The organism is Cryobacterium sp. AP27 (assembly GCF_056680495.1).
The window spans coordinates 3022845-3078820 of the sequence record NZ_CM155285.1 but is presented as its reverse complement, the minus strand read 5'-3'; the positions used below and the strand labels follow the sequence as shown (position 1 = coordinate 3078820).

General features: G+C 67.5%; 58 protein-coding genes (2 of these 58 cut by a window edge). 28 read left to right on the top strand and 30 right to left on the bottom strand.

What is annotated here, in order from left to right; translation table 11 throughout:
- Positions 1 to 564 carry the 5' end (the start) of a glycerophosphodiester phosphodiesterase gene (locus AC1MB9_RS14585; RefSeq protein ID WP_479962650.1) on the bottom strand. 876 nt of this gene lie to the left of the window's left edge, so 564 of the gene's 1440 nt are visible here — the first part of the coding sequence; the start codon lies at positions 562 to 564; its stop codon lies off the left edge, out of view.
- Between the two features lie 99 nt (positions 565 to 663).
- Positions 664 to 3186 carry an excinuclease ABC subunit UvrA gene (locus AC1MB9_RS14580; protein WP_479962649.1) on the bottom strand — a complete coding sequence of 841 codons (2523 nt, stop codon included), beginning with the start codon at positions 3184 to 3186 and terminating at the stop codon, positions 664 to 666.
- Between the two features lie 146 nt (positions 3187 to 3332).
- Between AC1MB9_RS14580 and AC1MB9_RS14575 the strand changes: the two genes are divergently transcribed.
- On the top strand, positions 3333 to 4166 hold the full coding sequence (locus tag AC1MB9_RS14575; protein WP_479962648.1) for a class II glutamine amidotransferase: 834 nt from the start codon (positions 3333 to 3335) through the stop codon (positions 4164 to 4166).
- Between the two features lie 10 nt (positions 4167 to 4176).
- Here AC1MB9_RS14575 and AC1MB9_RS14570 read toward each other — a convergent pair whose 3' ends face one another.
- From AC1MB9_RS14570 to AC1MB9_RS14545, 6 genes are all read right to left on the bottom strand, one after another.
- Positions 4177 to 5136, bottom strand: a complete 960-nt coding sequence (locus tag AC1MB9_RS14570) for an AMP-binding enzyme (RefSeq protein ID WP_479962647.1) — start codon at positions 5134 to 5136, stop codon at positions 4177 to 4179.
- On the bottom strand, positions 5097 to 5843 hold the full coding sequence (locus AC1MB9_RS14565) for an AMP-binding protein (RefSeq protein WP_479962646.1): 747 nt from the start codon (positions 5841 to 5843) through the stop codon (positions 5097 to 5099). Before AC1MB9_RS14565 ends, AC1MB9_RS14570 begins: the two co-directional genes overlap by 40 nt.
- Before the next feature lie 65 nt (positions 5844 to 5908).
- Positions 5909 to 7144 carry an acyl-CoA dehydrogenase family protein gene (locus tag AC1MB9_RS14560; protein ID WP_479962645.1) on the bottom strand — a complete coding sequence of 412 codons (1236 nt, stop codon included), beginning with the start codon at positions 7142 to 7144 and terminating at the stop codon, positions 5909 to 5911.
- A gap of 36 nt (positions 7145 to 7180) precedes the next feature.
- Complete coding sequence (locus tag AC1MB9_RS14555) at positions 7181 to 9286, bottom strand: 3-hydroxyacyl-CoA dehydrogenase NAD-binding domain-containing protein (RefSeq protein WP_479962644.1); 2106 nt, start codon at positions 9284 to 9286, stop codon at positions 7181 to 7183.
- 118 nt (positions 9287 to 9404) lie between these two features.
- Entirely contained in the window at positions 9405 to 10106 is a 702-nt protein-coding gene (locus AC1MB9_RS14550; RefSeq protein WP_479962643.1) for a TetR/AcrR family transcriptional regulator, read from the bottom strand.
- A 64-nt stretch (positions 10107 to 10170) separates the two neighbouring features.
- Entirely contained in the window at positions 10171 to 10992 is an 822-nt protein-coding gene (locus AC1MB9_RS14545; RefSeq protein ID WP_479962642.1) for a helix-turn-helix transcriptional regulator, read from the bottom strand.
- 102 nt (positions 10993 to 11094) lie between these two features.
- On the opposite strand from AC1MB9_RS14545, the gene hxlB reads away from it, so the two are divergent.
- Both hxlB and hxlA read left to right on the top strand, forming a co-directional pair.
- Complete coding sequence (gene hxlB, locus AC1MB9_RS14540; RefSeq protein ID WP_479962641.1) at positions 11095 to 11688, top strand: 6-phospho-3-hexuloisomerase; 594 nt, start codon at positions 11095 to 11097, stop codon at positions 11686 to 11688.
- Between the two features lie 59 nt (positions 11689 to 11747).
- Positions 11748 to 12371: a 3-hexulose-6-phosphate synthase gene (gene hxlA / locus AC1MB9_RS14535; protein ID WP_479962640.1), complete on the top strand. Its 624-nt coding sequence runs from the start codon at positions 11748 to 11750 to the stop codon at positions 12369 to 12371.
- Between the two features lie 72 nt (positions 12372 to 12443).
- Here hxlA and AC1MB9_RS14530 read toward each other — a convergent pair whose 3' ends face one another.
- From AC1MB9_RS14530 to AC1MB9_RS14515, 4 genes are all read right to left on the bottom strand, one after another.
- Positions 12444 to 13112 (bottom strand): HAD hydrolase-like protein, encoded by a 669-nt coding sequence (locus AC1MB9_RS14530; RefSeq protein WP_479962639.1) that lies wholly within the window; start codon positions 13110 to 13112, stop codon positions 12444 to 12446.
- A 97-nt stretch (positions 13113 to 13209) separates the two neighbouring features.
- Positions 13210 to 13905, bottom strand: a complete 696-nt coding sequence (gene nucS, locus AC1MB9_RS14525) for an endonuclease NucS (protein ID WP_479962638.1) — start codon at positions 13903 to 13905, stop codon at positions 13210 to 13212.
- A 44-nt stretch (positions 13906 to 13949) separates the two neighbouring features.
- Positions 13950 to 15179, bottom strand: coding sequence for an MFS transporter (locus AC1MB9_RS14520; RefSeq protein ID WP_479962637.1), 1230 nt, complete (start codon positions 15177 to 15179; stop codon positions 13950 to 13952).
- Positions 15180 to 15310: 131 nt separating this feature from the next.
- Positions 15311 to 16642, bottom strand: coding sequence for an MATE family efflux transporter (locus tag AC1MB9_RS14515; RefSeq protein WP_479964661.1), 1332 nt, complete (start codon positions 16640 to 16642; stop codon positions 15311 to 15313).
- A 106-nt stretch (positions 16643 to 16748) separates the two neighbouring features.
- On the opposite strand from AC1MB9_RS14515, the gene AC1MB9_RS14510 reads away from it, so the two are divergent.
- The 5 genes from AC1MB9_RS14510 to AC1MB9_RS14490 all read left to right on the top strand — a co-directional run bounded on the left by AC1MB9_RS14510 (position 16749) and on the right by AC1MB9_RS14490 (position 22336).
- Complete coding sequence (locus AC1MB9_RS14510) at positions 16749 to 17678, top strand: ABC transporter ATP-binding protein (protein ID WP_479962636.1); 930 nt, start codon at positions 16749 to 16751, stop codon at positions 17676 to 17678.
- Positions 17675 to 18346, top strand: a complete 672-nt coding sequence (locus AC1MB9_RS14505) for a hypothetical protein (protein WP_479962635.1) — start codon at positions 17675 to 17677, stop codon at positions 18344 to 18346. The genes AC1MB9_RS14510 and AC1MB9_RS14505 overlap by 4 nt, the downstream gene beginning before the upstream one ends.
- Positions 18265 to 19347, top strand: coding sequence for a hypothetical protein (locus tag AC1MB9_RS14500; protein ID WP_479962634.1), 1083 nt, complete (start codon positions 18265 to 18267; stop codon positions 19345 to 19347). The genes AC1MB9_RS14505 and AC1MB9_RS14500 overlap by 82 nt, the downstream gene beginning before the upstream one ends.
- A gap of 52 nt (positions 19348 to 19399) precedes the next feature.
- A complete protein-coding gene (locus AC1MB9_RS14495; RefSeq protein ID WP_479962633.1) occupies positions 19400 to 21364 on the top strand; it encodes a M13 family metallopeptidase in 1965 nt (654 codons plus the stop codon).
- A 69-nt stretch (positions 21365 to 21433) separates the two neighbouring features.
- The gene (locus AC1MB9_RS14490) at positions 21434 to 22336 is read left to right on the top strand and encodes a serine hydrolase (RefSeq protein ID WP_479962632.1); all 903 of its coding nucleotides are present in this window, start codon (positions 21434 to 21436) and stop codon (positions 22334 to 22336) included.
- A 19-nt stretch (positions 22337 to 22355) separates the two neighbouring features.
- Here the strand turns inward: AC1MB9_RS14490 and AC1MB9_RS14485 are convergent, their stop codons facing one another.
- Genes AC1MB9_RS14485 through AC1MB9_RS14475 form a run of 3 tightly spaced genes read right to left on the bottom strand, consistent with a single transcriptional unit; the run spans position 22356 to position 24260 of the window.
- Positions 22356 to 22688 (bottom strand): protease inhibitor I42 family protein, encoded by a 333-nt coding sequence (locus AC1MB9_RS14485; RefSeq protein WP_479962631.1) that lies wholly within the window; start codon positions 22686 to 22688, stop codon positions 22356 to 22358.
- Positions 22685 to 23116, bottom strand: a complete 432-nt coding sequence (locus tag AC1MB9_RS14480; RefSeq protein ID WP_479962630.1) for a hypothetical protein — start codon at positions 23114 to 23116, stop codon at positions 22685 to 22687. Before AC1MB9_RS14480 ends, AC1MB9_RS14485 begins: the two co-directional genes overlap by 4 nt.
- Before the next feature lie 28 nt (positions 23117 to 23144).
- Positions 23145 to 24260, bottom strand: coding sequence for a C1 family peptidase (locus tag AC1MB9_RS14475; protein WP_479962629.1), 1116 nt, complete (start codon positions 24258 to 24260; stop codon positions 23145 to 23147).
- 227 nt (positions 24261 to 24487) lie between these two features.
- Between AC1MB9_RS14475 and AC1MB9_RS14470 the strand changes: the two genes are divergently transcribed.
- Together AC1MB9_RS14470 and xylB are read left to right on the top strand one after the other, a co-directional pair.
- Positions 24488 to 24958, top strand: a complete 471-nt coding sequence (locus AC1MB9_RS14470) for a hypothetical protein (RefSeq protein WP_479962628.1) — start codon at positions 24488 to 24490, stop codon at positions 24956 to 24958.
- 83 nt (positions 24959 to 25041) lie between these two features.
- Positions 25042 to 26442, top strand: coding sequence for a xylulokinase (xylB, locus tag AC1MB9_RS14465; protein ID WP_479962627.1), 1401 nt, complete (start codon positions 25042 to 25044; stop codon positions 26440 to 26442).
- A gap of 25 nt (positions 26443 to 26467) precedes the next feature.
- Here xylB and AC1MB9_RS14460 read toward each other — a convergent pair whose 3' ends face one another.
- From AC1MB9_RS14460 to AC1MB9_RS14450, 3 genes are all read right to left on the bottom strand, one after another.
- Complete coding sequence (locus tag AC1MB9_RS14460; protein ID WP_479962626.1) at positions 26468 to 27463, bottom strand: NAD-dependent epimerase/dehydratase family protein; 996 nt, start codon at positions 27461 to 27463, stop codon at positions 26468 to 26470.
- A gap of 93 nt (positions 27464 to 27556) precedes the next feature.
- On the bottom strand, positions 27557 to 28288 hold the full coding sequence (locus tag AC1MB9_RS14455) for a sulfite exporter TauE/SafE family protein (protein WP_479962625.1): 732 nt from the start codon (positions 28286 to 28288) through the stop codon (positions 27557 to 27559).
- Between the two features lie 76 nt (positions 28289 to 28364).
- The gene (locus AC1MB9_RS14450) at positions 28365 to 28538 is read right to left on the bottom strand and encodes a hypothetical protein (protein WP_479962624.1); all 174 of its coding nucleotides are present in this window, start codon (positions 28536 to 28538) and stop codon (positions 28365 to 28367) included.
- A 175-nt stretch (positions 28539 to 28713) separates the two neighbouring features.
- Here AC1MB9_RS14450 and AC1MB9_RS14445 point away from each other — a divergent pair, with 175 nt between their 5' ends.
- Positions 28714 to 30099 (top strand): glycine--tRNA ligase, encoded by a 1386-nt coding sequence (locus AC1MB9_RS14445; protein ID WP_479962623.1) that lies wholly within the window; start codon positions 28714 to 28716, stop codon positions 30097 to 30099.
- Between the two features lie 85 nt (positions 30100 to 30184).
- On the opposite strand, the gene AC1MB9_RS14440 is transcribed toward AC1MB9_RS14445, so the two are convergent.
- Positions 30185 to 31237, bottom strand: coding sequence for a zinc-binding dehydrogenase (locus AC1MB9_RS14440; RefSeq protein WP_479962622.1), 1053 nt, complete (start codon positions 31235 to 31237; stop codon positions 30185 to 30187).
- A gap of 160 nt (positions 31238 to 31397) precedes the next feature.
- Between AC1MB9_RS14440 and AC1MB9_RS14435 the strand changes: the two genes are divergently transcribed.
- A complete protein-coding gene (locus AC1MB9_RS14435; protein WP_479962621.1) occupies positions 31398 to 32084 on the top strand; it encodes an SRPBCC family protein in 687 nt (228 codons plus the stop codon).
- 27 nt (positions 32085 to 32111) lie between these two features.
- Here the strand turns inward: AC1MB9_RS14435 and AC1MB9_RS14430 are convergent, their stop codons facing one another.
- Positions 32112 to 33488, bottom strand: a complete 1377-nt coding sequence (locus tag AC1MB9_RS14430; RefSeq protein WP_479964660.1) for a glutamyl-tRNA reductase — start codon at positions 33486 to 33488, stop codon at positions 32112 to 32114.
- Between the two features lie 72 nt (positions 33489 to 33560).
- Between AC1MB9_RS14430 and hemE the strand changes: the two genes are divergently transcribed.
- From hemE to AC1MB9_RS14370, 12 genes are all read left to right on the top strand, one after another.
- Positions 33561 to 34682 carry a uroporphyrinogen decarboxylase gene (gene hemE, locus AC1MB9_RS14425; protein WP_479962620.1) on the top strand — a complete coding sequence of 374 codons (1122 nt, stop codon included), beginning with the start codon at positions 33561 to 33563 and terminating at the stop codon, positions 34680 to 34682.
- Positions 34683 to 34688: 6 nt separating this feature from the next.
- Positions 34689 to 36203 carry a protoporphyrinogen/coproporphyrinogen oxidase gene (locus tag AC1MB9_RS14420; RefSeq protein WP_479962619.1) on the top strand — a complete coding sequence of 505 codons (1515 nt, stop codon included), beginning with the start codon at positions 34689 to 34691 and terminating at the stop codon, positions 36201 to 36203.
- An 84-nt stretch (positions 36204 to 36287) separates the two neighbouring features.
- On the top strand, positions 36288 to 36605 hold the full coding sequence (locus tag AC1MB9_RS14415; RefSeq protein ID WP_479962618.1) for a hypothetical protein: 318 nt from the start codon (positions 36288 to 36290) through the stop codon (positions 36603 to 36605).
- 63 nt (positions 36606 to 36668) lie between these two features.
- Entirely contained in the window at positions 36669 to 37085 is a 417-nt protein-coding gene (locus AC1MB9_RS14410) for a phage holin family protein (RefSeq protein WP_479962617.1), read from the top strand.
- Positions 37075 to 37374, top strand: a complete 300-nt coding sequence (locus tag AC1MB9_RS14405; protein WP_479962616.1) for a DUF3618 domain-containing protein — start codon at positions 37075 to 37077, stop codon at positions 37372 to 37374. The genes AC1MB9_RS14410 and AC1MB9_RS14405 overlap by 11 nt, the downstream gene beginning before the upstream one ends.
- A gap of 79 nt (positions 37375 to 37453) precedes the next feature.
- Positions 37454 to 38206 carry a hydrogen peroxide-dependent heme synthase gene (gene hemQ / locus AC1MB9_RS14400; RefSeq protein WP_479962615.1) on the top strand — a complete coding sequence of 251 codons (753 nt, stop codon included), beginning with the start codon at positions 37454 to 37456 and terminating at the stop codon, positions 38204 to 38206.
- Positions 38206 to 39351: a ferrochelatase gene (locus AC1MB9_RS14395; protein ID WP_479962614.1), complete on the top strand. Its 1146-nt coding sequence runs from the start codon at positions 38206 to 38208 to the stop codon at positions 39349 to 39351. Before hemQ ends, AC1MB9_RS14395 begins: the two co-directional genes overlap by 1 nt.
- Positions 39348 to 40301, top strand: a complete 954-nt coding sequence (gene hemC, locus AC1MB9_RS14390) for a hydroxymethylbilane synthase (protein WP_479962613.1) — start codon at positions 39348 to 39350, stop codon at positions 40299 to 40301. Before AC1MB9_RS14395 ends, hemC begins: the two co-directional genes overlap by 4 nt.
- A complete protein-coding gene (locus AC1MB9_RS14385; protein WP_479962612.1) occupies positions 40298 to 41077 on the top strand; it encodes a uroporphyrinogen-III synthase in 780 nt (259 codons plus the stop codon). Before hemC ends, AC1MB9_RS14385 begins: the two co-directional genes overlap by 4 nt.
- A gap of 64 nt (positions 41078 to 41141) precedes the next feature.
- Positions 41142 to 42125 (top strand): porphobilinogen synthase, encoded by a 984-nt coding sequence (gene hemB, locus AC1MB9_RS14380; RefSeq protein WP_479962611.1) that lies wholly within the window; start codon positions 41142 to 41144, stop codon positions 42123 to 42125.
- Positions 42122 to 43438: a glutamate-1-semialdehyde 2,1-aminomutase gene (hemL, locus tag AC1MB9_RS14375; protein WP_479962610.1), complete on the top strand. Its 1317-nt coding sequence runs from the start codon at positions 42122 to 42124 to the stop codon at positions 43436 to 43438. Before hemB ends, hemL begins: the two co-directional genes overlap by 4 nt.
- 298 nt (positions 43439 to 43736) lie before the next feature.
- Positions 43737 to 44090: a hypothetical protein gene (locus AC1MB9_RS14370; RefSeq protein ID WP_479962609.1), complete on the top strand. Its 354-nt coding sequence runs from the start codon at positions 43737 to 43739 to the stop codon at positions 44088 to 44090.
- A gap of 9 nt (positions 44091 to 44099) precedes the next feature.
- On the opposite strand, the gene AC1MB9_RS14365 is transcribed toward AC1MB9_RS14370, so the two are convergent.
- From AC1MB9_RS14365 to trhO, 5 genes are all read right to left on the bottom strand, one after another.
- Entirely contained in the window at positions 44100 to 44489 is a 390-nt protein-coding gene (locus AC1MB9_RS14365; protein WP_479962608.1) for a DUF1304 domain-containing protein, read from the bottom strand.
- A gap of 38 nt (positions 44490 to 44527) precedes the next feature.
- On the bottom strand, positions 44528 to 45361 hold the full coding sequence (locus tag AC1MB9_RS14360) for an ABC transporter permease (RefSeq protein WP_479964659.1): 834 nt from the start codon (positions 45359 to 45361) through the stop codon (positions 44528 to 44530).
- 2 nt (positions 45362 to 45363) lie between these two features.
- The gene (locus AC1MB9_RS14355; RefSeq protein WP_479962607.1) at positions 45364 to 46266 is read right to left on the bottom strand and encodes an ATP-binding cassette domain-containing protein; all 903 of its coding nucleotides are present in this window, start codon (positions 46264 to 46266) and stop codon (positions 45364 to 45366) included.
- 75 nt (positions 46267 to 46341) lie between these two features.
- A complete protein-coding gene (locus AC1MB9_RS14350; RefSeq protein ID WP_479962606.1) occupies positions 46342 to 47562 on the bottom strand; it encodes a cysteine desulfurase-like protein in 1221 nt (406 codons plus the stop codon).
- Between the two features lie 33 nt (positions 47563 to 47595).
- A complete protein-coding gene (trhO, locus tag AC1MB9_RS14345) occupies positions 47596 to 48492 on the bottom strand; it encodes an oxygen-dependent tRNA uridine(34) hydroxylase TrhO (RefSeq protein ID WP_479962605.1) in 897 nt (298 codons plus the stop codon).
- Between the two features lie 72 nt (positions 48493 to 48564).
- On the opposite strand from trhO, the gene AC1MB9_RS14340 reads away from it, so the two are divergent.
- Positions 48565 to 49104, top strand: a complete 540-nt coding sequence (locus tag AC1MB9_RS14340; protein WP_479962604.1) for a YbhB/YbcL family Raf kinase inhibitor-like protein — start codon at positions 48565 to 48567, stop codon at positions 49102 to 49104.
- 118 nt (positions 49105 to 49222) lie between these two features.
- On the top strand, positions 49223 to 50281 hold the full coding sequence (locus AC1MB9_RS14335; RefSeq protein WP_479962603.1) for an alpha/beta hydrolase: 1059 nt from the start codon (positions 49223 to 49225) through the stop codon (positions 50279 to 50281).
- Positions 50282 to 50323: 42 nt separating this feature from the next.
- Here the strand turns inward: AC1MB9_RS14335 and AC1MB9_RS14330 are convergent, their stop codons facing one another.
- Both AC1MB9_RS14330 and AC1MB9_RS14325 read right to left on the bottom strand, forming a co-directional pair.
- Entirely contained in the window at positions 50324 to 50521 is a 198-nt protein-coding gene (locus tag AC1MB9_RS14330; RefSeq protein ID WP_479962602.1) for a helix-turn-helix transcriptional regulator, read from the bottom strand.
- The gene (locus AC1MB9_RS14325) at positions 50511 to 50921 is read right to left on the bottom strand and encodes a hypothetical protein (RefSeq protein WP_479962601.1); all 411 of its coding nucleotides are present in this window, start codon (positions 50919 to 50921) and stop codon (positions 50511 to 50513) included. The genes AC1MB9_RS14330 and AC1MB9_RS14325 overlap by 11 nt, the downstream gene beginning before the upstream one ends.
- A gap of 239 nt (positions 50922 to 51160) precedes the next feature.
- Between AC1MB9_RS14325 and AC1MB9_RS14320 the strand changes: the two genes are divergently transcribed.
- On the top strand, positions 51161 to 52309 hold the full coding sequence (locus AC1MB9_RS14320; protein WP_479962600.1) for a bifunctional 2-methylcitrate synthase/citrate synthase: 1149 nt from the start codon (positions 51161 to 51163) through the stop codon (positions 52307 to 52309).
- A gap of 49 nt (positions 52310 to 52358) precedes the next feature.
- Positions 52359 to 52922 carry an acyl-CoA thioesterase gene (locus tag AC1MB9_RS14315; RefSeq protein ID WP_479962599.1) on the top strand — a complete coding sequence of 188 codons (564 nt, stop codon included), beginning with the start codon at positions 52359 to 52361 and terminating at the stop codon, positions 52920 to 52922.
- 8 nt (positions 52923 to 52930) lie between these two features.
- On the opposite strand, the gene AC1MB9_RS14310 is transcribed toward AC1MB9_RS14315, so the two are convergent.
- The 3 genes in view from AC1MB9_RS14310 to AC1MB9_RS14300 are tightly spaced (at most 34 nt apart) and all read right to left on the bottom strand, a layout consistent with a single transcriptional unit that may run on beyond the window.
- Positions 52931 to 53452, bottom strand: a complete 522-nt coding sequence (locus tag AC1MB9_RS14310) for an SRPBCC domain-containing protein (protein WP_479962598.1) — start codon at positions 53450 to 53452, stop codon at positions 52931 to 52933.
- A 34-nt stretch (positions 53453 to 53486) separates the two neighbouring features.
- Positions 53487 to 55100, bottom strand: a complete 1614-nt coding sequence (locus AC1MB9_RS14305; RefSeq protein ID WP_479962597.1) for a phytoene desaturase family protein — start codon at positions 55098 to 55100, stop codon at positions 53487 to 53489.
- A 29-nt stretch (positions 55101 to 55129) separates the two neighbouring features.
- Positions 55130 to 55976, bottom strand: partial view of a LysR family transcriptional regulator gene (locus tag AC1MB9_RS14300; protein WP_479962596.1) — the 3' portion only. The gene runs 68 nt beyond the window's last position; only the last 847 of its 915 coding nucleotides appear in the window; its start codon lies beyond the right edge, outside the window; its stop codon occupies positions 55130 to 55132.

The following is a 55976-nucleotide window of genomic DNA, read 5'->3' as shown; positions in this document are numbered from 1 at the left end:
CTGCTTCCAGACGAAATGCGAGGTCGCCTCGGGAAAGGTCTCCATCAGCCCGATCAGCTGGGGCTGGTGGGTGCCCTGCTTGTCCTCCACGAAGACGATGCGTCTTCGGGCGACAGCGTTGAGCACGTCCTCGAGCCGGGGGATGGGTTGCAGCGCGGTAGCGGGTCCAAGCCAATCCCGTGCGTCGTTGCGCAGGTTCGACAGGGTGCTCCAGGGGGTCTCGGCAATCACGAGTTGTTCACCGGTCATGCGCGTCGTCGTGGCGTCGTGGTGACAGAGCAGAACGCCGTCGGAGCTTGCGCCGACCGACACCTCCACGCCCCGCGCCCCGAACGCGATCGAGCGGGTGTAGGCATCGAATGTGTGCTCCACCCAGTTGTCGCCGGATCCGCGGTGGGCGATGAAGACCGGGGAGGTCGTCGCAAAAAGCACATCGATGGGGTTGGGTACGACGGATGCCGTCGGTGTCGGCGACGCGCTCGGCGTGCGGGGCGTGGGCCGGCACGCCGTGAGCACGACCGCCGACGCCCCCAGCCAGAGAAAATGCCGCCGATTCAGGGACACGGCGGAACCTCACTCTCCACGGCACCGTCTGGGGGCGCCGAGCCGGAACCTACTCCCTGGACGGCGTGCATGTCGAGTCCACCAGCGTGGCGCGGCGGCTCAGCCGAGGCTGAGCGCAAGGTAGGGGGCGGTGCGACTCGTGGGGTGGGTGGCCACGACCTGCGGGGTGCCTTCGGCCACGATGTTCCCGCCCTTGTCGCCGCCGGCCGGTCCGATGTCGATCACCCAGTCCGCGGCGCCCACCACATCCATATCGTGCTCCACCACGATCACGGTGTTTCCGGCGTCGACCAGGCGGTTTAGTTGACGGAGCAGCAGAACGACGTCGGCCGGGTGCAGCCCGGTCGTTGGTTCGTCGAGCACGTAGAGTGTGTGCCCGCGGCGCGCGCGCTGCAGCTCGGTGGCGAGCTTGATGCGCTGCGCCTCTCCGCCGGAGAGCTCGGTGGCCGGCTGCCCGAGACGCAGGTAGCCGAGTCCTACTTCTCGCAGCGTGTCGAGGCTGCGCCGCGCGACGGGTACGTCCGCGAGAAACTCGGCGGCAGCGTCGACCGTGAGCCCGAGCACCTCGGCGACGTTCTTGCCGTGGTAGCTCACCTCCAGCGTTTCGGGGTTGTACCGCGACCCGCCGCAATCCGGGCAGGGTGCGTAACTGCCGGGCAGGAACAGCAGGCCGACAGCCACGAAGCCCTCACCGAGACAGGTGGCGCACCGCCCGCCAGTCACGTTGAACGAGAACCGGCCGGCGCCGTACTTGCGTGCGCGTGCCTCGGGGGTTGCGGCGAATGTGGATCGCACCGCATCGAAGAGACCGGTATACGTGGCGAGATTGGACCGAGGTGTGCGTCCGATCGCCTTCTGGTCGACTCGCACGATTCGGTCGATGGCATCGGCGCCGGCCATCGCGCGCACGCTAGTCGTCGACTCGGTGTCGGTGTCATCGGGAGCATCATCGTCGTCGGCGGCTCCGGCCGCGGCCGTTGACGTGCGCACGTCTTGTTCGGGATGCAGGTGCCGGCCCACGGCCTCGGCGAGCACCTGGCTCACGAGCGTGGATTTGCCCGACCCGGAGACGCCGGTGACGGCCGTGAGCACTCCAAGGGGGAAGCGGGCGTCGAGGTTCTGCAGATTGTGACGGGTGATGCCCTCCAGCGCGAGCCAGCCGAGTGGATGCCGCGATGCGCCAGCGGCGACCGGGGTGCGCTGTGGCGTGAAGAGGAACTCTCGGGTGATCGACTCGGGAATGGTCGCGAGGCCATCCGTCGGCCCGCTGTAGAGAACGCGTCCGCCGTTATCGCCAGCGTGCGGTCCCACGTCCACGACCCAGTCCGCTCGGCGCACGACGTCCATGTTGTGCTCCACGACGAACACAGAGTTGCCCGTGGACTTGAGCTCTTCCAGAACGGCGAGCAGTGGCTCGGCGTCCGCCGGGTGCAGTCCGGCGGACGGTTCGTCGAGCACGTAGATCACCCCGAAGAGCCCGGCACGCAGCTGGGTGGCGATACGCAGACGCTGCATTTCACCGGGGGAGAGGGTGGGGGTGGCGCGCCCCAGACTCAAATAGCCGAGGCCCAGTTCGAGTAACACGTCGAGTCGTCGGCCCAGGTCGGCGGTGATCGTGGTGGCCACCTCGGCGCGCGCGTCGGGCGCCCCGTCCGGGTGCGCGCGGAGGGCAGCGGCGAGCTCGGTCAGCGGAAGCGCGTTGAGTTCGGCGATGCTGCGGGAGTCGAAGGTGACGGCGAGTGCGGCCCGGGTGAGTCCGCTCCCACCGCATAGCGCGCAGGGCCCTGACTTCACATACCGCAGCGCACGGCCCCGTACCGAGGCGCTCTTGGAGTCGGCGAGGGTGTGCATGACGTAGCTCTGTGCGCTCCAGAATTTCCCCTTGTAGGGCCGCGGGCGTTCTCGCTCCGGCATGATGTCGACGACCGGCTGTTCCTCGGTGAACAGGATCCAGTCCCGGTCGGCGCGGGACATGTCGCGCCACCGGGTGTCGACGTCGTAGCCCAGGGCGCTGAGGATGTCGCGCAGGTTCTTGCCCTGCCAGGCCCCTGGCCACGCCGTCACGGCGCCTTCGCGAATAGTCAGGCCGGGATCGAGAACGAGAGAGTCTTCGGTTACCGTGTGCGCGGTGCCGAGTCCCTGGCACGCGGGGCACGCTCCCATCGCGGTGTTGGGGGAGAAGGAATCCGATTCGAGCCGGGCGGCGCCCTCTGGATACATGCCTGCGCGGGAATACAACATTCGCAGCGAGTTGGAAAGGGTGGTCACGGTGCCCACGCTCGAGCGGGAGCTCGGCGTTCCGCGGCGCTGCTGCAGGGCGACCGCGGGCGGCAGGCCGGTGATCTCGTCGACGTGCGGAGTGTGACCCTGCTGAATCAGCCGGCGCGCATATGGTGCGACCGATTCGAAGAACCGGCGCTGCGCCTCGGCGAAGATCGTGCCGAAGGCCAGCGATGACTTGCCGGAGCCCGAGACCCCGGTGAAGGCGACGATCGCGTCGCGCGGCACGTCGACGTCGACGCCGCGGAGGTTGTTCTCGCGCGCTCCGCGTACGCGCACGAAACCGTCTGCGCCGTGGGGATCGGTCGTGGAAGCGAATGCGGACGTTGAGTCTGGCTGCATCCGTGCAATGTTACGGGAGACGGACCGGCTGGGCACGCCGGCCCTGCCCCTTCTTTCTGCGTCATCCCGACGCCGACCGGATCGTGCCGTAATCTGGAGGAAAACCCTTGGGTGCGTCCCCGGGGAATCCGTCACGAAAGGCAGTTATGTGCCGGCTGCTCGCCTATGCATCTCCCGCTCCACGTACCACCCGCGAGGTGCTGGGCGGAAATCAAAGCGCCGTCTTCCAGGACATGACCGAGTTGCACAAAGACGGCTGGGGCAGTGCCTGGATTGTCGATGATTCCGCCGCCGACCGCGTGGTGAAGAAGGAACGCTCTGCGTTGACCGGCGAGGGCGACGAACGGTTGACGGAGGCACTGTCGGACCGGCTCTCCCGGGCCCAACTTGTGCACCTGCGGATGGCCACGGACGGCATGACCTGCCAGCCCGCGAACACGCATCCGTTTGTGCGCGACGGTTTCGCCTTCGCGCACAACGGTTCCCTCTCACCCTCGTCGGCAATGGATGAGCACATTGCCCCGGATCTGCTGGGGGCGCTCGAGGGAGACACTGACAGCGAGCGGTATCTGGCCGTGATTCGCAGCAAGATCGCCGACGGGCACGCTCCGTTCGATGCCGTGTGCCGCACCGTGCTCGAGTTGCGCCCGATCTATCCCGACCTGAGCATGAATGCGATCATTCTCACCTCCACAGAGCTGATTGCGGTGCACGCGAGCGAGAACGCCGATACGCCGCACGACCTGTTCGACGCGAGCGGCCTGCTCAACCTTCCTCAGGATCATCGCACCGCCTACTACCTGATGCGCCAGCGGCGGTTTGACGACGGCACAATCGTGTTCGCGTCGAGTGGGCTCGACATTGTCGGGTGGGAGCCGCTTCCGGCCGAGAGCGTCACGCGCGTGGACCTCGACACGCTGGAGACCACGACCCGCCTGCTCGATCTGGAACCCAGCGTTCTGACCCGACAACGCTCGTAGGCCGGGACGGCTAGGCCGTCGTGGAGAGGGGTGGCGCTTGCGGTGCCACGTCCTCTTCCTGAAGTTTGCGCAGGGCGACCTTCATGATTTTTCCGGTGGCGGTCCGCGGCAGGGCTTCGACGAAGTCGATGTAGTCGGGGACTTTGAAGCGCGCGATCATGTCGCGCGTGTGCGTCAGCAGGTCCATCTCGGTGACCGTGACGTCGGGCCGCAGCACGACGTACGCCTTGGGGCGTTCTCCCCACTTGGGGTGCGGAACACCAACGACGGCCACGTCGAGCACGGTTGGGTGGGACAAGATGGCGTTCTCCACCTCGATCGTGGAAATATTCTCACCGCCCGAAATGATGATGTCCTTGGCGCGGTCGCGCAACTCGATATAACCGTCGGGGTGCATCACGCCGAGGTCGCCCGTGTGGAACCAGCCGCCACGGAAGGCCTCCGCCGTGGCCTCCGCGTCCTTGTAGTACCCGGCCATCACGTTGTTGCCGCGCAACACGATCTCGCCCATGGTCTGCGCGTCGGCGGGAACGTCGACCATGTCCGCGTCGACGATACGCGCGGACTCGGCCTGCAGCATCCCGACGCCCTGGCGGGAGATCTTCTGTGCCCGCTCGTGCCTCGGAAGATCATCCCATTCGTGCTGGTATTCGCAGATCGTGTACGGCCCGTAGACCTCGGTCAGGCCGTACACGTGCACGACGTTGACGCCGAGGGCGTCGAGCGCTTCGATGACCGTGGGAGAGGGCGGCGCCCCGGCCGTCGTGATGCTGAGCGGCTGTGCCACCACGTGCGCCTGCGGTGCGTCGGCGATGATGCCGCACACCGTGAGGGCTCCGCACAGGTTGGTGACGCCGAGCGCATCGATCGCGCCCCAGACGGCCTCGGCCCGAACGGCACGCAGGCACACGTGGGTGGCGCCGGCGCCGGTCACCGCCCACGGAGTGCACCAGCCATTGCAGTGGAACATGGGCAGGGTCCACAGGTACACCGAGTCGCTCGTGAACTGGTTGTGGAAGATCTCGCCAAAGAGTTGAGGTACGCACCGCGGTGGGTGTACATCACACCCTTGGGCTTTCCGGTGGTCCCGGAGGTGTAGTTGATCGCGATCACGTCACGCTCGTCCTCCACCTCCCAGCGCAGCGGCCGGTCGTCGAAGCTGCCGGGAACGATGCGGTCCGCCTCGGCGAGGAACGACTCGAGGCTCTGCTGGCCGAAGGAGAGCCCGCTCTCCGCGAGACCGAACTCCGGGTCGCCGATTTCGACCACGTGCCTGAGCGCGGGGCTCGCGTCGTAGGCCGACCCGGCGGTGCCGACCAGTTCGGCGTCGAGGAACAGCAGGCTGGCCTCGGAGTGCGCGATCACATAGTCGATCTCCGGCTTGGCCAGGCGCGAGTTGAGGGCCACGAGCACGCCGCCGGCGAGGGGAACCGCGAAGTGGGCGATGAGCATTTCCGGAATATTCGGTGCCAGGAATATGACGCGATCGCCCGGTTCGATGAGAGCGCGGATGGCGCGGGCCATTCGCTGGGCCATCGCCGAGTACTCGGCGTACGTGTACGTGCGAGCACCGTACACAATTGCATTCTTATTCGGGAATACTTCTGCGCCACGTTGCAGGAACCGCATCGGGGTGAGCGGCGAATCGTTGGGGGAACCAGGCTGCGGGTCAATCACGAAGACTCCTTTGTCAGGGTGTACAAGATCGAATGAGTCGTGCAGGTGCCGCGCGGGAGCGAGTGCTACTTGAAGGCGCTGACCCCGGTGAGGTCGCGCCCGATGAGGAGGGCCTGAACGCTTTCCGTGCCCTCATAGGTGTGGATGGCTTCGATGTCGGCCATGTGCCTGATCACGTGATTCTCGAGCAGGACTCCGTTCCCGCCGAGCATGTCGCGACCGAGCGCGGCGATCTCTCTGGCCGCTCGGGTGTTGTGGTACTTGGCGAGGGAGGCCTGGATCGGCCGCAGGGTGCCGGCCGCGTCGAGAGTGGCCAGGTGCATGCAGTGCAGTTGCATGGACGTGAGCCGGGACAGCATCACCGTGAGGCGCTCCTGAACCAGCTGGAACCCGGCGAGCGGCTTGCCGAACTGGATGCGCTGGGTCGAGTAGTTGAGCGCGGCTTCGAAGATCGCGGTGGCGTGGCCGAGGGCAGACCAGGCCACTCCGAGGCGGGTGGCATAGAGCACCGTTGCGGTCTCCTTGAACGTGTGGGTGCCGGGAAGTACGGCATCCAGGGGGACGCGCACGTTGTCCAGCACGATGCGGGCCTGATGGATGGCGCGAAGCGAGCCCTTGCCTGTCATGGTCTCGGCGAGGTAGCCGGGCGTGGCCTGGTCTACGAGGAAACCGCGCACATTGCCCTCGTCGTCACGCGCCCAGACCACCGTGACGTCGCCGACGGAGCCGTTGCCGATCCACATCTTCTCCCCGGTGATGACCCATTCGTCGCCCTCGCGACGCGCGGTGGTTTCGAGTCCCACGGAGTCCGAACCGTGCTCGGGTTCGGTCAGCGCAAAAGCACCGAGCTTCTCGGCCCTGGCCAGAGGGACCAGCCAGGTGGCCTTCTGCTCGTCGCTGCCGAACAGCGCGATGCTGCGCAGGGCGAGCCCGCCCTGTACGGCCACGACGGTTCCCATTGATCCGTCGCCGCGGGAGATCTCCATGTTGACGAGACCGGCGGCGAGAGGGGACATGGGCGTGAGGCCGGGCCCCTCGCACCCGTCGGTGAGCAGGTCGAGTTCCCCCAGCCGGCGAGCGAGGTGCAGCGGGTACTCGCCCTTGTCCCACGCCTCCGTGAGCTCGTCGAGGCTCTCCTCGGCGAAGCCTCTGGCCCGAGCCCAGAAGGCACGGTCAGCGGCGGGAACGCCGGCGAAAACGGCGTAGTAGTCCGTGTCGAGGGGCACGGAGACGTCGTAGTCGGGAGCCTCCGTTTTTTCAATGTCGGTACGCTCTGCGTTCCGTGCGGGTGCGGAGGTCATGGCTGGCTCGCTTTCAGGGGAGGGAGGATTTCGGGTTCAGGCCGGAACGGGCGCGCTGGCAACACCGGGTTCGTGGAACGTGACGCCGTTGGCGGCGCGGGAAGCCCCGGACCGGTCGAGCAGGGGCGTGAGCCCTCCGGTGTGCTGCGGGTAGTTGGCGCCGAGGATCATGCACGCGTCGATGTCATCGGCGCTCTCCACGGTGCCCTCGGCGAGCATGCGCCAGGCTTCGTCGGCGAGGCCGGACAGCAGGAACGCGCGGATGTCGTCCGGGCCGGTCGGCAGTGCACGCGGTGAGGTGACCGCGACGTCCACGATGATGGCCATGACCTCCGGGCGGAGTTGGCCGTCGTCACCGAGGTAGCCGGTGAGCCCGAGCTCGACGATGCGGGCGAGGCTGGGGCTCACCCGAAACCGTTCGGCCGCAGCGTCGTTCATGGTTTCGAGAATGTGCAGCTGCACCGCCGGGCCGATATAGCCCAGCAGGGTCAGTGCGGTCATCGGCAGGCCGTCGCCCACCAGGGCGGTATCGACGGTGCGGGCATCCGTTCCGGCGTCGATGAGTTCGAGGGTGTCGCTGAACAGGCGGGTGAGGAGACGGTTGACGACGAAACCGGGGGAGTCTTTCACGAGCACCGCGGTTTTGCCGAGGGATCCGGCCAGGGCGAATGCCGCCTCGACGGCCTCCGGGCTCGTGTGGGCGGACCGTACGATTTCGACGAGGGGGAGTACGGCGACCGGATTGAAGAAGTGGAAGCCGATCAGACGTTCCGGGTGCCGCAGGTGAGCGCCCTGCTCTTCAATGGACAGTGATGACGTGTTGGTCAGCAGCACCGCGGTGTCGCTGACGACGTTTTCGACGGATGCCCACACCTGGCGCTTCACCGTCAGGTCCTCGAACACGGCCTCGATCACGATGTCGCAGCTCGTGTGTGCGGCGGCCTCCGTGCCGGCGGTGATCAGGGCCTCGATCCGCTCGCGCTCCGCAGGGTTCATGCCTCGCCTGACCGAGCGGTCGAGCTGCCCGGTGACCCGTTCGAGGGCGAGGTCGACGCGCTCGGGGCTGAGGTCGATCAGGTGGGTCGGAGCGTCGAGGCGCTCCGCGAACAGGAAGGCGAGCTGGGTGGCCATCAGGCCGCCGCCGACGACGCCCACCTGGGTCACGGCGGCGCCGCTTCCCGTCTGGCGGGCGGGTCTGCTGCGTTTGCGAGCCGCCTGCACGGCGAAGAAGGCGTAGATGCCGGCCCGGCACTCGTCGCTGTGCAGCAGGTCGCCGAAGGCGGTGAGTGTGGCGGCCTCGAGCGCGTCAGGCCCCCGAGCGTGCCGGGCGGCGGTGCGATCGGGGTCGGGTCGTGCTGCGGGGTGCTGATTCCACGCGGAGAGCAGGCTGAGTGCGGCGTCAACGGCCGGAAGCGATCCGGGGATGCGCGCGGCGACTCCACTGCGCACCGTGTCGGGATTCCACGGCGCGGCGGCGCCCCGTTCGGCGACCGGGACGACGCCGGCAAGCCGGGCGGCAGCCCAGGCGAGAGACGCGTCCAGAAAGCCTGCGCCGGGCAGTACAACGTCGGCGAGGCCGATCGCGTGCGCTTCGAGGGCCGAGAGGTGGCGGCCGCTGAGGGAGCGGGTCACGGCGACATCGGCGGCCGCGCTCACACCGACGAGTTCGCAGAGCGACGTGAGGCCGCCCCAGCCGGGGACGAGGCCGAGACGAACTTCCGGCAGCCCGATGTTGCGGGCGGTCGCGGCGACCGTGCGGTAGTCGGTTCGCAGCGCGAGCTCGAGGGCGCCACCGACGGCTGCGCCGTTGAGAAACGCGAAGGTGGGTACGGTGAGGCCGGTGATCGCGTTGAAGGCGGAGTAGCCGTCGCGCGCAATGCTCGCGCCATCGGCGGCAGAGGTGGCCGACCGGAAGCCGGCGAGGTCGGCGCCTGCGCCGAATGCGGACCCGGTGCCGATGAAGGCGACGGCGTCGACCTGGCTGGCGTCGATCGTGCGCACGGCGCGGCCGAGGGCCCGCAGCGCGGCCGTCGTCCACGTGACGAGGCGGCCTGGCGCCGGGATGAATGTGACCACGGCGATCTTCTGACCGGCGCTGACGTGCCGGCTGACCGTGACTCGAGTGTTCACTTCACTAACCACGGTGCTCCTTCGCGCCGAACCGACAGATATAGGTACTGTCTAGCTGACACTGAGTCTCATGTCAACTGAACCTCAGTCCCAATTGGGCGTTGGGCGAGGAAATCCCGGTGGCCGGGCCTCAGCGTGCGAGCGTGCGGAGCTGCTCTTCAAGGGCGAGGGCCATCTCGTGCGGCGACGCCGAGGCCGGGAATACCGCTACGACGAGGTCGGAGCGCGGTGCGAGACCGGCGCCCGGAACGGCGTCGGGGGAGAAGAGACGGCGAACGACGAGGAGCTCGTCAGCGAGTTCCTCCGACCCAACCGGGCCGTCGGAACGAATGAGGCGTCGCAGCTCGAAGTTATGCGTTGTGGTGACGGCGTTGGCGAAGCGGATCGCCGTGAGCGGGGGGACGCCCGGGAGCATCCGTCGGAGGTACGCGGCGAAGATTTTCTCGTAGCGTGACACCATGATGGTCTCGCGGTCGCGCAAGACCTGGGATTCGCGCACTACGAGGTCCCGCAGCCGCACGATTTCGAGTCGTTCGCGGAAACGCTCGAAAACGAGTGCTGCCGCGTCGCAGACGGCAATCCACGGATCCGGATGGTGCGTGGCGAAAAACGTGGAAATCTGCTCGAGCAGCTCATCGTGGTCGGCGAAGATCACATCGTCTTTCGACCCGAACTGCCGAAAGAACGTGCTCCGGGACACTCCGGCGGACTCGGCGATCTGGGTCACCGACGTGGCCTCGTAGCCCTGGTCGTGGAAAAGTCGGACGGCAATATCGGCGACATCGACGCGGGTGCGGTGAGCGGAAACGGCGGAGGCAGAGAGGTCAGACATGGTGAGGTGAAAATATCACGAAACGGGGCGTGGCCCCGTCGCCAAGTTCGAACGCCCGTCGGATTTAGCGAGCCAGCGAGGCGAGTTCGGCGCGCGTTGACGCGCCCACCTTGCGCAGTAGGTTCGCCACGTGAAACTTCACCGTATTCTCGCTGATCAGCAAGTCCGCGGCGATCGCCTTATTGCGTGCGCCCGAAGCCACGAGCACCAGCACGTCGCGCTCCCGCGGGCTGAGGCCCCAGGCCGCCTCGGTGACCACGGATGCCGCCGGCGGGTCGAGCGGCAGCGTCACCGACATTTCAGAGCCCCACCCGGGCGTCGCCTGCACCTGCAGGTCCCCGCTGAGCGCCACGACCCTGGCGGACAGCTGGCGCACGCTCGGCACCTCTGGGGTTAGATCGCCGGGGCCGTCGTCACGGATGCGGATCAGTAGGTTGCTCCCATCGCAGTCCCACTGCACGCGCACCTTCGCCACTCCGCTTTGCTCCACGAGCGCCAGCACGGCACCGCGCACGATCGCGCGACCCTCGTGCGCGACCTCGCCGGGCAGGGCGCGGCCGTTCACCGGCGGCTCGATGAACTGCACGTCAAGGTCACCGAACCGTACCAGCGGGCGGAGATCGGCGCGCAGCCGTTCGAAGGCCTGTGCCACGGGCTCCTCGGTGAGTGAGCGGTCGAGGTCGCTCACAGCGCGCAGCGCCACCATCGCCGCTGCGGCCAGATCCGTCGCCACCTGACGCGCGGCCACATCGCTCGTGGAGCTCGACCGCAGCACGGCGAGCAGGGACTCCAGGGTGGTGGCGTGGGAATCCGTGAGGTCGGCGATGATCTTCGTTCTCTCGGCGGCGGCGAGGCGTGAATCCTGGGAAGGGATAGGAGAAGTCATGCGTACAACCTACCCGATCCTCGCACAAACCACCCGATTGGGTAGGTGAACTAGTCGTTCGGCGGGCGGCATTCCCGCCCGAATGAGCAGAAGATAGACGACATGAACGCAACGACAACTACCCCGATTCGGATCGGCGCGGCGGATGCCCTCGGCACCATCTGCGCCGAGAACGTGCACGTGGTCGACCGGCTGCGCGACGCATCCCCTGCACCCCTCGACGCCGCGGCGGAGCGTCTGCAGCGGGCCGAGCGTGTTTTCGTGCTCGGCGCCGGCCGTTCCGGCCTGGCCCTGCGGATGACCGCGATGCGCCTCATGCACCTCGGGCTCACCGTGCACGTGGTCGGTGACGTGACCACCCCCGCGATCGCACCGGGTGATGTCCTGCTGGCGGCGAGCGGCTCCGGAACAACGGGCGCCATTGTGCGTGCCGCCGAAACCGCGGCAGCGGCGGGCGTGGGCATCGTGGCGTTCACGACGGATGCCGGTTCTCCCCTCGCCGCCCTGGCTGAGGTCACCGTGGTGATTCCGGCGGCCGCGAAACAGGACCACGGCGGACCGCGCTCGACGCAATACTCCGGCGGACTGTTCGAGCAGAGCGTTCTGCTGGTCGGCGACGCGATCTTCCACGCCCTGTGGAAGGCCTCCGGCGCCACGGCCGAGGAACTGTGGCCTCGCCACGCCAACCTCGAGTAGCACCCCGATTTTTCACACCCACTCACACGACAGATTCACACGACAGAAAGAAGATCCCCATGAAGCTTCAGGTAGCAATGGACGTACTCACCACCGAGGCAGCCCTTGAACTGGCCGCTGCGGTCGCACCGCACGTGGACATCATCGAGCTCGGCACCCCGCTGATCAAGGCGGAGGGCCTGCGCGCCGTCACCGCGATCAAGGCCGCCCACCCGGACAAGATCGTGTTCGCCGACCTCAAGACCATGGACGCCGGCGAGCTTGAAGCCGACATCGCGTTCTCGGCCGGCGCCGACCTCGTCACCGTGCTCGGCACGGCCGGAGACAGCACCATCATCGGTGCCGTCGCGGCAGGGACCAAGCACGGCAAGGGCGTTGTCGTTGACCTGATCGGTGTTGCCGACAAGGTGACCCGTGCCCGTGAGGTGACGGCGCTCGGCGCCGCGTTCGTGGAGATGCACGCGGGTCTCGACGAGCAGGCCGAAGCAGGCTTCTCGCTCGACAGCCTGCTGAACCAGGGCGAGACCGCGAAGGTTCCGTTCTCGCTCGCCGGTGGCGTGAACGTCTCGACGATCGCCTCGGTCCAGCGCGCCGGGGCATCCGTTGCCGTGGCCGGCGGCGCCATCTACGGTGCGACCGACCCCGCCGCTGCCGCAGCAGAGCTGCGCGCCGCGATCATCTAGGCCTCGTTCAGACAGCACTGGCGCCCCGGACCAGGTCCGGGGCGCCAGTGCTGTCTTATATGAGGAGTCGAGCTAGCCGAGCAGGAGCTTGGCGAGCATGTCGGTGGAGTGCACAATCGCGGTGGCCTCCGTCGCCTCCGACGGCGAGCCGTAGCCCCACTCGACGAGAATGGCGGGGAGGTCGTTCGCGGTGGCGCCGTCGACGTCGTGGTGGCGGTCTCCGACGAGCACGGGGGTGCTCACATCGGCGCCGGTCTCGCCGAGGCGACGGAGCGCTTCCGACACGATGTCGGCCTTCGTGGCACGGGTGTCATCGGCGGACGCACCGACCATCACGGTGAAGAACCGGGCCAGATCGAAATGCGTGAGTATCTCGATCGCGGTCGTCTCGGGTTTGCTCGTGGCGAGGGCGAGGGGAATTCCGGCCTCATGGATACGCTCGAGCAGCCCGTGCACGCCGGGGTAGATTGCGGTGTCGAGGGCGGCGGCGCCGTGGTACTCCGAGCGATACACGACGACGGCTTCGGCGGCCTCCTCGGCGGTCATCCCGGCGTACTCCTGAAAGGCGGAGAGCAAGGGAGGGCCGACGTAGGCGAGCAACGCGTGGTCGGAGGGTACGGGGCGGCCCAACAGAGCGAAGGTGCGGGCGAGTGAGCGGGTGATGGCCGGGGCGGAGTCAGTGATCGTTCCGTCGAGGTCAAAGAGGATGGCACTCCAGGTGCGCGTAAGGGTGGGATTCACTCACTTATCCTATGTGTGTACATGGGAAAACCCTCCATGTACCCGAAGTACAGTGCTGCGAGCCGACCTGGCGTCCCGGCGCGAGCACCTGCCCGGCCTAGAACAGGCGGGTCTTGGTGTCGTCGATACCGCGCATCGCGTCGTAGTCGAGCAGCAGGCAGCGGATGCCGCGGTCCTCGGCCAGTCGCCTGGCCTGCGGCTTGATCTCCTGGGCGGCGAAGACTCCGGTCACCGGCGCAAGATGCGGGTCGCGGTTCATGAGTTCCAGGTACCGGGTGAGCTGCTCCACGCCGTCGATGTCTCCCCTGCGCTTGAGCTCGACGGCCACGGAGCGCCCGCCGGAATCCTGGGCGAGGATATCGACCGGGCCGATCGCGGTCATGTACTCGCGACGTACAAGGGTGTGGCCATCGCCGAGCAGGTGAATGTGCTCCGCGAGAAGCTTCTGCAGGTGCGCCTCGACGCCCTCTTTGATGAGGCCGGGATCGACGCCGAGTTCGTGGGCCGAATCGTGCTGCACGTCGTAGATGCTCACCACGAGTTCGTCGGCGGTCTTCAGATGTGTCACGGTCCACAACGCGGTGATGCCGGCGGCGGACTGGTCGGCATCCGGTTCCTGCACCGACAGTGCGCAGGGCGGGCTCATCCAGTTGAGTGGCTTATAGGAGCCGCCATCGGAGTGCACGAGCAGGCTTCCGTCCGCCTTGATCATCAGGAGGCGGGTGGCGAGCGGCAGATGCGCGCTGAGCCTTCCGGCGTAGTCAACGGAGCAATTCGCAATAACAAGGCGCACCCGACGAGCTTAACCGCCAGAGGCGACCGGCGCATCCGCTGCGCTCAGGGGCGGGGAGGGGAGGCCGCAGGCCGAGCCGCCGGGGCAGCCAGCCCGGCGAGCACCATCAGCGCCAAAATCACGTACAACGCATTCAGAATGCCCCAGGCATCGCCGAGCAGGCCCAGAACGGGCGGACCGACCAGAAAAGCGAAATACCCGATCATGGCGACGGCGCTCACCCGAGCGGCGGCATTCCTGGCGTCATCGGCCGCGGCGGACATCCCCACCGGAAATCCGAGCGACGCCCCGAGGCCCCACAATACGGTTCCCGCATAGACGAGCCAGGCCGCCGGCGCCAGAATGAAAAGAACTAACCCCAGAATTCCCACGATCGCGCTCGCGCGAAGCACAGCCACGCGGCCGAAGCGGTCGAGGACCGGCCCGCCGAGCACCCGGCCCACGGTCATGGCCCCGACAAACACGCCGAAGACGATCGCCCCCGAGGCGTTCGTGAACCCGTGGCCGTCGACCGCGGCGAGGGCGAGCCAGTCGTTGGCCGAGCCCTCCGCGAAGGTCATGCCGAGCACGATCATGCCGATCAGCAGGAGTTTGCGGTCGCGCCAGACCGTGAGGTTCTGCGCGAGGCGTTCGCGCCACGATTCGGCGCGCTCCGCCGGGGTATCGTCGCCGAGTTCATGGCGCAGCGGCAGGAATCGCACGGCGGCCACCACCGTGCCGAGAACCAGCACGGCGATGAATGCCAGATGCCAAAACACCGAGACCTGCAGAACGGACGCCGCGGCCCCGCCGAGCGCGCCCAAGACGGTTCCGAGGCTGAAGCAGGCGTGCATCAGTGGCATGAGTGTTCGGCCGACCTCCCGTTCCGCGGCCGCGCCCTCCACGTTCATCATCACGTCGAGCGAGCCCATGCCGAATCCGAACACGGCGAGGGCGCAGAAGACGAAGGCGGCGGAGGGGAACAGGCTCACGCCCGCGCCCATGAGCACGAGCCCGGCGGCGGCCAGCGACATGCTGAGCGTCATGGCGCGGCGGGCACCCAGCCGGGCGAGGAGCCAGGCGGCCAGGATGAGGCCGATGACCGACCCCGCGGACAGGCCGAAGATGAGCAGGCCCACGCGAGTCTGGTCGAGGCCGAGGCTGTCCCGTACCGAGGGGATCCGGCTCATCCAGGAGGCGAGGCCGAGGCCGCTGACAAAAAAGGTCGCGAACACGGCATTGCGCCACATGAAGAGGGCGTGCCGGGCGGCGGAGGGGACGGGGCGGTCAATCACGAGACGTGGCACCTTGTTTTCTGAGGGGTGGGAATCGATCCGCGAGGATCGCCCGTCAAGGCTATCGGGCCGACACTCGCCGAGGGGGGTCTGAGGACCGCCCGATTCGATTCCTCTCCGCCGGGTGGCAGTCAGTGAGCGCCGACCACCATCCAGCGCGTGGTGCGCGCTCGCGCCCCGAGCGTGACCGCCCGAGCACCGAGGTAACCGAGAGCGAATGCAGCCATCAGCAGCGCGAGTCCCGTCGATCCGCTCGGAGCCCACAGCAGCACACCCAGCGCGAGGGGAACGAAGGCGGCGAGGTTCACCAGGCCGGTCAGGGCGAGGTAGCGCGCGTCCCCGGCACCGATCAATACCCCGTCGAGCACAAAGACCACGCCGCCGAGGGGCACCGAGAGTCCCAGGACCACGAGCGTCGCCGGCAGCAGCTGCGTCACGGCGGGCGAGTTCGTGAACAGGTGTCCGAGCACGCCGCTCGTGGCAATCACCAGCACCGCGAGCCCAATGCCGGCCAACACGCCCCACTCGAGGCACCGGCGCAGCACCGCGCGCACCCCGGCGATGTCGTGGGCGCCGAGTCCACGGCCCACGAGTGCCTGCGCGGCGATGGCCAGGGCGTCGAGGGCGAAGGCAAGGGTCGCGAAGAGGGTCATGGCGATCTGGAACGCCGCAAGCTCCGGCGAGCCCAGCCGGGCTGCGACGAAAACGGCGAGCAGCATCGCCGCACGCAGACTCAGGGTGCGCACAAACAGCCAGCCGCCGCTGCGCGCGCCGAGGAGCATGCCCCCGCGATGCGGCCGCAGCCTGGCGTGCACCCGGCGTGCGTGCCGCCCCACCACCACGAGATACAGGGCGACCATTCCCCACTGGGCGACAACGGTGCCCACGGCGGAACCGGCGATGCCCCAGCCGAGCACGTAGATGAACAGGTAGTTCAACGCGATGTTGACGGCGAACCCGATACCGGCCACAAACAGTGGGGTACGCGTGTCCTGCAGCCCGCGCAGCAGCCCGGTCGCGGCAAACACGAGCAGCATGGCGGGCAAACCGAACATGGAGATGCCGAGGTAGGTCGCGGCCTCCGCGGTGACTGTTGCCTCGGCACCGAACGCACCGACCAGCACCGGGGTCGCGACCCGGCCGACAACGGCGAGCACGACGCCGAGGCCGAGGGCCAGCCACAGGCCGTCGATGCCGACACTCACGGCCCGGCGCGTGTCACCGGCGCCCAGCCACCGGGCGACGGCGGGCGTCGTGCTGTAGGCCAGAAACACCATGAGCCCGATGATGGTCTGCAGCACCGCGCTCGCGAGCCCCAGCCCGGCGAGGGGCGTGGTGCCGAGGTGACCGACCATGGCCGAGTCGGCGAGCAGAAACAGAGGCTCGGCGATGAGCGCCCCGAGGGCTGGTACGGCGAGGCGCAGAATGTCGCGATCGATGGCCTGGGGAGTGAAGAGTCTGATGCAGTCGACTCTAGTTCGCTCCGGTGCCGCGCCGTTCGCCGCCCGGCACGTAAAAAGTTCTCCGCCGACCGGAGCCAAACGGCGCGGGCGAGCGTAGCCTCAGAGTATGAACGCTGTCATCGTGACGGAGGGCCTTCAGAAGCGCTTTGGACGTGTGCAGGCACTCGGCAGGCTCGACCTGCAGGTGGCCGAGGGCGAGATTCACGGATTTCTCGGCCCCAACGGCGCCGGCAAGTCGACGACCATCCGCATTCTTCTCGGTTTGGTGCGCGCCAGTGCCGGCAGCGCGGCCGTCTTCGGCCGCAACCCCTGGACGGATGCCGCCGTCATCCACGAACGAGTCGGTTTCGTTCCCGGCGACGTGAGCGTGTGGCCGAGCCTGTCCGGCGGTGAAATCATCGACGTGCTGTGTCGGCTGCGCGGCACGGACCCGCGGGCCAACCGGCCCAGGCGACAGCACCTTCTCGATGTCTTCCAGCTCGATCCCACCAAGAAGGGGCGCACCTATTCCACCGGGAACCGCCAGAAGGTCGCGCTTGTGGCCGCACTTGCGGCCCCTGCGGATCTGCTCATTCTCGACGAACCCACCGCCGGGCTCGACCCGTTGATGGAGGCCGTGTTCCGCCGCGAGGTGAAGGCTTTGTCGGAGGACGGCGTGACCGTGCTGCTGTCCAGCCACATCCTCTCCGAGGTCGAGCACCTCTGCGACCGCGTCACGATCATTCGCCAGGGCAAGACGATCGAAACGGGGTCCCTGTCGGAGCTGCGTCACCTGACCCGCACCCAGGTGGGGTTCTCCGGGTCGAGCCTCGGTCCGTTGACCGTCGCCGCCTTCGAGAACCGACTCCCGTCCGCCCGTGACGTCACGGTCGACGCGGAACGAATCACCTTCACCACGGACAGCGCCCAACTGCCCGACGTTCTCCCGGTTCTGGCCGCCCTTCGCGTGGAGGGTCTCACGGTGGCGCCGCCCTCGCTCGAGGAGCTCTTTCTGCGCCACTATCGTGAGGATGTGGCGACCCAGGACCACCCATGACGGACCTCGGAACCCTCGGACGCCTCCGCACACTGGAAACGCTCTGGTGGCTGCGCCTGCGGCGTGACCGGATGCGGCTGACGGTCTGGATCCTCTCCCTCGCCGCCCTGGTCTGGTTGAGCGTGCCGGCGGTGGTGATGAGTTTCGGCACGCTCCCCGAACGCGAGGCGCTCATGCGCCTCGCCATCCGGGCACCGAGCGTTCTGATGCTGCGGGGCAATCCCCAGGGAGCGGATATCGACGCCCTCGTCTTCTTCCAGCTGTTCACGTTCCTTTCCGTGCTGTTTGCGCTCATGAGCATCTTTCTCGCCGTGCGCCACAGTCGTGCCGAGGAGGAGTCCGGACGCGCCGATCTGGTGGGCGCAACCCCGGCCGCACGCATCCTGCCCCTGCTCGCCACTGCCCTGCATGGCCTGAGCGCCAACATCGTGATGGGCGCGGTGGTGGCGTTGGCTCTGCTCGCTGCCGGATTCGACGTAACGGGATCGGTCGTGACCGGTCTGGCGCTCGCGGCCATCGGAGGCTCCTTTCTCGCAATTGGGCTGTTGAGCGCGCAGCTGATGCGCACGAGTCGGGGGCCACGGGGGTGGCCGCCGCCGCGGTGGCCGCCGCCTACGCCCTTCGCGCGATCGGAGACTCGACGGGCAACATCAATGCGGACGGCCTGAGCATGACGAGCGCCTGGCCGAGCTGGCTTTCTCCGATCGGCTGGGGACAGCAGACGAACGCATTTACCGCGACCACCCTCGTTCCGCTGCTGCTCAATCTGGGCTTGAGCGTGCTCGTGTTCGCTGTGGTGGCTGTGCTGCAATCCGCCCGCGATGTCGGGGCGGGACTGGTGCCCGAACGAGCCGGACGTGAGGGAGCCGCGCACGCGCTGCGCGGCTCGGTCGCCCTCGTGTGGCGCCTGCAGTGGCCGGCCGTCGTGGGGTGGTCGCTCGCCGGGTGCGTCTTCGGTCTGTTCGCCGGTCTGCTCGGCGAGACCGTGCTGGCGCTGGTCAGGTCGAATGCCGGTGTACTCACCGCACTCAGCAGCATTACAGAGAACCAACCGGCGGCCGGGGCGGGTTCGGCGAGCGATGGGGCCGTGATCGATGTCTTTCTCGCCGCGATGTTCAGCATCGTGGGGGTGGTGGCGGCGGCCGCGGCGACGCAGACCATGGTTCGCATGCGGCAGGACGAAATCAACCGCTCGGCGGAGCTCCTGCTCGCCACGCCGCTGTCCCGGATCCGTTGGCTGCTGGACTACCTGCTGGTCGGCGCCATCGCTGGGCTGTCGGTGACCGGCGCTGCGGTGTTCGGCGCGGCCATCGGGCTGACCCGCTCGGCCGCGACCGGGCAGCGCGTGGTGAACGTGGCCGCCGCGGGGGCGGCGCACTTGCCCGCCGTCCTCTTGCTGCTCACGATCGCGGCCGCCATGTTCGCCTTCCTGCCGCGCTGGAGCATGGGACTGAGTTGGGCCGTGCTGCTCGTGTCGCTTTTCGTCGGTCAGTTCGGGGGCTTGCTCGGGCTGTCGGAGGCCGTACGGGCGCTGTCGCCGTTCAGTCATACGCCCGGAATAGCAGGAGTCGGCACCGACTGGACTGGGAACGGGGGAATGCTGGCCCTGGCCGTCGTGGTCGCCACTCTTGCGCTGCTGGGAATGCGCCGCCGCGACCTGGTGCCGTGATCTACGGACTCGACGTGACTCGACGGCCAGCCCACCGGAATATGCTGGACGCATGACTGATCAGGTGAGCGCATCCGGAATCGACCGAAGTGAATTGGACCCGGAGATTCGGCCCCAGGACGACCTGTTTCTGCACGTGAACGGCAAATGGATCTCGCGCACCGAGATCCCGAGTGACAAGGCACGCTGGGGCTCCTTCACCCTGCTCGCCGAGGAATCCGAGAAGGCCGTGCGCGACATCATCGTCGAGGCGCAATCGGCCGAGCCCTGCACGCTGGAGCGCAAGTTCGGTGACCTGTTCACCAGCTTCCTCGACGAGGAACGCATCGAGGCCCTCGGTGCCACGCCCCTGGTCGCCGACCTCGCCACCGTCGACGCCATCACGTCCATCTCCGAGCTGCTCGCCGACCTCGGTCGGCTGGAACGGGCCGGCGTGAGCGGTGCGTTCCATCTCTTCGTCGACAACGATCCGGGAGACCCCGAGAACTACCGCGTGTTCATCGAACAGGGTGGGTTGGGCCTGCCCGACGAGTCGTACTACCGGGAAGAGAAATTCGCCGCCATTCGCGAGGCTTACGTTCCCTTCATCGAGCGGATGTTCACCCTTGCGGGCGTCGATGACGCCGCGGGGCGCGCCCAGCGCGTGTTCGAACTCGAAACCGAGCTGGCCTCCCATCACTGGACCAAGGTCGAAACGCGCGACAGTGAGAAGACGTACAACCGGCGTACCTGGGGCCAGTTCTCTGCGCTCGCGGCCGGCGCCGACATCGACCTGTGGCTCGAGGGCATCGACGCTCCGACCGGAACGCTCGACGAAGTCATTGTGCGGGAGCCGAGCTATATCGTGGGCCTCGCCGCCACCATGAGCGACGCCCGGCTGGAATCCTGGCGCGACTGGCTGCGCTGGCAGATCATCCGGTCGAGCGCCTCGTACCTCTCCGGCGAGTTCGTGGAGACAAGCTTCGACTTCTACGGCCGCACGCTCAGCGGCACCCCGCAGCTGCGCGAGCGGTGGAAGCGTGGCGTATCGCTCGTAGAGGGTGCGCTCGGGGAAGCAGTTGGGCGCATCTACGTGGATCGCCACTTCCAGCCGAGCGCCAAGGAAAGCATGGATGTGCTCGTTACGCACCTCGTTGAGGCTTACCGACAGAGCATCTCGACCCTCGATTGGATGACCGAGGAGACCAGAGGTCGTGCCCTGGAGAAGCTCGAGAAGTTTACGCCCAAGATCGGCTACCCGGTGAAGTGGCGCGACTATTCGAGCCTCGAGATGACCCCGGGCGACCTGATCAACAACGTACGTGCGGCCAATGAGTTCGAGTTCCAGCGTGAGTTGGGCAAGATCGGCAAGCCGCTCGACCGCGACGAGTGGTTCATGACGCCGCAGACGATCAACGCGTACTACAACCCCGGCTTCAACGAGATCGTGTTCCCCGCCGCCATCCTGCAATTCCCCTTCTTCGTGGCTGAGCGCGATGCCGCGGCGAATTACGGCGCCATCGGCGCCGTGATCGGGCATGAGATCGGCCACGGCTTCGACGACCAGGGTTCCAAGTACGACGGTGACGGCCGCCTCACGGACTGGTGGACCGAGGCGGACCGCGCCTCCTTTGAGGAGCTCACCCGCTCACTCATCGCGCAGTACGACGGCCTGTTCCCGAAGCAGGTCCCCGAGCACCACGTGAACGGCGCCCTCACGATCGGCGAGAACATCGGCGACCTTGGTGGCCTGTCCATCGCGTGGAAGGCCTACCTGTTGTCGCTCGGGGGCGAAGAGCCACCCGTTGTCGACGGGCTGACCGGTGCCCAGCGGTTCTTCTATTCCTGGGCGCAGGCGTGGCAGATGAAGCTGCGCGACGCCGAGGCGATCCGACTGCTGTCGATCGACCCGCACTCTCCGAACGAGTTTCGCTGCAATCAGATCGTGCGCAACATTGACGAGTTCTACACGGCCTTCGACGTGACCGAAACGGATGCGCTCTGGCTCGACCCCGACCAGCGCGTCACGATCTGGTAGCCCGCCGGCCCGTGGGTTAGGGTATTTGCGGGGAACACCCTGACCGAGAGAGGCCCGTCGAGAGTGGTTATGGCAGTGCGGGATTCTGAGAAACGCTCGAGGCACCAGGCCGAACACCACGGCAAGCACCTGGGCGTCGAGGCACCCGAGAATTTCTCCCGAGGCTTCGAAGCGCTCGGCGACCTCGCCGTCAAAGGCGTGCAGGTGTCGGCGAGGGCCACCGACCTGACAACCGGCCGCGTACTCTTCTCCGTGGACGACCACGTCGTCATGCCCACGGCCCATATCGGAACCGTGTTGCTGCTCATCGAAGTCGCCGCCAAACTGCGGGACGCCGATTTCGGCGCCCAGACGGTTCTTGACCGCACGGTCGCCGATTCGGTCTCCGGATCGGGCCTCTGGCAGCACCTGCAGGCGCCGTCGTTGCCCATTGCCGATCTGGCCGCGTTCGTGGGGTCGATGAACGACAGTCTCGCGACGAACGTGCTCATCCGCGCCGTCGGGCTCGAGGCCGTGCGTGCCCGCACGGAGAAACTCGGCCTCACACGTTCTGCCCTGCTCGATCGCGTTCGCGACCATCGGGGCCCCGACGACGCACCGCACCTGTCGGTCGGAAGCGCCAAGGAGCTCACCTGGCTGTTCACCGCGCTCGCTCGCGGCGAGATTATCGATGCCGAGACCAGCGAGCGGGTGCTGGGATGGTTGTCTCTCAACATGGACCTCACACTGGTGGCCGGGGCTTTCGGGTTCGACCCCTTCGTTCATCGTGAGGGCGACCACGGTCTGCTGCTCGTGAACAAGACCGGGACATCGGCCGGAGTGCGCAGCGAGGTCGGCATCCTTCGGGGCCCCCGCGCCGGCGTCACCTATTCGGTGGCGATGTCCTTCACCGACACGGACCTGTCCACCCGGCTCCGGGTGCATGCGGGGCTTCGGTCCGTCGGCCTCGACCTGCTCGAATACGTTCACTGACCGCTGGTGCCGGCACCACTCACTGCGACGTGGGCGTCACGTTCACCTCCACTTCGACGAATTCCACGGGATCGTCCTCCCAGGGGCGGACGAGAGCCAGTCGGAGCCGTCCCGATCCGTCGGCGACGGCGCGAAACGTGAGAATACGCCCGGCCGCGGCGCCCGGCAGGCCGCCTCGAAAATGATCGAGGCGGTCGTCGTCCAGGCGCACGTTGGCCGGCTCGTCGGCCACCTTCCACAGGTACCCCGCACCGCCGATCTGGTGCAGCCGAATCTCCAGCGTGTCGCCGACGGGCAGGTCGACGGCGGCGCCGGAGACGGGGTTCTCAAGGATGCGATGACTCACGGTCACCACACATGCATTGCGGTGAGGGTGCCCGCCGGGTTCTCGTCCGCATAGGGCGCGGACCCGACCGCTCGCGCGTGCGCGGCGAGCAGGGTGAGGGCCGTTGACCCCGTGTCGGTCAGCGGATCGAGCCGCTTCCAGCCGGATGTCTGCAGAAAGACCCAGGCATTGCGATTGCTCTGATCGGCCCAGAGCGCCGTGATCGGTTCCCCGCTGAGGGCGGAGTTCGCGCTTTCCCGGGCCGCCAGCGATCCGGGAGGGCTCATACGCGGTTCGGTCGGGGGTGCGGCCTCGACCTCGATCTCGGCCACATTCAGCGCAAACAGGTCGGCGAGTTCTTCGGCCGACAGCTGACGCGGCATCGTGTCGGTGGGCCGGGGGGCCGCGGCCTGCAGGGACCGGTGCGCCTTGGACCGGCCGTTGGTGATCGTCATGGTGATACTCCTTCTGGTGTGGTGGCGATCAATAGGTGTAGCTCTGGGTGACGACGCCGTCGTCGGAGAACGCGTTGATGTACGCGCTCTTCTCCTTGGCCGTGAGCAGATCCGAGAACATGGCGATATGAGCCGTGCCGGTGAGGCCACCGACCTTCAACCATCCGATGTCCTGCACGTAGATCCAGCCATTGCGGTCGTGCCCGGTTGCGTAGGCACCGAGTACCTTCTTGCCCGCCGTCCAGGTGCGCAGGTACACCCCGGTCACGCCGACATTCGACCAGGTATCGATCCACACCTCGCCGTACTTGATGTATCCGAAGCCGCTCATGCCCCAGCTGGTGCCCCAGCTGTTCTTCACGATCCAGGCGCCGAGCGTGTCGTCGTAGCCGACGATGGCAACGCAGTGTCCGCCCTCCTGAGCCCCCGAGACCTGCTCGTACACGCCGGAGTGGTAGCTGTAGAAATCCGTGTAGACCACGAAGCAGCCGGTGACCGGGCCGTAGGTGGTCAGATGGTTCTTGATCGACTGGATGTTGTTGGTGACGTCGGCCGTTGCGGTCGCCTTGGCGCGATGCTGCTCCCAGGTCGACGGCAATGATCCGCCGTTCGAATTGCCGGGCGAGTATGCCCATTCCGACTCGTAGGTGATTCCGCGATTGGTCGCGAACGTCAGCGCCGGCATCGGCATCCACCCGGTGTCGCAATCGACCCCGACCGTGGAACCCCAACCGTAGAAGAGGTGCGCCTCGGAGAGGTCGACGTCGAGCGTGGGCGTGCCCCGCGTGTACCGGGCCGTGCCCTCCAGCACCGCCACGGAACCGAAGGCCACACACGAACCGCAGTTGAGCTGGTTGCGCACGCCGGCGACGTAGCTCACCCCGCCTCGGTCATTCAGGTCGAACTGCGCGGGAAGCGCCGTGGCGTCCCTGGCGGTGGATTTGGCCGCGTCGTGGCGAATCTTCTTGGCGCGGGCATTGAGTTTTGCCTGTTCCTCGTCGCCCGGGAGCGGCACACCCAGCAGCATGGCTCTTTGGTTGGGCGACATGCGGGTGAGGGCGTTTTCGCTCGCCTCCCAGGGGACTTCCCGTTTTTTGAGCGCCGCCCTGATCGCGTCAACGTCGTATCTTTCTGACTCAGCCATGTCTGATCCCTTCCGTGAACGGCTGCCGACGGCTGGGTGCTCACTCAGCCCCCAGTATCCAAGCGCATCGGGCGTTACCAGGGCGTTATCGACGGGCGGCGAGGCCGTCGGCAGGCCGAAAATTCATCCAATTGGGGCTTCACAACGCGATCGGATGCGGGTATGACCATGAACAAGTGGCGCGGCACATCGCCGTGCGCCACCGGCAAGAAGAATGGAGCCATGAAATGAGCGCATTTTCGGCGGCCCGCCGTGCAGCCCTCGTGCAGCCTCCGCGCAATACGGTCAACGGGGAGACCAGGCCCGTGCTGAGCGTGCTGGGAGATCTCGCCGCGTATCTGCCGTCAGAAGGCATCGCCGTGTACATTGCCGTCATCGCCTTCGGTTCGGGTGTGGACAGCGGCGCCGTGCCGTGGGTGGCCCTCGCATCCGCCATCCTTCTGAACGCGATCGTGACGATGGTGGTCTACTCATCCCTCAGCGATCCCACGAACCGTCCCGGCGCCGGGCGCCTCACCCTGCTTGTGGTGGTCACGAGCGTGCTGTCCGTCGTGTACATCGCGGCCCTCGCCGGCAACCCGTTTGAGAGCGCCCTGGGCTTGATCTGGCCCGGCATTGCCGCCATTGTCCTCGTGGCGATCATGCCGTTTGCGGCTCCGTCGATCGGATTGCGGCGGCGCGAACTCGACACCCAGTAGCGGCAGGCGGATCTGCTCACCTGTACCTCCCCGGGGCTCCGGACTATGCTGAGCCGACTGGTATTTGAAGGGGACAACAACAAATGAGCGTACGACGCATCGTGACCGGGGTCGACTCGTCGACGCAGAGCTGCAAGATTGTCACCGTTGACGCCGATACCGGCGAGCAACTGACCCTGCGCAGTGCTCCGCATCCCGATGGCACGAGCATCGACCCTGCCCGCTGGTGGGACGCCTTTCTGTCCGCCGGGGGCAACGATCTCGGTGGCGCGGCGGCACTCGGGGTCAGCGCGCAGCAGCACGGCATGGTTGCGCTCGACGACGCCGGCCGACCGGTGCACGATGCCCTGCTGTGGAACGACGTGCGCAGCGCCCCGCAGGCTGCGGCGCTCACCGACCACTACGGCGCCCAGATGTGGGCCGACGAGGTGGGCGTGGTGCCGGTCGCCTCCTTCACGATCACCAAGCTCGCATGGCTGCACGCGAACCGCCCGGAGCTCGCCGCGAAGGTGGAGCAGGTGCTGCTGCCGCACGACTGGCTCACCTGGAACATTCTGGGACGTCCGGAGCAGGCCACCACCGACCGCAGCGACGCATCCGGCACGGGGTACTTCTCTGTGCACACCAACAGCTACCGGATGGACCTCCTCGAGGCCGCTCTCGGGCGTGAGGCGCGCGTTCCCAGGGTTCTCGGTGCTGCCGAGCGCGCGGGTGTCACGTCCGGCGGGGTGGTGGTGTCGGCCGGGGCCGGCGACAATGCGGCGGCCGCGCTCGGTCTCGGGATCGGCGAGGGCGACGTGGTGGTGTCGATCGGCACGAGTGGCACCGTCTTTGCGAGCACCGCGGCCCGGATAGCGGATGCCTCGGGCTCGGTCGCCGGGTTCGCCGATGCCGCCGGGGGCCAGCTTCCGCTGCTCGCCACCATCAACGGCGCCCGCACGCTCGTCTCCACGGCCCGGATGCTCGGCGTGGACATAGAACGTTTCGGCAACCTCGCGCTCACGGCGCCGGCGGATGCCGACGGGCTGATGATGCTGCCCTACCTCGATGGTGAACGCACTCCGAACCTGCCCGATGCCACGGGATCACTCACCGGCATGCGCCGGGCGAATATGACGCCGGAGAACCTGGCCCAGGCATCCGTGCTCGGACTCGTCTGCAGTCTCGCCGATGCGCTCGACTCGCTGCGCGGCCAGGGAGTGACCGTGCGGCAGGTGCTGCTGATCGGCGGCGGTTCGCAGTCGCCCGCTGTGCAGAAGATTGCCGCGGATGTCTTCGGCGTGCCCGTGGTGATGCCGGCGCCCGGAGAATATGTGGCTCTCGGGGCCGCTCGACAGGCCGCGTGGGCGCTGCACGGGGGCAGTGACTTTCCCAACTGGCCGCGAGCGATCGCGCGGGAGTTCGAGCCGGCTGCCGACCGCTCCTGGGCCGCCGAGGTGCGTGCCTCCTACGCCGAGAGCCGCGAAACGATCTACGGCGTCTGACCCCCGGCGCGCGGGTGCTCGCTGTCTAGGGGCGAAACAGAAACGCATCTTCCTCGGCATAACGAAACCAGTCGCGTTCGCCGTGGCGAGCCGCGGTGTACGGGAAGACCTGGCGCCAGGTCTGGCCGCGTTCCTGAGCCGCGGTCACGGCATCCGTTGCCCAGCGGATGTCGGTGGCCAGACCATCGACATAGCTGACCACCGGTCGATAGCCCAGCTGTTCCCGCGCGGCGGCCATGCTCAGCACCTCGGACTGCCCGCGGTCCCAGGGGCTTGCGCCGGCGCCACCGCGTGGCGGCCCGGCAAACGTGTGCACCTCGGCGTCATGCTGCATCAGGGCGAACACGAGTCGCGCGATTTCAGCGGGGGAGTGCGCCTGTTCGTCGACCGCGTTGAGCACGCGTTGCCCCGGCTGCTCGGCGCAGAGGAGAACGAGCTCGGCAACGTTGGCCGTGGCCGATGTGCTGAGCGGGCGCCCCCCGCGTTCGGCCAGCAGCACACTGCGTCTGCCGTCGAAGACCCGCTTGATGAAAAACCATTCGCGCAGCTCCGTGGTGTGCGGGCCGTGGATGGCTCCCGGCCGCAGGATACTGACCGGCAGGTCGTCGATCGCCAGGAGTGCCCGCTCGAGCCGCACCTTTGCGGCGGGGTAGCTCATCCCGGAGGCGCTGATCACCGGCGACTGCTCCGTGAGCGGCCTGACGTCGGGCGCTCGCTCGTAGATCATGCCCGTGGAGATGACCACGAGGGAGCCGACATCCCCGGCGAGGCCGGCGAGCTGCGTGGCATTCTCGGCGTCGAATGCGGCCGTATCGAGCACCAGGTCGCGTCCACGAGCCGCGGCCAGCAACGCCGCCGAGTCGGCGTGGTCGAGACGGATGCTGCGGTTCGCGCCCCACAGATCGGCCGGAGGGTCGCCGCGGTAGGTCACGGTCACATCCCAGCCGGCTCGCCCGAGTCGGCCGGCCGCCGCGACGCCCAGCTGGCCTGTCCCGCCGATGATGAGTGCCGACTTCCCCATGTGATAACCGTAAGTCACGCCCCTTCGCCCGCTCCGAGGGCGCGGCGCGAGTCCCCCGTTTGGGGGTATTCTCTCCCGCTATCGGCCGGTGCCTCACAGCTGGGTGAAGCCGCGCACGATCGTTCCGGCGGCTCCCGCGTAGGCGATGACCACGAGCATCCGCCTCGCGATATGCGCTTCGATGACCCGTTCCAGCAACTCGCCGAGCACGAGCCCGGCCGCACAGGCCGCTGCGATCAGCAGCCAGGTGAGCAGGGTCAACTGAGGAGGCTCCGCAGCTCCGAAGATGAGCTTGGCCACGAGTGAGGCCCCGCTGACGGTGATGAAGTAGGGCTGCATCGTGGCCGCAAAGCCGCGCTGGGACCAGTGCGTGGCCATCGCATACATGCTCACGGCGGGACCGCCCACCCCGGCGGTCGCGTTCATGAACCCGCTCGCGGAACCGGCCACGGCCCGGACACCCGGGCTGTCACGGAGCGTCGCCCGGCGCAGGGTCACCGATACGGTGAGGGCCGTCGCGAGCAGCAGGCCGATGGAGATCTGCAGCCACGCGCCGGGCACATGCTGCACAACCACGGCGCCCGGCACGATGCCGAGCAAAGCGAAGCATGAGAGCACGGCGTAGCGGCGCCAGTCGATGTGCCGAAGAACTCGCGGCAGGATCAGTCCGGCGGTGAATATCGCGCAGGCATTGACCAGGACGATGCCGTCAATCGGCCCGAGCAGCAGCACCAGAAAGGGTGCGGCCACGAGGGCGAAGCCCATGCCGGTGATTCGCTGCATGCTCGAGCCCACGAACACGGCGACGAGCACCAGAATCGTCATCCACACGTCGGGTCTCCATCTCGGATCGTGCCGTCTGTGGTCCGCCGGCAGCAGCCTGGCCGCGCCGGGAGCGCGCTCAGCAGCAACGACCCTGCGGATTCGTGTGCTGCCGGTCGGTCTGATCCCGCCAGAACTCCCGGTGCCGTTCTTCGGCCTCCTGGATCGCGGGAATAAGGGCAACGGGCAGGGCCCCGGGAACCCGCTGCAACTGGTCGGTATTCTCGGCTGGGTCTGACGTGGTGCGGGCCATGACGATTTCTCTCCCTCGAGAAGCTGCCCAGCGCAGCCTGCATCATGTGCCACCGTAACAGGGCGCATCGTATGTTTTGGAGCCCGAATCTTCTGCTGGTCAGCGAGCGCCTAAAATAGGAGGATTGCCCTTTGGGGCACTGCCCGCCATCCCACTTTCGACCATTGGAGCCACCATGGCCGCCCCCACTCATCTCGACGCCGTCATCGCCCTGGCCCGCCACCGCGGGTTCGTCTTTCAGGCCGGTGAAATCTACGGTGGTTCCCGCTCGGCGTGGGACTACGGCCCCCTGGGCGTTGAACTCAAGGAGAACATCAAGAAGCAGTGGTGGCGGTCGATGGTCACGAGCCGTGACGACGTGGTCGGCCTCGACTCCAGTGTGATCCTGCCGCGGGCGGTCTGGGAGGCATCCGGTCACGTCGAGGTTTTCAGTGACCCGCTGATTGAGTGCACGAGCTGCCACAAGCGTTTCCGCGAGGATCACCTCGTTGAAGAGTTCGAGGATCGCAAGGGCCGTTCGCCCGAGAACGGCATCGATGACATTCCCTGCCCCAACTGCGGCAACCGCCACATCTGGACCGAGCCGCGTGCCTTCTCCGGCCTGCTGAAGACCAATCTCGGCCCGGTCGACGACGAGTCCGGAATGCACTACCTGCGCCCCGAGACCGCGCAGGGCATCTTCGTGAACTTCGCCAACGTGCTGCAGGCCTCACGCTCGAAGCCTCCGTTCGGCATCGGCCAGATCGGCAAGAGCTTCCGAAACGAGATCACCCCCGGAAACTTCATCTTCCGCACCCGCGAATTCGAGCAAATGGAGATGGAATTCTTCGTCGAGCCCGGCACGGATGAGACCTGGCACCAGTACTGGATCGACACCCGGATGGCCTGGTACACCGGACTCGGCATCCGCGCCGAGAACCTCCGCCTGTTCGAACACCCCGCAGAGAAGCTCTCGCATTACTCCAAGCGCACCGTCGACATCGAGTACCGCTTCGGTTTCGTCGGCGGCGAGTTCGGCGAGCTTGAGGGTGTCGCCAACCGCGGCGACTTCGACCTGTCGACCCACGCGAAGGCATCCGGCAAGGACCTGTCGTACTTCGACCAGACCAAGAACGAGCGCTGGACGCCGTATGTGATCGAGCCGGCCGCCGGGCTGACGCGCTCACTCATGGCATTCCTCGTTGACGCGTACCACGAGGAAGAAGTGCCCAACGCCAAGGGCGGCACGGACAAGCGCACGGTCTTGAAGCTCGACCCGCGCCTCGCCCCCGTGAAGGCCGCGATCCTGCCGCTGTCCCGCAACGAGAAGCTGTCGCCGATGGCCCGCGAGCTCGCGGCCCGGCTGCGTGAGTCGTGGAACGTGGACTTCGACGATGCCGGTGCCATCGGACGCCGCTACCGTCGCCAGGACGAGATCGGCACGCCGTACTGCATCACGGTTGACTTCGACTCGCTCGATGACCAGGCCGTGACCGTGCGGGACCGCGACACGATGCAGCAGGAGCGCGTGCCGCTCGCCGAGCTCGACGCATACCTCGCGGTGCGCCTGCGCGGCGCGTAGCACGCACGGCGCGCCACGCGAGGGGCCAACTTGCGCCCCATGAACACAAGCCATGGGGCGCAAGTTGGCCCCTCGCGGAAGCCAATTACGGGCGGGGGAACTCGATGAGGGTGACGCCGGCGCGCCGGGCGGGAGCGGACAGTGCGGCGAGCGCGGCGGGGGCCTCGGCAAGCGGGATCCTCGCCGTGATGAGGTCCTGCGGGCGCAGCCGCCCCGAGAGCACGAGGTCGAGCAGGGCCGGGTAATCACGGGCCGGCATCCCGTGGCTGCCGAGAACGGTGAGCTCGCGCGCGATCACCAGGCCGAGGGGAAGCACGGGGTCCTCCTCGAGCAGGCCGATCTGTACGTGTCGTCCGCGAATGGCGAGTGAGCGCAGGGCGATGCGCACCGTGTTGCCGTGCCCCAGAGCCTCAACGGCAACGTGGGCCCCGGCGCTATCGGGCGTCAGCGCACGAATGCGGTCGACCACGTCGGCGTCATCGAGCCCGGCGGCGTTCACGGTCTGCGTGGCTCCCGCCCGCGTTGCCGCCTCAAGGGCGGAGTCGCTGATGTCGACGGCGATCACGGTGGCGCCCATCGCCCGACCGATCATCACCGCGGACAGGCCGACTCCGCCGCATCCCACGACCACAAGCGTTTCGTCGGCCTGCAGGCGAGCCTGGCTGACCAGGCCGCGATAGGAGGTGGCGAAACGGCAACCGAGCAGTGCGGCCGCGCCCGAATCGAGGTCGTCGGGCACGGCCACGAGATTGAAGTCGGCGTGGTGCAGGGCCACCCGCTCGGCGAAGGAGCCCCAGTGGGTGAATCCCGGTTGGGTCTGGTTGCTGCACACCTGGCCGTTGCCGCTGTCGCATTCCGGGCATTCTCCGCAGGCGCACACGAACGGGACGGTCACGCGCTGGCCCACGCGAAACCGTCGCACGAGGGGACCGATGGCGTCGATGACGCCCACGAGTTCGTGCCCGGGCACGTGCGGCAGCGCGATGTCGGCGTCGTGGCCGATCCAGCCGTGCCAGTCGCTGCGGCACAGTCCCGTGGCCTCGACCCGCACGATCACCCCTGCGGCGCTCAACAGGGGTTCTGGTACCTCGCGTACGACCGGCAGCTCGCCGAATTCCTCGAAATAGACCGCTAACATGACCCTAGTCTGCCTGATGCCGCCGTCCCCGCTCTGCTTTCGCACGGTGCCCCGACGCCGATGCCGCCCACAGCTGTTGGAGGCGAAACACCGCCGATAGTGGGCGAGCAATGGCGGAGGCGGTTACAGTTGCCTCATCACCAGGCCCGGGAGGAGTCACATGAGCAGGCAATTCGAGGTTGTTTTCGAGGGCGAGTTTCCCGGCACGCCGGACCAGGTGTGGGACGCCATCACGGCGCATACGGAGGCATGGCTCTTTCCGTCGGACGGGATGGAGGGCACCGACATGGTCTCCGAGCGGCCGAACCATCGAGTCAACCGCATGGACGGTCCCGACGACTGGTTCAATGTGCTCGAACAGGTCATTGAGGAGCGTCCGAACGGTCGATCGTTCATGCGCTGGATGCACACGGGCGTGTTTCTCGGCGAGCAGAACGAACAGAACACCGCCGTGAAACTGCACACTGATTTCTACATGCACACGCTCGCCGAGTATCTCGAGCATTTCGCGGGGCGCAAGGCGGTCTTCGCCGACATTCAGGGGCCCGACGCGTCAGCGGATCAGGACGCATTCGAGGTGGTGCGAGCCGCGCTCGGCATTGATTCGGGCACGGTCGCGGGCGATTCGACCTACGTGACTCTTCCCGGCGAAACCGCTCCCGGAGCCTACGTCGACCACACGAGCGAGCACTTCATAGGCCTGCGAACGAACAATGCCCTCTACCGCTTCTTCGGTCGCAACGCGTTCGGTGGTGTCGTTGGCATAACCGTGCACCACTTCGGTGGTGCCGACCAGATGCTGATTGAGCACGAGTGGCACGAGTGGATCGGCGCGCTGTTCACCTAATCCGCACCGGCACCGGGGCCTGTCCGGTCAGGAGGCGGCGGCGGAGGGCCCGGCATCCGCCGCCGGTGCGGCGGAGGACGAGGCATCGAGATCGACCTTCACCCCGAACAGGGCATCAAGACCGGTCAGATACGATTCCTGCTCGCCGGCCCTGGCCAATTCGCGCGCGCGCACCATGGGGGTGTGCAGCAGCACCCCGGTGAGGTGGCGCAGCGCCTGCTCGGTTTGCTCGCTTGAGTCTCCGCGGCTGCGCGCCCGGGCGATCTCGGCGTCGCGCAGCTCGAACATGTAGGTGCGCAGCGCCACCACTGCGGGGGCGAGGCTCTGCTCCTCGGCGACGGCCGAGAACTTGCGGGCGGCGCGGCCCACGAGTTCGCGGGCCTCATCGGTGGCGTTGAGCTCTTCCAGCGGCGCGTGGATGCTGATGGTCTCGAGGTCGAGCAGCTCGACGCCCGCCACGTCCACCACGTTCGGGGCCACGTTGCGCGGAAGACCCAGATCGATGATGAGCTGCGGTGGGGCCTCGGGTGCGGCATCCGCCGGGCACAGGCGAACGGCTTCCGCCTCGGTGTCGAGGGTGTGGGAATTCACGCCGACGGCGGCACGGCCGGCCAGGATGAGCGCGGCGTCGATGACATGCTCCTCTCCGAGCGTGCACGTGACGACAACGTCGGCACGGGCGACCTCGCCGGCGAAGTCGGCGGCGGGCACGGCGTCGATGCCGTGGGACGACGCGAACTTCTGCGCCCGGCCCGACGGCGAGTAGACGCGCACGTTCTCCGCGCCGCGATCACGCAGCGCGGCGAGGGACGCCCCGGCGTAGCGCCCGGTGCCTACGAGGAGCACCCGGGCCGTAGCCCAGTCACTCACCCGGCTCTCGGCGAGTTCGAGGGACAGCCGCACGAGCGATCGCCCGGCCGATCCGATGCCGGTGCGATTCTTCACCCCGCGTGATGTTTGTGAGGCGCGCTGAAACAGCCGTTCGAGCTCGGGGCTCGTGGTGCCGGCGGCCCTGGCCTGCTCAAGCGACCGACGCACCTGCCCGGCAATCTCTCCCTCACCGACGACCACGGATTCGAGTCCGCTCGTGACCGCGAACAGATGTTCGGCGACGCCGTTGCCGTGCACCAGAGTCAGGGTCTCGCGGAGGGTGTCTTGCGGCACGCCCGTGTTCGCGCTCACGGCTTCGATCGCCGCGAACACGGCGGGAAGCGGCGAGACGCCGTAGGGTTCGTCGAGATCGAGGTAGGCCTCGAAGCGGTTGCACGTGGCCACGATCACGACACCGCTCAAGGCAACGTGCTTGGCCACAATGTGCCCGGCCGTCTCGCCGCCGCCAACAGACAGCATCTCCAGCACATCAAAGCTGGAGTTCTTGTGACTGGCGGACAACAAAATTAGCATCATTCGATTCTAGAGGCCGAGGCTGGGAGCTTCGACTCGCCGATTTCAGGGATTGTTGAGAGAATGTAGCCGATGATCCTCGACGCGCAGCACCCTCTGTCCTCCGGCGTCACCGCCGACTCCCGCCTGATTCGGGCCTATCAGGGCACCCGCCCCGACGTGACGCCCGTATGGTTCATGCGCCAGGCCGGTCGATCACTGCCGGAATACCGCGAACTGCGCGTAGGGACGCGCATGCTCGACGTGTGCCTGGACCCCGCACTGGCGAGCGAAATCACCCTGCAGCCCGTGCGTCGTCACAATGTGGACGCCGGCATTTTCTTCAGCGACATCGTCGTTCCGCTGAAGCTCGTGGGTGTCGATGTTGAAATCGTGCCGGGCCGGGGCCCCGTGCTCGGCAAGGCCGTGCGCAAGAAGGCTGATGTTCAGGAACTGACCGCCCTCGATCCCGCTCTTCTCGATGAGGCGCTCGCCCCCATCAGAGAGGCGGTCGGCCGCACGGTGGCCGAGCTCGGATCCACGCCGCTCATCGGTTTCGCGGGGGCACCCTTCACGCTCGCGGCCTACCTCGTGGAGGGTGGCCCGTCGAAGGATCACCTGCACGCGCGCGCCCTGATGCACTCCGACCCGGAGTCCTGGCAGCAGCTCATGCAGTGGACCGCGGATGTCACCGGTCGCTTCCTGCGCGCCCAGGTGGTTGCCGGCGCGAGTGCGGCGCAACTCTTTGACTCATGGGCCGGCGCATTGTCGCTGTCCGACTACGCGGCATCCGTCGCCCCCGCCTCAGCGGCCGCCATCGCCCACGTGCGTGACCTCGGCTACACCGAGCACCCGGTGGGCGCCGATGCGGTCGAGCGCAACGTGCCGATCGTGCACTTCGGAGTCGGTACGGGTGAACTCCTGAAGGAGATGCACAACATCGGCGCCGACGTCGTGGGCGTTGACTACCGCGTTCCGCTTGATGAGGCCAACCGTCGCCTCGGCGGCGTCGTGCCGGTGCAGGGAAACGTTGATCCCGCGCTGCTCACGGCACCCTGGCCGGTGCTCGAGGCCCACGTGCGCGACGTGCTCGAACGTGGGCGCACGGCGCCGGCGCACGTGCTCAACCTCGGCCACGGCGTTCCGCCGGGGACCGACCCCGACGTGCTCACCCGTTTGGTTTCGCTCGTGCATTCCGTCAGCGCCGAGAACTAGGCCGGCATGCAGGATGTCCTGGTCATCGGCGGGGGAATCGCCGGTCTGGTCGCCGCCCGCTCGTGTGCGCGTCTCGGCCTGAGCGTCACCGTTATCGAGGCCGCGGATGCCGTGGGTGGCCCCGTTGCCGGCCACGATGTCGCCGGCCTCCGCCTCGACAGCGGCGCGGAGAGCTTCGCCGTGCGCGGCGGGACGGTCGCCGCATTCTTGGAGGAACTCGGACTCACGGCCGAAATCGTGGCCCCGAACCCGGCAGGGGCGTGGTTGCACCTTCCCGCGCTGAAGGCCGGTCAGAACCCGGTAAGCGTTCCGCTGCCGCAGGCCGGGGTGCTCGGGATACCCGGCTCGCCGCTCGCCGACGACGTGCGCTCGGTAATCGGCTGGGGCGGCGCGCTGCGCGCTTACCTGGATCGACTCATGCCCGTGCTCACGATCGGGCGGGAGCACAGCCTCGGGGACCTCGTCGCCAAGCGGATGGGACGCCGCGTGCTCGAACGCCTCGTGGAACCGGTGGCCTCCGGCGTGTACACGACATCGAGCCGCGACCTGGAGGTCGACGTGGTCGCTCCCGGGCTCAACCGCGCGCTGACCACCACCGGCTCGCTCTCCGGCGCCGTGCTGGCCCTGCGTTCCGGTGCCCCGGCCGGATCTGCCGTGGGCGGGCTGCGCGGCGGAATGTCCAGTCTTCCCGCCGCGCTCCTGGCAGATCTGAATCACTTCGGTGCGGTCATCGAGACGGGCCGCACGGCCACACAGCTCACTCGCACGGAGGCTACCGACGGCAGCGAGCCGGCGTGGGCGGTCACCCTCGCTCCACCCGTGGCCGATTCCGACGCCAACGGGATCGAAGAAACCGGTGACATCGAGACGCACGTCGCCGACGTCGGCGAGGCCCAACGCACGGCGCGTTTTGTGATTCTGGCGACGCCGGGCCGGCAGGCGCTTCGTCTGTTGGCGCCGATCGGCGCAGCCCAGGACGCGCTGAGCGAACTGGACTGGCCCGCCCCGACCGCCGTGACGCTCGCGACGCTCGTGCTCGACGCCCCTGAACTCGACGCTCACCCGCGCGGTACCGGTGTGCTGGTGGCCGCCGAAGCCACCGACGTCAGCGCCAAGGCGCTCACCCACGTCACCGCGAAGTGGTCCTGGGTGGCTGCGGCCGCCGGAGCCGGCCAACACGTCGTTCGCCTGTCCTACGGTCGTGCCGGTCATCCGAATCCCGCCGACGGGCTGAGCGACGAGGATTTCGAGATGCTCGCGCTTCGCGACGCGTCGACGCTTCTCGGCGTGTCCCTGTCCGCGGGCATGGTGCGGGGTTTTGCGCGCACCGAGTGGCGCGACGCCATCTCACCCGCCACGGTCGGAGCGCCCGAGCGCGCATCGAAGGTTCGGGAGGCTCTGGCCGACACTCCCGGACTTGAGGTCACGGGCGCGTGGCTTGCCGGAACCGGTCTGGCCTCGGTCATCCCGGATGCCCTCGCGGCAGCGGCGCGCATCCGACAGGCGTCGCTGGGCCTCTGAGAACGGATCAGGCCTGATCCGCCGTACATTCACAGCGTCAATCGCGTTACTGTGGGTATCTAAACCTCGACGAATGGAGTCTCAATGCGCGGAAAGCTGCTGTTCATCACGGGTGGCCTGGTGGGGTATGTGCTGGGTGCACGTGCCGGACGCAAACGCTACGACCAGATCGCAGCCACCGCCAACGACCTCTGGAACGCTCCCCCCGTGCAGCGTCGGGTCACGGAAGCGCGCGACTTTGGCCTTGAACTGGTCGGCGACGTTCCCGGAGTTCTCCTCGACGCCGGCAAGAAGTTCGTTTCATCCGTCGCCGGCAAGGCCTCGCAGGGCGACTCGCGCCCGTCGACGAGCACCGCAGGGCCGGAGAAGCCCGCTGCGGCCGAAGATTTCAGCGCCCACTAGGCGTCCGATCTACAGCATCCCGTTCATCACTACCGCGTTTCATGGCACCGGGAAGGGTCACCCGTGACTTCTAGTGGATTCAACCCCAAGAGCAAACGATCAATTGTCGCGCTGCTCGCTGAATTGCCCGGTCAGATCAGCGATCTGATCAAGGCCGAGCTCGACGCCTTCAAGGCCGAATTCGCGAGCAAGGCCAAGAACTTCGGCGTGGGCGCCGCGCTTTTCATCGTGGCTGCCGCCATCGGGTTCTTCGCGCTGGGGGTTCTGGTCGCGTTGCTGATCATCGTCTTCGCGCTGTTCCTGCCGCTCTGGCTGGCCACGCTCATCGTGCTCGTCCTGCTGCTCGCGATGGCGGCGGTGCTCGTGTTGGTGGGCGTCAACCGGGTCAAGGCCGCCACGGCGCCGGATCCGGATGGCGTGCACGCCAGTCTTCGCCACGATGTCGACGCATTCAAAGGGGTTGGTAGCTATGAAAACTGACAAGACGCAGAGCATCGAGCCCGTGGGTCATGAGCCTCACGGCAAGAGCGAGTTGCGAGCAGAGGCCACGCGCGCCCGGGCCCAGCTCGCGAGCACGCTCGACGCGATCGAACTCAAGCTCAACGTGCCCAAGCAGTTGAGAATCGCCAAGCGTCGTTTTCACGTGGCCCTGCTGCGCCTCGGCGATGACAACCCCGCTGCCCTCGCCGGAATCGCCATCGGCGCTGCGGTTTCCGTGGGCACGGTCGTGTGGCTCGGCGCCCGAGCGGTGCTGTCCAACCGCTCCTGAGCATCCGCTCCCGCGGTCGGGGTGCGGCAGGCTCGGATCGCATTTTGCTGCTGGACCGTTTTGAGAGCACACTAGGGATATGACTCACCCGGCTGCCGGAGAGGCAGTAGACCCTACAGTGACCGCACCTTCCATCAACAGTGAGGCCCCCGAAGCCTCGCCACAGGGATTCACGCTCTTCACGGTGTTGCGCAAAGACCCGCACAACCCCGACGACCTCGACGGTCGAGATGTTCCGCACGCCGTCAACGAGCTCGATGACATTGTTGCGCTCGTCGAAGCCGAGGGCGTCACCGTGCGCGGGTTCTACGATGTGTCCGGCCTCAAGGCCGATGCCGACGCGATGATTTGGACCCACGCGCCGGAAGCGGAGACTCTGCAATGGGCGAACCGCGAACTGCGCCGGAGTCGCCTGCTGAAGAGCCTGCTGCCCACCTGGAACGCCATGGGCGTGCACCGCGACGCCGAGTTCAACAAGAGCCACGTTCCCGCGTTCCTGCGCGGCGTCGAGCCGAAGGCCTGGCTCACCGTCTACCCTTTCGTGCGCAGCTTCGAGTGGTACCTGCTCCCCGAGGCCGAGCGCAGCGCGATGCTCGCCGACCACGGACGCAAGGGTGCCGCCTACCGGGGCGCGCTCGCCAACACCGTCTCGGCTTTCGCCCTCGGTGACTACGAGTGGCTCCTGCCGATCGAGAGCGACGAACTCGTGGAGCTCGTCGACCTGATGCGCGGCCTGCGCGCGACCGAGGCGCGCCGCCACGTTCGGGAGGAGATTCCGTTCTTCACCGGACGTCGCATCTCCACCGCCGAACTCGTCGAGGTGCTTCAGTAGTGGCCGCATACGACGCCATCCTGCTCGCCGGCTTCGGCGGTCCGGAGGGCCAAGACGATGTGATTCCGTTCCTGCGCAACGTGACCGGTGGTCGCGGCATCCCCGAGGAACGTCTCGAAGAGGTCGCGACCCACTACCGCCACTTCGGCGGAGTGAGCCCGATCAACGATCAGAACCGCGTACTGAAGGCCGCCCTGCAGGTCGAGCTCGACCGTCGCGGCATCGACCTGCCCGTGATCTGGGGCAACCGCAACTGGGCGCCGTACCTCAGCGACACCATCAGCGAGGCGCACGGCGCCGGCCAGGACCGCCTGCTGGCGATCGCCACGAGCGCATACAGCTCGTATTCGGGATGCCGTCAGTACCGCGAAGACTTCGCCGCCGCCCTCGCGACGACCCACCTCGAGGGCGTCGTGCACATCGACAAGGTGCGCCAGTTCTTCGACCACCCCGGATTCGTCACGCCGTTCGTCACCGGGGTGGCGCACGGCCTGGCGGATGTTGCGGCGCAGCTTCCCGGCATCGACCTTGACACCGAGGTCGAGATTCTGTTCTCTACGCACTCGATCCCGATGACGGATGCCGACAAGAGCGGCCCGGCCGAGCGCGGTTTCGGCGAAGGCGGCGCCTACGAGGCGCAGCATCGCGCAGTCGCGCAGGTCGTCATGGATGCCCTGGTGCCACCGGATCTCGACACGCTCGATCCAGGTGAGTCCACGGTTCCGCTCGCAACGTCGTGGCAGCTCGTGTACCAGTCCCGCAGCGGTCCGCCCAGCATGCCGTGGCTCGAGCCCGATATCAACGACGCGATCGCCCTGCTGCCCGCACGGGGCATCCGTGCGGTCGTTATCGTGCCGCTCGGCTTCGTGAGCGACCACATGGAGGTCATGTGGGACCTCGACAACGAGGCAATGGAGACCAGCGAGAAGAACGGTCTTTTCGCCGTGCGCGTTCCCACTCCCGGAGTGTCACCGGACTTTGTGAGCGGCCTCATCGACCTGGTCGAAGAGCGCCTGAACGATACCCCGGACGCCGACCGCAAGGCGGTCACCGATCTGGGCCCCTGGTACGACGTGTGTCGCCCCGGGTGTTGCGAGAACGTGCGTCTCGGCTTCAAGCCGGCCGTCGCGGGGGTTGCGCCGTGAGCGTGATTCGCGTTGGCACGCGCCGGAGTGCCCTGGCTCTGGCCCAGACGACGACCGTTGCCAATCGCATCGCCAACTCCTCGGGGTCCGAGGTGGAGATCGTGCCGATCGTCACCCACGGTGACACGTCGACCGACTCTCTCTCGAGTCTGGGCGGCACGGGGGTGTTCGCGAGTGCCCTGCGTGAAGCCCTGTTGAACGACGAGTGCGACATTATTGTGCACTCGCTCAAGGACCTCCCGACCGACGCATACCCGGGCCTCTCTCTCGGCGCCACGCCCAAACGAGCGGATGCCCGCGATGTGTTGTGCGCCCGGTCCGGGTTCACCCTCGACACCCTCCCGGAGGGCGCGCGCGTGGGGACCGGGTCGCCGCGGCGTGTGGCGCAGCTGCTCGAGCGTAGGCCGGACCTCACCGTTGTCGACATTCGCGGCAACATCGATACCCGGCTCGGGCGCGTCGCCCCGGGTGACCTCGATGCCGTGGTGCTTGCCGCGGCCGGCCTCGGCCGGCTGGGACGTCTCGACGCCGTCAAGTCTGAACTGCTGGACCTCTCCGCGTGGCCCACAGCGCCCGGGCAAGGCGCACTCGGCATCGAGGTGCGAACCGGCAAGCTTGACCACGTGCTCGCGACCGCGCTGCAGGCGATCAACCACGTCTCCACCCAGGCCGTCGTCTCGGCGGAGCGACTTGTTTTGGCCCGGCTGGAGGCCGGGTGCGCCGCACCCATCGGTGCCACCGCGGTGCTGGACACCGGACTGTTTTTTCTCACGGCCACGGTCTACAGCCCGGACGGCACCCAAAGGATCACCAGTTCACACGCGGCGACGCCCGATTCACATTCCGCCGAGCATCTCCACGATGCGGCGCAGGATGTGTCCGAACGTGTCGCAATCGATCTCCTGGCCGGTGGCGCGGCCGAATTTGCACCCCTGAAAGTGACAAAGTGACTTCTGCACAGCCTCTACCCAAACCTCTCGCCGGCTGGCGAGTCCTCGTCCCCCGCGGCGGTCCGTGGGGCGATCAGGTTGCCGCGAACCTGCGCTCCAAGGGCGCTCAACCCATCGTTGCCCCGATGATCAACTTTGCGGCAACAGATGACGCTCCCGCGCTCAACGAGGCGCTCACCCGTCTCGCCGCCGGCGAATTCGACTGGATGACGATCACCAGCGCGACGACGGTCGATGTGTTGGCCTCGCACCGCGCGGTCGTGGCCCCGGGCACGCGCATTGCCGCGGTCGGCGAGACCACCGCAGCGGCGCTCATCGCCGCCGGGTACCGCGTCGACATCGTGCCCTCCGAGGAGAACTCGGCGCGCGGCCTGCTGGAGGAGTGGGAGACGGCCACCGCCGGCGTCATTCCCCTGCGCGTGCTCACGCTGCGCAGCGAGATCGCCAAGCCCCTGCTCACCGAGGGCCTGCGGCGCATCGGCCACAACGTGGAATCCGTCGTGGCGTACCGCACCATCGGCGTTCCCGTGAGCGACCAGGTCGTCGCCGACGTGAACGCCGGGCTCGTGCGGGCCGTGCTCGTGACCAGCGGCAGCGTGGCACGTCAGGTGCAGGACCAGTTCGGGCTGATCCCCGAGAACACTCTCGTCGCGTGCATCGGGCCGCAGACCGCGAAGGACGCACGGGCCATGGGCCTGCGCGTCGACGTGATCGCCCATGAACGCACGGCCGCTTCTCTCATCGAGGCGCTCGTCACGGTGGCCGAAGCCCGCTGAGAGTGACGCACCAGCGGGTGACGAACGCGGGAGCGGGGCAGCGCGGCGGCGTAGGGTTAGGGGCGTGAGTACCCCCGTTATCCGCCCGCGACGCCTGCGCACCACCCCAGCGCTTCGTCGCCTGGCCAGTGAAATCCGTGTCCACCCCGCCGAGCTCGTCCTGCCCATGTTCGTGCGTGAGGGCAACGAGACGATTCCGATCCAGTCGATGCCCGGTGTCGTGCAGCACAGCGTCGACAGCGCGCGCCGTGCTGTCGTGGCCGCCGCGGAAGCCGGCATCGGGGGGGTGATGCTGTTCGGCGTTCCCGATGTGAGAGACGCCACCGGGACCGGCGCGACCGACCCGAACGGCATCCTCAACGTGGCCACGCGGGCCCTCGTCGAGGAGATCGGCGATACCCTCGTCGTGCAGACCGACCTGTGCCTCGACGAATTCACCGATCACGGCCACTGCGGCGTGCTCGCCGCCGATGGCCGTGTTGACAACGACGCCACCCTGCTGCGCTACAGCGATATGGCCATCGCCCAGGCATCCGGCGGATCGGCCCTTCTCGGCCTCAGCGGCATGATGGACGGCCAGGTCGCGGCCGTGCGCTCCAGCCTCGACGCCGCCGGCTTCGAAGACACCGCGGTTCTGGCCTACTCCGCCAAGTACGCCTCCGCCTATTACGGCCCCTTCCGTGAGGCCGTTGCCTCGACGCTCGTCGGAAACCGCCGCACGTACCAGCTTGACCCGGCGAACCGCCGCGAGGGCGTGCGGGAGACGCAGATCGACATCGACGAGGGCGCCGACATCGTGATGGTCAAGCCCGCCGGCAGTTACCTCGACGTGCTGGCGGAGGTCGCCGCCATGAGCCCGGTGCCGGTGTGGGCCTACCAAGTGTCCGGCGAGTACGCGATGATCGAAGCGGCCGCAGCACAGGGCTGGATTGATCGTCGCCGCGCGGTCGAAGAGTCAATTCTGAGCATCCGCAGGGCCGGCGCTGACGCCGTGCTCACCTACTGGGCCGTCGAGCTCGCCAACTGGTTGAATGAGGAACGAGCATGACCCACAACGACGAACTCTTTGAACGCGCGCAGCAGGCCATCCCGGGCGGTGTGAACTCGCCCGTGCGCGCCTTCCGCTCCGTGGGCGGCACTCCGCTCTTTCTGGTGAAAGCGCAGGGCGCCTACGTCACCGACTCCGACGGGCGCGATTACGTCGACCTCGTGAGCTCCTGGGGTCCGGCCATTCTCGGCCACGCGCACCCCAGCGTGGTGAAGGCAGTTCAGGATGCCGCCGCCCTCGGCCTCTCGTTCGGCGCCTCGACGCCGGCCGAGACCGAACTGGCCGAACTCGTGAAGGAACGCGTCGGTGCGGTCGAGAAGCTGCGACTCGTCTCCACCGGAACCGAGGCCACCATGACCGCGATTCGTCTCGCGCGTGGATTCACCGGTCGTGAGCTGCTGATCAAGTTCGCCGGTCACTACCACGGCCATTCGGACGGACTCTTGGCCGAGGCCGGTTCCGGCCTCGCGACGCTTGCCCTGCCCGGCTCCGCCGGCGTCACCGCGGCCACTGCCGCGCAAACCCTCGTGTTGCCCTACAACGACCTCGATGCGGTGAGGGCCGCCTTCGAGGCGCACCCGGGGCGCATTGCCGCGGTCATCACCGAGGCCGCCGCCGCCAACATGGGCGTCGTGGCTCCCGACCCCGGCTTCAACGCCGGGCTCGCCGCGCTCGTGCACGAGTACGGTGCCCTGCTCATCTTCGACGAGGTGCTCACCGGGTTCCGCGTGGGACCGGGCGGATACTGGGGCCTCGAGAACGCGACCGATGACCGGTACAAGCCCGACCTGCTCACCTTCGGCAAGATCATCGGTGGAGGCCTACCCGTTGCCGCGCTCGGCGGTCGCGCCGACGTGATGGACTACCTCGCACCCCAGGGGCCGGTGTACCAGGCCGGAACCCTGTCGGGTAACCCCGTGGCCGTCGCCGCCGGCATCGCGACCCTGAAGGCCGTGGACTCCGCGGTGTACGAGCACATCGACGCCACGTCACTCCTGCTGTCAGAGGCCGTCTCTGCCGCGCTGGCCGCGGAGGGCGTCGCCCACCGGGTGCAGCGGGCGGGCAACCTGTTCAGTTTCGTTTTCGGCGCGGAGGCCGAGGCGCGGGCGCCGCGCACCTACGCCGAGGTGCAGCGTCAGGAGGTCTTCCGCTACGGTCCGTTCTTCCACGCCATGCTCGAGGGTGGCGTCTCCTTGCCGCCGTCGGTGTTCGAGGCGTGGTTCGTGTCGAACTCCCATGATGAGACCGCCATCGGCCGCATTTTCGACGCTCTCCCGGCAGCCGCCCGCGCCGCGGCGGCCGCCACGGCATAGTCCGTCGTCCCCGTAGCCCGCGCCAGGAAGGGCCGAGGGCGACGCTGAGGAACACATGGACGCGCCGCCACGGGACGTGCACGTGCCCTATTTCGCCCGGCTCGCCCGTCAGTGACGGAACCCTCAGCGCCGAGTCCGCGATGGCCATTCGGCGGGGCTTCGGAGAGCCGGCAATGGGGGAGGTCCGGGCGCGAGGCCCTCGCGGTGGGGCCGCGCCGGCATCGGAATGTTGGTGCGGATTGGGACCAATTGTTGGATTCGGCGACATGGACGCTGCCCGAACCGGCAGACTAGGGACATGGCTTCACTGAGCGTCCACCCCGATCGGCTTGAGATCCACCTCACCCGCACCGAGCGAACGCTGGCCGTGCGCCGGGAGTCCCTCGTGGTGCAGCGGGAGAACATCCGCTCGGTGATCATTACGGAAGATCCGTGGATCTGGCTGCGCGGCATCCGCTCGCCGGGCACGTTCATACCGCTCGTGCTGGCCGCCGGCACCTGGAAATTCCATGGCGGCAAGGACTTTGTGTCGATCAAGCGTCACCGCCAGGCCGTGGTGATCGACCTCGTCGACGAAGAATTCTCGCGCCTGATTCTCACGAGTCAGCACGCCCCCGACCTGATCGCGTCACTGCAACTCGACCACCGGTAGACGGCGCACTCAGCCGAACAGGGTCACGAGAAAGAGCACGAAGCCGATGAGCGGCAGCGTGCCCTGGATCAGCGCGGCGCGGGTGTAGTTCCGGCCGGACGTGCGCAGCACGATTGCCGCGAGCACCATGCAGGCCGTTGCGAACAGGATGAGGGTCACGCCGGGGACCCACAGCCCACCGAAGTACAGGCCGAGGCCGAAAACGGCGCCGAACCCGAGGAACAGGTTGTAAAAGCCCTGGTTGTAGGCCATGGGCTTCATAGTGTTCGCGCTCGCCTGGTTCTTCACGCCGAAGCGCTTCCAGACCGTGGGGCGCTCCCACCATACGCTCTCCATGAGGAAGATGTACCCGTGCAGCAGGGCGGCGAGGGCGACGAAGAATCCTGCGACATAGGGCATGACCTCAGCCTACGTGGCTGGATGTCATGGCCTGGGGGTCAGGTGACGTCGCGCTTCCAGCTGACGAAGTAACCGGCCACCGTGAATACGACGGCATAGGCCAGCAACACGAGGCCGCCCTGCCACCACTCGAGCAGGGCGCCGGACGCGGCCGGGCTCAGAATCGAATAGAAACTCGCACCCACGAGGGCGTCGGAGGCTGCGCCGGGCAGATACTGTCCCAGCGTCGCGGTCCAATCAATGAAGGATGCCGCCAGCCGCAGCAGGGGCTCCACGAATTGGGTGAACGCGAGCACGATCACGATGGCCGCGACCTGGCTCGGAACCAGAACGCCGAGTCCGACGCCCACGATCGCCCAGAGCGCCATTGCGAGCACGAGCCTGCCGACGAGCGCCCACGTGTCGCTTTCGCCGAGGAGCGGGTCCACGTCGAACGCGGTCAGGGTGAGTGCGCCGGTGCCGACAGAGGCGAAGACCGAGACGATTCCGAAGCCGGCGCCGATGACGAACAGGGCGACCACCTTCGCGGTGAGTACGCTGCCCCGGCGGGGATTCGCCAGGAACGTGGGGGTGAGAGTCTGGTGCCGTACTTCTCCGGTCGTGGCGAGGGCGCCGATCAGTACCGGGAACACGTAGCCAATCGTGGCGCCGAAGCTGTAGATGAGTGGCGGCAGCGCGGCGACGTTGGGAGTGCCCGCTCCGCCGCCGCTGGCCACTGCGGCCGGGATGGATCCGTTGGCGATGCCGCCGAAGAGCGCCGCGAGCCCGACGGAGAGGAGGGCGACATAGCCGAAGAGCACCAGCAGGAGCACCCACCACATGCGGGTGGTGAGGATTTTGACGAACTCGGCGTTCACCCCGCGCAGCAGCATGGTCACAGCGACCGCGCCCCGCCCACGAGAGAGAGGAACGAATCCTCCAGACCGGTCTTCTGCCGATGCAGCACGCTCAGTTCCACCCCGGCGGCGAAGGCAATATGACCCACCTGGCCGGGGTCTGCCGCTGCCGCGAGCAGGCCGGTGCGGCCGGCGACGAAGGTGATGCCGGCGGCGCTGAGCGCGGAGGCGAGTGCCTCCCGGTCGGGAGAATCCACGACCACTTGCGGTGAAGCATCCGTGTCGAGGCTGGACAGCGGGCCGAGGTGCACGAGCTCCCCGCGGGCGATGATCACCACATCGTCGACGCTCTGCTGCACTTCCGAGAGCAGATGGGAACTGACCAGGACCGTGCGCCCCTCCGCGGCCATCTCACGCAAGAAGCCGCGGATCCACTTGATGCCCTCCGGGTCGAGGCCGTTGATCGGTTCGTCGAGCACAAGCACCCCAGGGTTGCCGAGAAGGGCGTAGGCGAGGCCGAGGCGCTGACGCATGCCCAGGGAGTAGCCGCCCACGCGCGCCGCGGCATGGTCACCGAGGCCAACGAGAGTGAGAACCTCCATGACCCTGTCGCGGGGGAGCCCGGCCGCGATCGCGTAGACGCCGAGGTGATTGCGGGCGGTGCGTCCCGGATGAAAGCTTGCCGCCTCCAGCGCGGCCCCCACGGTCTGCAACGGGCGCGGCAGGTCGCGGTACGGTACGCCGTTGAAGGTCGCGGTTCCGCTGTCCGGAGTGACGAGGCCGAGCAGCATACGCAGGCTTGTGGTCTTACCCGCACCATTGGGCCCGAGGAACCCCGTGACGCGTCCGGGTTCCACCGTGAACGACAACTTGCTGACCGCGGTGGCGGCGCCGAACGCCTTGGACACGTTGTTGAACGTGATGACTTCTCCCGCTGGCATGCTGGTCCCTCCGTCGGTGGCACCAGCCTATTACCTCCCGCCGTCGCGGGCGCACTTTTGAGGCCCGATCAGCGATTAAGCGTGCAGCAGAAAGTCTTCCAGGCCGACGAGCAGGCGCTCCACCTCGCCGGCGCTGGTGTACGGCGCGAGCCCGATGCGCAGGCCCCCCGCGTCGCCGAGGCCGAGGTGCCGACTCGCCTCGACGGCATAGAACGATCCCGCCGGGGCGAGCACCTTGCGTCCGAGCAGAAACTCGGAGGCGTCGGCCGCGGAGTGCTCGGCGAAGGTGAGCAACAGGGTGGGCGTACGGTGGGCGGCGCGAGAGTGGATGGTCACTCCGGGCAGGTCGGCGAGGCCGGTTTCCAGTCGCGCGAGCAGCGCAGCCTCGTGCCCGTCGAGGGCAGCCGATGAACGAATGAGCTGCTCGCGTCGGGACACCGGACCGGCAGCCGGGTCGGCGGGAACGAGCGCGGCGAGAAAATCGATTGCCGCCGTCACCCCGGCCAGCGTCTCGTACGGCAGCGTTCCCAGTTCGAAGCGCTCGGGGACGACATCCGTCGACGCCAGCAGCTTGTCCGGGTGAATGGTGTCGAGCAGCGCGCCAGATGCGGCGAGCACGCCGCAGTGCGGCCCGAGGAACTTGTAGGGGGAGCACACGAAGAAGTCGGCGCCGAGGGCCTGCACATCGACGCTCGCATGTGCGGTGTAGTGCACACCGTCGACCCAGATCAACGCGCCGACGGCGTGCGTGAGGGCGGCGATCTCGGCTATCGGCGGGCGGGTTCCGATGAGGTTGCTCGCGGCGGTGACGGCCACGAGCCGGGTCTTCGAGGTGATGACGGCAGCGAATGCGTCGGCGGACAGGTCGCCGGTGGCCGGGTCGAACTCAACCCAGCGCACGGTGGCGCCGGCGCGCAGCGCGGCCTGTTCCCACGGGCGGATGTTGGCGTCGTGATCGAGCCGGGTCACGACGACCTCGTCGCCCGGGCCCCAATCCGCCGACAGGTGGCGGGAGAAGTCGTAGGTCAGCGCGGTGGCGCTGCGCCCGTAGACAATGCCGAGCGGGTCGGCTCCGAGCAGGTCGGCGCAGGCCTGTCGGAACCCGGTGACGGCGTCATTCGCATTGCGTTCGGGCAGGCTGCGCGTGCCGCGGTTGGAGAGTGGCCGGGTGAGGGTCAGTGCAATCGCCGCCGCCACCTGGCGGGGAGTTTGCGTTCCGCCCGGTGCATCGAAGTGGGCCAGGCCCGCGGTGAGGGACGGAAAGTGGGAGCGTACGGCCAGCGCGTTGTAGGTCACTCCTGAATCCAATCACAGGAGTGCATGACCCGCCTACGCGTGCACCGCGCAGGCGGGAGCGGCGAGGGCCACGCAGGCCTCGCAGGCCACGAGCTGCTCGCGGCACGAGACGTCGCGGCAGTTGAGCATGTTCGGCGTCGGCCTCCCGCATTCCTGGCAGTGTCCGAGAACGGCGGCGTGATCACTGAACTCGATCGACATGCGTTGATCGAACACGTACAGCGAGCCGTCCCACAGCCCGTCGTCGCCGAAGGCCTGGCCGTAGCGCGCGATTCCGCCCTCCAACTGGTACACCTCGCCGAACCCGCGCGACTTCATCAGGCCGCTGAGCACCTCGCACCGGATGCCGCCCGTGCAGTACGTCACGACCGGTTTGCCCTTGAGGTGGTCGTACCTGCCGCTGTCGAGCTCCGCCACGAACTCGCGCGTGTTCGCCACGTCCGGAACCACGGCGTTGCGGAAACGCCCGATCTCGGCCTCGAACGCGTTGCGGCCATCGAAGAACACCACGTCGTCGCCGCGCTCCTGCACGAGCTCGTGCAGCGCGGCCGGGTCGAGCCTGGTTCCGCCGCCGACCACGCCGTCCGCGTCCACGCGAAGTTCGCCGGGGGCACCGAAGCTCACAATTTCCTCGCGCGCCTTCACGACGAGACGCGGAAAGTCCAGGCTGCGCCCCGACTCGTCGAGGGCGGTGCCTTCGCTCCACTTGAAGTCGATGAGCTTGAACGCCGGGTAGTCGCGCGTCTTGCGAATGTAGCGCTTGAGGGCCGGGAGGTCGCCGCCCAGGGTGCCGTTGAGGCCGTCCTTCGATACGATGATGCGCCCGCGCAGGCCGAGCGCCTCGCACAGGTCGCGCTGCCACAGCCGCACGGCATCGGGGTCGGCGAGCGGAGTGAAGACGTAATAGAGAAGGATCTTCGGAATGGCCACCCTCTATTTTATGCGCGTTGCCGCCGCTTGGAGGTTCGACGCCGTAGGCTTCCGGCAAACCCTGGAGGCCACATGACGAATGACCCGCTTGCCCGATTCGGCGCCGTTGCGCAGTTCACACTCACAAGCGCCGACATGACGGACGGTTCGCCGCTCGCCGCGGCTCAGTACGCCGCGGATGCCGGCGGCGATGACCGCTCGCCGCACCTGGCGTGGTCCGGTTTCCCGCCGGAGACGAAGAGCTTCGCCGTGACGATGTACGACCCGGACGCGCCTACCGGCAGTGGCTTCTGGCACTGGGCGGTCTGTGACCTGCCGGCAGCCGTCACGTCGCTCGCCGCCGGAGCCGGCGCAGCGTCGAGCCCGCTCCTGCCGAGTGAGGCACAGACACTTCCGAACGAGACCCGGCATCGTTCCTTCGAAGGAGCGGGGCCGCCTCCCGGAACCGGCACGCACCGATACCAGTTCATCGTGCACGCGCTCGACGTACCGTCCCTTGGCCTGGACCCGGAGTCGACTCCCGCCGTGCTCGGATTCAACGCGCACTTCCACACCCTGGGCCGGGCCGTGCTGGAGGCCACGGCCGTCGCGGGCGGCGCGGCCACCCGGTAGCGGCCGTCTGGTGCGGTCTCGCCCGCCGGGGGAGCCGTTCGTCCCCCATATGGGGGTTTACGGGCGGTCTGGGGGCTCTTCCCAGCACACGCACACGAACGCGAGTTAACCTCAGCCGGTGCGAAAGTCCCGTAATTCCCCGAAGGAAACCGGTCTCTCCCGGGTTCCGGTCTGGGTGTGGCGGGCCCTCATGCTGCGCCTGCCCGAAAACGACGCCGCCCGGGTCAAGGCGAAATCCATTGACACGGTGGACTACCACCACGACATCGACTACGCCGGCGACGGCCTGCGCGACCATCGCCTCGATGTGCTCGTGCCGCGAGACGCGACGGAATCCCTGCCGGTGTATGTGTATTTCCACGGCGGCGGGTGGACTTCCGGTGATAAATCGTCGCTCACCAAGTACTGCGCCAGCCAGGCCATGGAGGGCATGGTCGTCGTCAATGCCAACTACCGCATGGCCACGCGCTTTCAGCTGTCCCACATGATGAACGACGGCAACGACGTGCTCGACTGGGTTGCGCGCAACATCAGCGAATTCGGCGGCGATCCCTCCAGGATTGTGCTCGGCGGTGATTCCGCGGGAGGCCACATCGCGGCGCTCCTCGCGGCATCGGCCTTCGAACCCGAACTCGCGGCGCACTACAAGATCAGCCCCCGGGTCGATCGCTCTCACCTGGTCGGCCTCGTGCAGCACTGCAGCATCGCGGACTTTTCGGTCATGTTCGAGCGCGGCTTTGTGCTGAGCCTCAATTTTCTGCGGATGCTGCTGCCCGAGCGCGGCCGCGGCGTTCACCTGCGCAGCGCCGCCCGCTTCATGTCGCCCATCGAGTGGCTCGACAGCGGTTTTCCGCCGGTGTTCATCACCACGTCCGAGCGGGACTACTTCTACCGCGCCAACCTGAACTTCATTGCGGAGCTGCGCAACAAGTCGATCCTCGTCGACACCCTGATCTACGCCAGAAGCCGAGTCAATACGCGACATACCTGGCAGCAGGAGGCCAGCCACCCCGAGTCGCAAGAGGTGTACCGGCGACTGGGAGACTTTGTTCGTCGCGTCGCCCCGCGTCGCCCGGTGGCCAGCGCGGTGACCGCCGTCGCCGACCTCGCGGCCACCGCAAGCACCCTCGTGGCCGCGGCAGTGGTTCCCGCCCCGACGGGCGCCGGCACGGCCTAGGGAGACGCTCCCGGCCTTCCAAGCCCTCGAGGCTGCGCCCCGTTACTCACTGGAGGGCGCAAAGAGTTCCTCGACGCTGGTGTTCAGCGTCTGGGCGATCCTGATGGCCAACAGCACCGAAGGCGAAAATCTCCCGCGTTCTATCGAGATGATCGTCTGGCGCGATACTCCCACCAGCTCGGCAAGCTTCGCCTGCGTGAGATCCAGGCTGCGTCTCTGTTCGGCCAGCCTACGATCCATCTCGCTGCCTCAAAATCAGGTAACGAATCCAAAAATCACCAACCAGTGCGACGCCGAACAGCATCAGGACCGCGTACGCGCTGGCCGTTGCCCCGGTGATCATGAGCAGAGTCCCCACGGTCAGGGCGCCGAGGACGGCATCGAAAAAGACCCCCGCCTGGGCCTGGTGCGCGCGGCTGATCTCGACCCCGTCCTTGGCACCAGACCCTGTTCGGCGCTCACGATTCCGACGTAGGGCGTAGGCTCCCAAGCCGCCCAGGGTGACGAACGGGACGATAAGCAAGGCGGGCAATCGAGCCCCGTCGCTGGGCTGCCCGACAATGACGGAGACCAACAGGCCCAACGCCGCAATCGCCGCTATCGCCAGGAAGATCCACCTGAATTTCATGCTTTGCAGCATTTCGCCCCCTTCGCTTCTGTGTAAAGCATACTTTACGATCCGTCGGGTGCGGTCGATGTGTCGGCCGCGACGCAGTGCGGGAATACGGGCCGCATTTCCAGCTTCAGACGAGTAGATTCTTGTTGTGAAGTTTCACGTTCGTGTGCATGGAAGCGACGAGACCTGCCCCACCGGAACGGGCTCGCCGACAGAGCCGCGCCGGTCACCGAGCCCGCGCCGGTTGGATCGAAGGGAGCATCATGAACGAGTCAGCGGCCGGTGAGCCTCGGATTTTCAAGGGACTGGCCGGGGTCCCGGTCGACGTCACGGCCATCTCCATGGTCAACTCCGACACGAATTCGCTGCTCTACCGCGGATACCCGGTGCAGCAACTCGCGGACCGGTGCAGCGTCGAAGAGGTGGCCCTGCTGCTCTGGAACGGTGAGCTGCCCGGCCGCGCCGAGCTCGCCGACTTCGAACGTGAGGAACGCGCGCACCGCGCGCTCGACGCGAAGGTGCGCCGGGCCATTGACGACCTGTCCGTGACGACGCATCCGATGGACGTGTGCCGCACGGCCGTGAGCGTCATCGGGGCTTGCGACCCGGATGCCGAATCCAATGCTCCCGAGGACAACTTGCGCAAAGCCCGGCATCTGTTCGCGCGGCTGCCCGCCGTCGTCGCCTACGACCAGCGGCGCCGCAACGGACTGCCGCTGGTGGAACCGCGCAGCGACCTCAGCTACGCGGAGAACTTTCTGTACATGACGTTGGGCGAGGTGCCAGCCCCCGAAGTCACCGACGCCTTCCGCCTGTCGCTCGTACTCTATGCCGAGCACTCATTCAACGCGTCCACCTTCGCGGCGCGGGTGATCACCTCGACCCTCTCCGACCTGCATTCGGCGGTGACGGGCGCGATCGGCGCGCTCAAGGGTCCGCTGCACGGGGGCGCGAATGAGGCCGTCATGGAAGCGTTCGGTGAGATCGGCACGCCTGACCGCGTGGATGCGTGGCTTGACGATGCGCTCGCGCACAAACGCAAGGTGATGGGTTTCGGCCACCGGGTGTACAAGCACGGCGACTCCCGCGTGCCCACGATGAGCGCCGCGATGACATCGATGCTTGAACACTTCGGCCGGCCCGATCTCCTCGAGATGTACCAACGTCTGGAGCAGGGCATGCGGGAGCGCACCGGAATCCTGCCGAACGTGGACTATCCCACCGGACCCGCGTACCACGTGATGGGTTTCGATACCGAAACGTTCACGCCCATCTTCGTCGCCGCCCGAACCGTCGGCTGGACGGCCCACATCATGGAACAGGTGGCCGCGAACTCCCTCATCCGGCCGCTCTCCGTGTACGTCGGAGCGCCGCAGCGGGACCTGCCGCCGTCGACGGAGGCACCCGGGTAACCCGGAACAGCGGTGCTCGACCGGCAGCCCGGCCCGATAGCATCACAGCATGCATATGTTCTTTCGTACGCTCCTGCATTCCCTCTTGTCGCGTTTCGGGCCGAGGATCGGCCACTACGACGTCGCCCGCACTCGTTTTGTGACGTCGCCGACCGACCTCGACATCCTGCGGCACATGAACAACGGCGTCTATCTGTCGATCATGGACGTGGCCCGGTTCGACATGCTGCACCGCACGGGCGTGTGGAAGATCTTTGTGGAACGCGGCTGGTACCCCGTGGTCGTGGCGGAGACCATCAGCTTTCGTAAGTCACTCACCGTGGGTCAGCGCTTCACCGTTGAATCGCGCATTCTCGGCTTTGACGCGAAGGCGGTCTATGTGGAGCAACGGTTTGTGCGACCCGACGCCTCCGGAGTGCCGGAAATCTACGCCCATGGCTTCATCCGAGGTCGGTTCCTGAAGCGCACCGGCGGAGTCGTCCAGATCGAGGAGCTCCAGGACGCCGTGGGAATCGCACCCGACAACGTCACCGTGCCGACGTGGCTCCTCGAGTGGAGCGACGACGTGGCCATGCCGGCCACGCGCGCTCCCGCCCCGAGTATCTGGCAGTAGCCCGACCTCTAACCGGCGCTCGCCCGCACGGTGCGGGTGGGCACGACCAGGTTCTTGTAGTGCATGGCCAGAGCCGGGTAATAAGAGTCCCACTCCGGCAGGGGGCGCCCCGCGCGGTACGCGACGAGCCGGTCGAGGTAGTAGTCCCAACCCGGGCCCATGGTCGACGCCTCCGCCGGATTGCGTAGTCGTTGACCGAACGTGACGGTGGTCATTCCGTTGCCCTCGACGAGGTGGAACAGGGCGCGCCAAGCATCCTCCCCTTCGCCGAAGTCGCCGAAGAAGCGGTGCGGTGCGGCACACTCCAGAATGGTCACGTACTCCCATTTCGCGTCCGGTTCCGCCGACATGCGAAATCTGGCCGCACCGGTGCTGGGCGAACCCGTATAGGTCCCGATCCATTTGGCCAACTCTGCGGGCCGGGTCATGCTCGCCCACACGTCTTCGATCGGGGCCTTGAACAGCCGATCCATCATGAGATACAGTCCGTCCTCGCGCTGCGAGAGACGTCCGGTGGGCTTTCCTGTCATGGTTTCCTCCGTGCTGAGTGAAACGTGATTCCCTTCAGGCTAGGCCTCTTTCGTCGTCGTGGCCAGCATGAGCGACGTCCGGCCACAACTCGAGCACCGCCATCGCGGCGTTGTGCCCGCCGATGCCGCTCACACCGCCGCCGCGCCGGGCCCCGGCGCCGCACAACAGGATGCGCGGATGCCGGGTCTGCACTCCCCACCGTTCCGCAGGCGTCGACCGTGGTGCGTCGTCTTCGAGGAAGGGCCATGCGAGCGGCCCGTGAAAGATGTTCCCGCCGGGCATGTTGAGCGCGATCTCCAGATCTCGGGTGGTCTTGGTCTCAATGCACGGGTCGCCCGCGGCATCCGTCACAAGAAGGTCTTCGATCGGCTCGGCGAGTACCGAGTTGAGCGACCGCAGTACGGCGGCCTGCAGGTGATCGCGACGATCGGTGTTGGCGCCCTCGCTCTGCTCGAGGTGCGGGGTGTGCAGGCCGAACACGGTGAGGGTGTGCGCGCCACCGGCCCGCGATTCGGGCGAGAGGATGCTCGGATCGGTGAGCGAATGACAGTAGATCTCGCACGGGAGCAACTCACCCCCCTCCTCGGCGGTCTCGAGCGCCGCGGTGAAGGCGCGCTCCAGCTGCGCGTAGGTCTCGTTGATGTGGAACGTTCCCCCGAAGGCGGTCTCGGGGGAGACTCCCCGGTCGCGCAGTCGCGGCAGCCGAGACAGTACCAGGTTCACCTTCACCTGGGCGCCCCGCGGCTTGCTGGTGGCATCCTGCGGCTCCCCAAGGAGTGTGCCCAACACCCACGGCGCCACATTGCTGAGAACGAACGCGCCCGTCACCGCGTGGTCCTGACCGTTCTGCCGGTACCGCACCTCGCCGGTCGGGGTGATGGCGGTCACCTCCGCCCCCGTTTCGATCCGTGCGCCGGCCTGGGCGGCCGCCTTCTCGAGTGCGCCGGAGACGGCGCCCATGCCGCCGATGGGCACATCCCAGTCGCCGGTTTCGTTACCGATCACGTGGTACACGAAACAGCGATTGGCGTGCAGGTCGGGGTCGTCGAGCGACGCGAATGTCCCGATCAGGCCGTCCGTGGCCACGATGCCGCGAACGAGGTCGCTCTCGAAACGCTCGGTGATCACCTCACCGAGCGGGCGCTCGATGAACGCGTTCCACACCCTGTCATCGGCCACTAGACGGCGGGCCTCCGAACGGGTGAGGAGCGGCTCGCAGACCGTCGGGAACAGGGCGCGGGCCAGAATCGACGTGTCGTCGTAGAACCTGTTCCAGGCGCGGAAATCGGCTGGTGCCACCCGGTCGAACGAGGCACGCGTGACCGCGGCGTCACCGTGGTCGACGAGGAGTCCGGTTTCCGGCGCCGCGGGATCGGGCGTGTACGACGAGTAACGGCGTCGGACGAGCTCGACGTCGAGACCGAGCTCGTCGATGACGCGCCGGGGCAGCAGGCTCACGAGGTATGAGTAGCGTGAGAGCCGCGCATCGATGCCGGCAAAGGTATCCGCCGACACGGCCGCGCCACCGACCCGGCCCTCGCGCTCCAGCAACAGCACCGACCTGCCCGCGAGGGAAAGATACGCGGCTGCGGTCAGTCCGTTGTGGCCGCCGCCCACAATCACCACGTCATACCGCGATTCGCTCATGACCAGAGCCTAATCGTGGCGCCCGTGGTTCAGCAGGGGGAGGGCGCGGCCACTTGAGCCACGGCGCGGGCGAGCGCGTCGCGCACCGCGAGCACACCGGGGCGCCCGGCGCTCGACCGCCGCGCAGCGGAGAACACCGTTCGGTGGGGCAGCCCGGGCAGCTCAAGCAGGTGCACGGTGGGTGACTGGCCTGCCCACACCAGGTCGGGAAGGATCCCGACGGCATTGCCGGATTCGATCAGATGGATGTGGGCGATGAGGTCGGCGCTCTCGAAGCGCACGTCGGGCTCGAACCCGGCCGAGCGGCACAGCTGCGTTGCCCACTGCCGGCTGGCGGTTCCAGCCGGCTCCATCACCCAGGGGAGCATCGTGGCGTGCTCGAGGCTGCTCACGACCGCGCGACCGTCCCGGGGGCGAGGGACGGCCAGACGCAGCGCATCCGTGACCAGGTTGATGCGGTCAAGGTCGGTGCGATGCTCGCGGGTATGCCCCGGGTACTGCTCGGCGAGAACGAGGTCGAAGTCGCGTGCCGACACCGCAAACAGACCCGCTTCCGGTTCGCGTTCGGTGACTTCCACCCGAAGCCCGGGTAACTCCTCGCCGAGGATGGTCAGCGCCGGAGGGATCACGGCGTGGGCGGCGGATTGGAAAACCGCGACCCGCACGGTTCCGGACACCGTGGTGCGTGTTGCCGTGAGATCGGCCTCCGCGGCCTCAAGCCGCTCCAGCAGGTACCCGGTGTGTTCCACCAGAATCTCGGCCTGAGGCGTGAGCTTCACCCGTCGGCCCACGCGCTGCAACAGTTCGACGCCGGCCTCTTTCTCGAGCAGGGCCAGCTGCTGCGACACGGCGGATGGGCTGTAGGCGAGGGCCTCG

Bases quoted from the DNA above. Each gene is read 5' to 3' on its own strand.
- AC1MB9_RS14580 (WP_479962649.1), bottom strand. From the start codon at position 3,186: ATGCAGCCAGACTCAACGTCCGCATTCGCTTCCACGACCGATCCCCAC.
- AC1MB9_RS14575 (WP_479962648.1), top strand. From the start codon at position 3,333: ATGTGCCGGCTGCTCGCCTATGCATCTCCCGCTCCACGTACCACCCGC.
- AC1MB9_RS14570 (WP_479962647.1), bottom strand. From the start codon at position 5,136: ATGTTCCACTGCAATGGCTGGTGCACTCCGTGGGCGGTGACCGGCGCC.
- AC1MB9_RS14560 (WP_479962645.1), bottom strand. From the start codon at position 7,144: ATGACCTCCGCACCCGCACGGAACGCAGAGCGTACCGACATTGAAAAA.
- AC1MB9_RS14550 (WP_479962643.1), bottom strand. From the start codon at position 10,106: ATGTCTGACCTCTCTGCCTCCGCCGTTTCCGCTCACCGCACCCGCGTC.
- AC1MB9_RS14545 (WP_479962642.1), bottom strand. From the start codon at position 10,992: ATGACTTCTCCTATCCCTTCCCAGGATTCACGCCTCGCCGCCGCCGAG.
- hxlB (WP_479962641.1), top strand. From the start codon at position 11,095: ATGAACGCAACGACAACTACCCCGATTCGGATCGGCGCGGCGGATGCC.
- hxlA (WP_479962640.1), top strand. From the start codon at position 11,748: ATGAAGCTTCAGGTAGCAATGGACGTACTCACCACCGAGGCAGCCCTT.
- AC1MB9_RS14510 (WP_479962636.1), top strand. From the start codon at position 16,749: ATGAACGCTGTCATCGTGACGGAGGGCCTTCAGAAGCGCTTTGGACGT.
- AC1MB9_RS14505 (WP_479962635.1), top strand. From the start codon at position 17,675: ATGACGGACCTCGGAACCCTCGGACGCCTCCGCACACTGGAAACGCTC.
- AC1MB9_RS14495 (WP_479962633.1), top strand. From the start codon at position 19,400: ATGACTGATCAGGTGAGCGCATCCGGAATCGACCGAAGTGAATTGGAC.
- AC1MB9_RS14490 (WP_479962632.1), top strand. From the start codon at position 21,434: ATGGCAGTGCGGGATTCTGAGAAACGCTCGAGGCACCAGGCCGAACAC.
- AC1MB9_RS14480 (WP_479962630.1), bottom strand. From the start codon at position 23,116: ATGACGATCACCAACGGCCGGTCCAAGGCGCACCGGTCCCTGCAGGCC.
- AC1MB9_RS14475 (WP_479962629.1), bottom strand. From the start codon at position 24,260: ATGGCTGAGTCAGAAAGATACGACGTTGACGCGATCAGGGCGGCGCTC.
- AC1MB9_RS14470 (WP_479962628.1), top strand. From the start codon at position 24,488: ATGAGCGCATTTTCGGCGGCCCGCCGTGCAGCCCTCGTGCAGCCTCCG.
- xylB (WP_479962627.1), top strand. From the start codon at position 25,042: ATGAGCGTACGACGCATCGTGACCGGGGTCGACTCGTCGACGCAGAGC.
- AC1MB9_RS14460 (WP_479962626.1), bottom strand. From the start codon at position 27,463: ATGGGGAAGTCGGCACTCATCATCGGCGGGACAGGCCAGCTGGGCGTC.
- AC1MB9_RS14455 (WP_479962625.1), bottom strand. From the start codon at position 28,288: ATGACGATTCTGGTGCTCGTCGCCGTGTTCGTGGGCTCGAGCATGCAG.
- AC1MB9_RS14450 (WP_479962624.1), bottom strand. From the start codon at position 28,538: ATGGCCCGCACCACGTCAGACCCAGCCGAGAATACCGACCAGTTGCAG.
- AC1MB9_RS14445 (WP_479962623.1), top strand. From the start codon at position 28,714: ATGGCCGCCCCCACTCATCTCGACGCCGTCATCGCCCTGGCCCGCCAC.
- AC1MB9_RS14440 (WP_479962622.1), bottom strand. From the start codon at position 31,237: ATGTTAGCGGTCTATTTCGAGGAATTCGGCGAGCTGCCGGTCGTACGC.
- AC1MB9_RS14435 (WP_479962621.1), top strand. From the start codon at position 31,398: ATGAGCAGGCAATTCGAGGTTGTTTTCGAGGGCGAGTTTCCCGGCACG.
- AC1MB9_RS14430 (WP_479964660.1), bottom strand. From the start codon at position 33,488: ATGCTAATTTTGTTGTCCGCCAGTCACAAGAACTCCAGCTTTGATGTG.
- hemE (WP_479962620.1), top strand. From the start codon at position 33,561: ATGATCCTCGACGCGCAGCACCCTCTGTCCTCCGGCGTCACCGCCGAC.
- AC1MB9_RS14420 (WP_479962619.1), top strand. From the start codon at position 34,689: ATGCAGGATGTCCTGGTCATCGGCGGGGGAATCGCCGGTCTGGTCGCC.
- AC1MB9_RS14415 (WP_479962618.1), top strand. From the start codon at position 36,288: ATGCGCGGAAAGCTGCTGTTCATCACGGGTGGCCTGGTGGGGTATGTG.
- AC1MB9_RS14405 (WP_479962616.1), top strand. From the start codon at position 37,075: ATGAAAACTGACAAGACGCAGAGCATCGAGCCCGTGGGTCATGAGCCT.
- hemQ (WP_479962615.1), top strand. From the start codon at position 37,454: ATGACTCACCCGGCTGCCGGAGAGGCAGTAGACCCTACAGTGACCGCA.
- hemL (WP_479962610.1), top strand. From the start codon at position 42,122: ATGACCCACAACGACGAACTCTTTGAACGCGCGCAGCAGGCCATCCCG.
- AC1MB9_RS14370 (WP_479962609.1), top strand. From the start codon at position 43,737: ATGGCTTCACTGAGCGTCCACCCCGATCGGCTTGAGATCCACCTCACC.
- AC1MB9_RS14365 (WP_479962608.1), bottom strand. From the start codon at position 44,489: ATGCCCTATGTCGCAGGATTCTTCGTCGCCCTCGCCGCCCTGCTGCAC.
- AC1MB9_RS14360 (WP_479964659.1), bottom strand. From the start codon at position 45,361: ATGCTGCTGCGCGGGGTGAACGCCGAGTTCGTCAAAATCCTCACCACC.
- AC1MB9_RS14355 (WP_479962607.1), bottom strand. From the start codon at position 46,266: ATGCCAGCGGGAGAAGTCATCACGTTCAACAACGTGTCCAAGGCGTTC.
- AC1MB9_RS14340 (WP_479962604.1), top strand. From the start codon at position 48,565: ATGACGAATGACCCGCTTGCCCGATTCGGCGCCGTTGCGCAGTTCACA.
- AC1MB9_RS14330 (WP_479962602.1), bottom strand. From the start codon at position 50,521: ATGGATCGTAGGCTGGCCGAACAGAGACGCAGCCTGGATCTCACGCAG.
- AC1MB9_RS14325 (WP_479962601.1), bottom strand. From the start codon at position 50,921: ATGCTGCAAAGCATGAAATTCAGGTGGATCTTCCTGGCGATAGCGGCG.
- AC1MB9_RS14320 (WP_479962600.1), top strand. From the start codon at position 51,161: ATGAACGAGTCAGCGGCCGGTGAGCCTCGGATTTTCAAGGGACTGGCC.
- AC1MB9_RS14315 (WP_479962599.1), top strand. From the start codon at position 52,359: ATGCATATGTTCTTTCGTACGCTCCTGCATTCCCTCTTGTCGCGTTTC.
- AC1MB9_RS14310 (WP_479962598.1), bottom strand. From the start codon at position 53,452: ATGACAGGAAAGCCCACCGGACGTCTCTCGCAGCGCGAGGACGGACTG.
- AC1MB9_RS14305 (WP_479962597.1), bottom strand. From the start codon at position 55,100: ATGAGCGAATCGCGGTATGACGTGGTGATTGTGGGCGGCGGCCACAAC.